We start from the raw sequence: 57,671 nt of genomic DNA on the forward strand, positions 1-57,671 counted from the left end.
GTTGAATTTGAACGTCTATATGATATCTACGAGCAAGATACATCAATCAAGCGTGAAACAATAAAAGCGATTGATCTTTTCTCTTTGCTTATGCAAGAGCGCGCATCTACAGGTCGTATCTACATTCAAAACGTCGATCATTGTAATACACATAGTCCATTCGACCCAAGTGTTGCGCCTATTCGTCAATCTAACTTATGTTTAGAAATTGCTTTACCAACTAAACCACTAACACACGTTAATGATGAAGAAGGTGAGATTGCACTTTGTACTCTGTCTGCATTTAACTTAGGTGCGATTGAGAAGCTAGAAGAACTTGAAGAATTAGCAGAGCTTGCAGTACGTGCTCTTGATGCACTACTTGATTACCAAGACTACCCTCTTCCTGCTGCGTACAAATCAACAATGAACCGTCGTACGCTAGGTGTGGGTGTTATCAACTATGCTTACTACCTTGCAAAAAATGGCGTTAAGTACTCCGATGGCAGCGCAAACGGTTTAACACATAAAACGTTTGAAGCTATCCAGTTCTATCTTCTAAAAGCATCTGTTGGTTTAGCAAAAGAGCAAGGCGCTTGTCCTGCATTCAATGAAACAACTTATGCTCAAGGTATTCTACCAATCGATTCTTACAAGAAAGATATTGATAACGTATGTACTGAGCAATTACATTTAGATTGGGAAACATTACGTGAAGAGATCAAGACACATGGTCTACGTAACTCAACCCTGTCTGCATTAATGCCTTCAGAGACCTCTTCTCAAATCTCTAATGCAACGAATGGTATTGAACCACCACGTGGATTCGTATCAGTTAAAGCATCTAAAGATGGTATCTTGAAGCAAGTTGTTCCTGATTATGTAAATTTAAAAGATAACTATGAGTTACTTTGGAACATTGGTTCAAATGATGGTTACCTACAACTTGTAGGCATTATGCAGAAGTTTGTTGACCAAGCTATCTCTGCAAATACAAACTATGATCCTAACATTCAGCCAAACGGCAAAGTACCAATGAAGCTGTTACTTAAAGATCTACTAACTGCTTATAAATTAGGTCTAAAAACGCTGTACTACCATAACACTCGTGATGGTGCTAGTGACTCACAAGGTGATCTTGGACAAGATGACGACTGTGCAGGCGGCGGTTGTAAGATCTAACGTTTCACTTTAAAATTAAGCCCGCTTATGGCGGGCTTATTTATCTTTTAGCTCAAAAATCTATAATTATTAATCCAATATGTGCCTAAGTTCGTATAGGTATTTATCGGCATAATTTTTAAATTAAGAAGCCCTTATCTATTTCTTTGGCTTTAATCACATTGAGGTTTCCATGGCGTACAGTACTTTTCGACAAGAAAAAAATGATCAATTGAAAGAACCTATGTTTTTAGGTAATTCGGTAAACGTTGCTCGTTATGACCAACAAAAATTTCAGATCTTTGAAAAACTTATCGAAAAGCAGCTTTCATTTTTCTGGCGTCCAGAAGAAGTCGATGTATCTGGTGATCGTATTGATTACAATAACCTACCAGAGCACGAACAACACATTTTTATTAGTAATCTAAAATATCAAACATTGTTAGATTCTATTCAAGGTCGTAGTCCAAATGTCGCTTTATTGCCTTTAGTGTCTATTCCTGAATTAGAGACATGGATTGAAACATGGTCTTTCTCTGAAACGATCCACTCGCGTTCATACACTCATATTGTACGTAATATCGTTAATAATCCTTCAATAATTTTTGATGACATCGTTGAAAATGAAGAAATTCTAAAGCGTGCAAAAGACATTGCACACTATTATGATAACTTGATCCAAGCGACCAATGATTACCATCGTTTAGGTGAAGGTACCCATACCATCAACGATGAAGAAGTTATCGTCTCAAAACGTGAACTAAAGAAAAAACTTTATCTTTGTTTGATGTCTGTAAATGCACTAGAAGCAATTCGTTTCTATGTTAGCTTTGCTTGTTCTTTCGCATTTGCAGAACGTAAATTAATGGAAGGTAATGCAAAAATTATCAAACTGATCGCTCGTGATGAAGCGCTTCACTTAACCAGTACTCAACATATGGTTAACCTACTTCGTACAGGTCAAGATGATCCTGAGTTTGTAGAAATTGCAGCAGAATGTGAGCAAGAATGTTTTGATTTATTTAAAGCAGCCGCTGAGCAAGAAAAAGAATGGGCACACTACCTATTTAAAGATGGTTCAATGATTGGTTTAAATAAAGATATTCTTTGCCAATATGTTGAATACATTACTAACTTACGTATGAAGGCTGTTGGTCTGAGCAGTGCATATGAAGGCGCAACTCAAAACCCTATCCCATGGATTAACTCTTGGTTAAGTTCTGATAATGTTCAAGTTGCTCCTCAAGAGACTGAAATTAGTTCATACCTTGTTGGTCAAATTGATAATGACATGGATGACGATGACTTAGGTGACTTTGAGCTTTAAAACTCACAACTATTCATAGACATAAAAAGCCGAGTATTTTTACTCGGCTTTTTACATTCGACAATTTGACTTACACCACACTTTTTCATGATAAAAATCCCATTAGTGAGACTTTGCTTCATATAAAAATCTCCTTGTGCCATAATCCCTTGTAATATTATAAAAATAATAAAACAAATTATGGCTAAAGACTCATGGAACAATTACTTATTAGAACAAGTTCGCCAGTTACCAATGGCGACATCAAAAGAGCACGTTCAATATCAACTGAATACCATCACTGTTGAAACACTAAAACAAAAACAAGTAATCGCACCTCAATTTGAGCATATATTCCATGCTTACCTTCTGTCTCGTTCAGGAAGGCTCATTGAATCTATTAGCTTATTTTTTGATGCTATCACTTTTGCTCAACAAGCTAAGCAAGAGTTTCTGATCTGTTTTTGCCACTACAACATCGGTACTCTTTATGGCATGCTCGGTAACTATTTCTATGCCCATAAGTTTTTAGCTAAAGCCGAAAGATCAGAACAATTTTGTGACGATTACATCTCTGGTATCATTAAAAATAACATTGGTGATATCTTTAGCCAAATTGGTAACTTTAATGAAGCCCTTGCTTACTTAAATGAGGCAACAGCCCTGCTTACCGAGCACGGTCCTAAACACTCATCCGCCCTATCACTGTTTAATATCGCTGATATCAAAGCCAAACAATTTTTATTTTCAGAAGCTCAAGAAATACTCGATTTTTTATATCCTGATATTAAGTCAGAACCAAAATTCCTAGGGTTTTACTATAAAATAAAAGCTGAAATATCAAATGGAATGGAGCAAATAGAGCAAGCAGAACACTTTCACCTTCTTTCAATTGAGAATATGCAAGCCTGCCAGTACGACTATTACATTTCAGAAATGATTTTAGAGTATTGCCATTTTCTAACTAGTTATCATCGTTATGATAAGTTAGACACTTACATTGAAAAAGGATTATCTATTGCAAAAGCCATTGAAAGCGACAAACTAATTGATGGTTTCAATGATATTATCTTACTCCGCATTAAAGATATTGATGACCCAGAATATCGAGAAAAACACTATCAAACATTAACGTCATCATTATTAAACTCTAGAAGGGAACTTCTTAAAAGAGAAAGTGATTACCTTCAGCAATTGTACCGCTTAAATGTCGCAAAATTAGAGTTGAGTACAATGAAATCTCTTTCTAACAATTTAGCTGTAATCAATAAAATTGGTCAATACATCAATAATTGTTCTGATATACAAGATGTTTTACCAACAATACAGCAAGAGCTTTCGGCTCTATTTCAGATAGATACATTAGCATTAGGTTTTTTTGATAAAGAAAAAGATCAAATAGCCATTGATTATTATAATACTGATAACTCAAAGAAAAGCTCTTACCTCTCTAATTGTAGGAGTGAGAGTACTTATATGAGTTACTGCATCAAAAGCGACTCTTCGTTTTACTATAATCATATGAATAGTGAGCAAAAAGTAGCTATGCTAGGCGATAACTGTGATAAACAAGTTCATTTTAAATCAATTATGTTTTCGCCTATAAGCATAAATAATGAAATTAAGGCCTGCTTTACTGTTCAAGCGAAGGATAGTTATCAATACCAAGCCTTTCATTTTGAGTTATTTACTCAACTAATAAGCTACATCTCTATTTCTCTTGAAAATCAATACAACCGACAACAGCTGGTCTTATTGTCACAAACAGACCACTTAACTCAATTGTGGAATCGTAGCTCTCTTGATTCACGGTTTAATCAACTTAAAAGTCAGTTAACTCAAAAGTACACAGGGATCATGCTCGATATTGATCACTATAAAGAATACAACGATACCTATGGGCATATTGCTGGGGATAAGGTTTTAATTAAGGTAAGTAACTTAATCAAAGAGCACTTCCACGGGCTGAATACTCAAGTTTATAGATATGGTGGAGATGAATTTTTTATCCTAGTTTCAACCATAGAACAGGATAAAATGAATGAGAAACTGACTTCATTGCTCAATCAGATCAAAACATTATTGATCCCACATGAGGCATCGACCTGTTCTAATTACGTGTCAGTCTCTATTGGGCTAAGTTATGCCACTGATTATTTCAATACGCTAACTCTAAACCAATTAATTGAACAAGCTGATAAAGCATTGTATATCGCTAAAAAAAGTGGCCGTAATTGTTATTTTGAACATAATAAAATAGAGGCGTTAACCTAATACCCCTACTATTAATCTCTCTATTATTGATATTGGTTGTGGTATTCTTTTGCCTTCATTTTATCTAAGCAACCCTTGACCATATGACAAAGATACACATCAATAGTATTGTGACATTAAACAATCAAACACATAGATCTCTACTAGAGGTCATGGAAGATCAGGGAATGCAAGTTGAGTCTCATTGTCGAAATGGTGACTGTGGTACTTGCCGTTGTACGCTAGTCTCTGGTGAAGTGACTTATCAATCATTTCCGCTGGCATTTTTAGCCCCAAACGAAATTTTACCTTGCGTATGCAAAGCAAAAACAGACCTGGTACTTGAGGGAGTTAATTTTCAGATAATGGCTAAAAAGGCATAAAAAACGACCCCAAATGGGATCGCTTCTCTTTTATTGACTGAGATATTTTATTTATTGTAAAGCACTCTGTGGAACATAAATTTCAGACTCTCGATTGATCGACTGATACTGACCAAACATCGGTTTCTTCTCTAGACAACGACGCAGCATATCCAACATTAATGTTGATAAAATTGAACGCATTTCATTATAGCTATAATTACGCTTTAAACTAACCAACTGCCCCCACTCACCGTAAGGTGTCGATAATGCCACTGCAACTTTACCTTGAATCACAGGGCCTGAAGATAAACCAATCGCCGTTTTAGTTCTCTCACGAGTTGCTGCAGCCAACGCCAGTGCAGCCGCAAGGGGATCTTGCCCTGCCATTTGCTGATCAACCTGAGAAGAGAGGATCCATCCCTGCTTCATATTCATTCTAATCTGTTCATCTTCTTGCAACCAATTCGTTAACCAACCACCTGTTGCTTGTTCTGCTACGGTAATATTTAACGAAAACTCACTCAACAATGCCCCCACATTTGGCAGCATCGATTCATCAACACTAACAACATTATCACCAAGTAAATGATAGATCCTTTCTAAAATAGGAAATCGGCTATCATGGTTTGCAGGACCAAATAATTTTACTTCGATAAAAGGAAGAGATGAGCGATAGCCAATCTCAAAGCCATGAGGTAAGCGAACCTGTTGCAATGTATCCTGAATACCTGATTCTGATAAACCAAAAGTAAACAGTCGACTGCATTCAGATGCTTCAACCATAGGGTGCCATTGCTTCATTCTAGGTAAAATTTGATGCTCTACCATCACTTTAAACTCAGACGGTACACCTGGTGTGAATATCACTATTGATTTATTAACTTCAATAAAAAAGCCACAAGCTGTCCCTACAGGGTTATCAATCAATTGCGCCCCTTCAGGCAACATTGCTTGTTTAATATTACTGTGTGGCATCTCTCTACCTTGGTTAAGGTATTGAGCTTGCATTCTGTCTAACCAATATTGAGACATCACCAGTGGTGTATTTAATACCTTTGCTGCCGCTTCACTAGAAATATCATCCGACGTAGGACCTAATCCACCATTTACAATAACAACTGACGCATTCTTAGCTTGGTGCTGTATCTCAGCAACTAATGCATCAATGCTGTCACCAACAGTTGAACGATTAGATAACTTAAAACCATGTTGATAAAATTGTTGAGATAACCATGCGGCATTAGTATCTACAATATCACCATGTAAGATCTCTTCGCCTGTGCTAATCATTGCTACTTGCAACATGCACTTTTCCTCTTTGATATTTCTATAATTACTTCTAATTTATCACATTAAGCGATTTAAAAAACCTATCTTGTTTCAATTCTAGTAAATCTTCCTTTTTAGGATAACCGTAAAGAATTAATTACATTAAGTGTATTTTAAATTGTACAAATGTATTGAGTTAAATTTCAATTGCGCGTACATTCTCATCATTGGAATAAGACTCAAGTTTTAATTGATTCAGTATAAGAAGTGGTATAAATGAAGACAAAAGTACTAGGAAGCGCGCTAATAATCGCAGGAACCACTATTGGGGCAGGTATGCTAGCCCTACCTCTTGTTTCTGCAAGTCTAGGTTTCTTTACAGCGAGTCTATTAATGGTCGGTATTTGGGCGATCATGAGCTACACAAGCTTGTTAATGCTAGAGGTTCACCAGTATGGACACCGTAGCGCAACATTGCACAGTCTTGCATATCAATTCTTAGGGAAGAATGGACAACGAATTGCTACTTTTTCAATGTTGTTTCTTTTTTACGCATTATGTGCCGCTTACATAGCCGGCGGAAGTGAACAATTTCATGTAAAAATCAATCTAATTGCGCCTTTCGAGTTGTCAAAAACAATCTCTACTATTCTATTCACCGTCATCGTAGCTGTTATCATTGCCTTGGGAACAAAAACGGTTGATGTGATTAACCGAGGATTATTTACCTTAAAATTAATCATGCTAGTGACAATTCTGTTTTTCTTAACGCCAAACATTACTGGTGAATACTTGATGTCACTTCCCGTACATCAAGGCGTATTTATTACTGCTCTTCCTGTGATTTTTACCTCTTTTGGTTTTCATGGCAGTATTCCGGCCATTGTTAATTACCTTGAATTAGATATAAAGAAGATCAAAATCAGTTTACTCATTGGTTCTTCACTTCCTTTAGTTATCTACTTATTTTGGCAAGGTATTACCCTAGGTCAGTTATCTCAGTCTGAATTTGAACAAATTAATGGCCTAAACCAATTTATTACCACCATCCAACAATCTATTGACCATCAATTTATACAGGTGGCTTTATCACTGTTTGCCGATTTAGCACTGCTAACTTCTTTTATTGGCGTTAGTTTAGGCTTATTTGAATTCCTACGTGACTCATCAAAGAAATGGCAAAAATCATCCATTGTGACGGCTTTATTAACCTACACTCCACCGTTGATGTTTGCTTTATTTTACCCACAAGGTTTTATTACAGCATTAGGTTACGCCGCAATAGCACTTGTAATATTAGCTCTATTCTTACCTGTGGCTCTCGTTGTATCAGCGCGAAGAAGACACCAAGAGTCTGAATATACTGTTATTGGTGGCACCCCAGCTTTAGTCATTGTTTTAATCTTTGGATTAATAATTATAGGCAGTCAATTATTCAGTTCTTTATAGCTGGGAACACATCACAAAAAATGAACTAAACACATATATTATAAGCTCCTGTATTTAATGCCTATTTACTCATCAAAATGAATAGTAAATAGGCCTTTTTTGCTTTTATGTTTTGCATTTTTTGATTAATAGTAGATAATTGTGATCTAGCTCAGTATTTGATTTAATTAAGGACTTTCCGTGAAAAAACAAGCAATAGTCAGTTTGCTTTTAGGGTGTGTAGCTTCAACGCAAGCCTATGCTCTAGATATCAATAGCGCCTATGAGATGGATTATCAACGCGACTGTTCAACAAATATTTACTCGAGCTACTGTTCTAATGATTCTTTTACTATTTCGCCAATGCGTTTAGATGGTGAAACACCATCAAAAGTTGCCGAAACAGATACTTATGCAGAAAGCACCCAATTGCCACATTATTTACGCGTGTCTGACGAGCGTGATTGGGATTACCTTATGGAGCAATCTTATACCATTCTTGGTTTAAGTGTTGCAACAGTAGGCTTAATGACCTTCCTACCTGAAAGTATTACAAAGTGGGATTCTGAAGATTCAAGCCTTAAAGGTCTTGGTAGTAAATGGAAGGATAATGTGAGCTCTGGTCCTGTTTGGGATAAAGATGAGCATTTCTTAAACTACATTATGCATCCATACTTTGGTGGTGTTTATTATACTGCTGCACGTCATGCTGGCTTTAATGAATTCGAGTCTTTCTTATACTCAACAACAATGTCGACCTTCTTCTGGGAGTATGGTGTAGAAGCCTTTGCAGAAGTTCCTTCTATTCAAGATCTATTCGTAACGCCATTCTTCGGTGCTGTGGTTGGTGAATTGATGTTGCAACAAGAATTACGCATCACTGATAATGGCGGCGAGGTCATGGGCTCAGATACACTAGGTAGCGTGAGTCTGTTCTTCTTAAACCCTGTAGGCCATATTCATTACTGGGTAACGGATGCATGGGGTGGCGACACTGAAGTTAACCTAGCTTACAACGCTTGGTTTAGTAATGGTGATGCTGCACAATTTGCTTATGATGCTGGTATGCCTTATACAGACCAATTTGTGGGTCTTGAAGTTAAATTGAAGTTCTAATACCTATTCCAATAATAAGTAGTCACTTTAATAATAACCTGAATAAACAATAAAAAAGGACACCACGCGGTGTCCTTTTTTTATGGGCGAATTTAAGACACAAAAAAACCGAGATTACCTCGGCCTTTTTGTGTCTTAAAATAAGCTAAACTAACGTATTGATTACGCTGCTTTATAGCTTACTTTATTACCAGCAAGTTGTTCACGTACAACTAGGTTTTCTTCAACTAGCTTTTTCAAGCCACCTGTTGCCCATGCTGCCGCTTTTGCTTCTTCTTGACCTGCTGCAAGACCAATATCTTTTGAATTGATACCTTCAGGGTTCTGGCAAACAATATCAAATACAGTCTGTTGCTTTGGCGTTAGAGCGATATCTGTCGCTACTGCCACCGCTTTAGGTGCTGCTGCAACTACTGCTTCCACTTTCTTTTCAACTGGTTTAGCTACTTTTGCAGGGTTAGCTGCTTTTTTCACTTCAGTTTTTGGTGCAGTTGCTTTAATGCGTTTATGCAGCTTAGACTGTACTTTACGTTTGTGAGCAATTTTCATGAAACTTAAACTCCGTTGCGCTAACTCTATTTTCAAACAATAAGTGCTCAAAAATAGTAGCGGAAAAAAGATGTCAATTCCTAAAGTGAAACTCAAATAGTTGTATTGGAATTGGCGAAGCGCGTTTTATACCAAAAAACGCGCAATATTTATAGAGAGGATGGCACTGTATGGCGAAAAGTACCGCACTTTTGCCAACTTTCTTACCAAAGTGGCATTTTATCCGCGACAAATGGGTTTGTTTTACGCTCATAACCAAATGTTGATTCAGGTCCGTGACCCGGAACAAATTTCATATCATGTCCTAATGGCCACAATTTTGTTTTAATTGAAGCAATCAGAGTCTCGTAATCGCCACGAGGGAAATCCGAGCGACCAATAGCCCCTTTAAACAGCACATCACCAACAAATGCCATTTTAGCCTCTTGGTTAAATAACACGACATGCCCTGGCGTATGACCTGGAGTGTGTAAAACATCTAGCTTTTGATTACCAAATTCAACAACATCACCTTCATTCAGCCATTGATTAGGCTCGAATGCATCAGTGTGAGGGAAACCAAATCGTTCACTTTGATTTGGAAGCCCTTGTAACCAAAAGTTATCTTCTTTATGTGGACCAATAATCGATGCATTAGTAATCGCAGCTAGGTCTTCAGTACCACCAACATGATCGAGATGACCATGAGTTAATACCATGTGTACAACATCAATATTTAATGCATCAATCGCTTGTTTTAGCAAGTGAACATCACCACCTGGATCGATAACTACCCCTTTCATGGTTTCATCGCACCATACAATTGAACAGTTTTGCTCATAAGGAGTCACTGGAATAATTTGATATTGTAAACTCATAGCTTTCTCTTCCTAAAATAATTACGCTAAGAATACCACGGCTGTTATTTAAGGGGAATTCAGATATTTCTTATGGGTAAAACACTAACTATGAGCGAATGGGATCTGGCTCCAATGATTGTCCCACATGACATTGGTTTGCTGGCTTGTCACTTCTCCATTTTCCGTTCTGTGGATCACCTTTCCTGTACCTGAACTAATATGCCATTGTGGTAAGCCATGATGACGCTTATTAGCCACCACTCCAGAGGCATCAGCTAAAGAGGTAATCTCAACTAACTGATTAGTCTTTAGGTTCCATACCCCATAACAATTACCTCTTGGTGACGTTGCTACAACATGATCCCCAAGAACAGCAATACTGGCAATATAATGATTAAAACGGAGCCACTGTTCAGGCTCTGCATTTAATTGCTTCAAGGGCTCTCCGCGTCGATGCACGGCAACCAGTGGCGCGCCATCTTCTGGCTCCCCACGATATTGCTGTCCACATAATACGCGTCCATCATGGGTTAATGATAAATGACGAATACTCAATTTATGATCAGGCAAACCAACCGATTCGAGTACCTCCCCCGTTTCTGTAGATAAGTAAACTAAGGCAGGTTCCATTGATTCTAAATTAATAGGTACTCTACCTTTAGTATGAACCCCACCAACCCCAATCGCTAAAGTTGTATCATCAACACGAATCACCTCATGTGGGCCAATACCAAACCCTGAGAACTCTTTCATTTTTATTAATTGAGTTCCTTGCAATTGATAAACACCAATCACGCCTTGGCTAGTCTCTTTCTCTCCCTCTGTCGTATAAAGTGTTAAGCCATCAGAAGAGAACACCCCATGCCCATAAAAATATCGATTAGGCATAGATGGTATAATGGAATAGCTCACACCGGTTTTTATATTAAACAGTTGCATGTAATTACCCGGACGACGCGCAAAGGCAACCGCCAAGTCACCATTAGGCGTAATCGCAACACCATGGCCTCTTTCTGGTAAAGGGACAGAATGGATTGGATAACCTTCACTGTCAGCCACCACTGCGCCAAAACGACCATTAGCCGTTCGGGAGCAAGAGATTAAAGCCGCTTTTTTATCTAAATTCGAGACCGACGAACACGCTGTTAACCAAGGAGATAATGCAACCGCCCCAAAACTGCCTTTCAATAATTTTCGTCTTTGATTATTAATCACCATCAGTTGCATTAAACCCTATAGCAATGTCCAATTCGATAGCAACTTCTTCATGGATCAGGTATTTCAAATATTCTAATTTATTGTACAAAGCCAAGGTATTTTGATAACCAGATTTGGTCTGTAATTCCGCAAATAGTGATGACGACTCAGGCCATGTCTCTAACGTAGAGTTAAAATGGTCTTCTATTCTTTCAGCTAAGTCTGAGTGTCCTTGCTCTTGTAAATAACGATTAAGCCCAACACCATTTGCTAAATAAAGATCACGCATAGCCATTACATTATATTTAAGCCAAATTAGAGACGTTTCTGATCGCCACGATTCAGAAAAATAAGGTCTAGGCTGCCCTATTTTTGCTAACGGACGACTGAGCTTTTTCATACTGTAATCAAGTTGATTAGCAAGCAATGCTATGTATTCATTTAACCACATGGTTTCATCTAACTGTGTCCATGGGTTTACCTGCCATGCTTGAGCCATTTTTTTCGTATTAAGCGCCAAATTGGCAGTAATAGCTTGACCTAATTGACACGACTCTTCTGCTGGCAACGTCGATGCAGGATCAAATAATAACCACTCCACCGCCCCTAAACCCTGGGTCGTCACACTCTGTTGTTGGATCAACTCACTATTCCAAGTTTGACCTTTTTTCAACAGTTGAGACATTTTTCGTCCAGTGGTGTTTTTCTTATCAGGCCAAAATTGAATATTCCAATTTAAGCTCAATGCTGCTTCTGGACCTCTCTCTTGACCTTGCAACGCCATCCACGATTGCATGGTTTGTTGCCATTGCATAACCACCGGTTCTTTTGTTGTTTGATTCGAACAATACCCTTCAAAACTCTCAGCCAATCGTTGGCTAGATTCAAGTAAACGTTGGGCTGATTGTTGTTCAATATAATAAACATGGTCAATCATATTGGTTGCGTTAGGAACTTGATTAGCTTCATTGGTACTTTGGCAGGCAGTCAGTAACACCGTGCTGCTTAACAATAGATAAATACTTTTCATTACTTACACCTTATAACGAATCTAAAAATGCCAATAACGCATTACGATCTTGTGTTGATAACTGCACGACTTTATCTCGCGCTTGTTGTGCTTCACCGCCGTGCCATAAAACAGCTTCTAGTACATTTCGAGCTCTACCATCATGTAGCATCTCAGTATGGCCATTCACCTCTTGTGTGTAACCAAGCCCCCATAACGGTGGTGTTCGCCACTCTTGACCATTAGCTAAGAACTCTGGTCGATTATCAGACAGACCTTGTCCCATGTCATGAAGTAACATGTCCGTATAAGGATGAATTACCTGATCAGATAACGCCGGTCTGCCTTCAATTTTTGCTGTTTTAATATTCGTTTTATGACAACTTTCACAACCGATATCTTTAAATAACTCTTGCCCTTTAATGACTTGAGGATCTTGAACATTTCGACGAATAGGCACGGCTAAATGTTGTGAATAGAATTCAACAAAATTTAAAATCTTATCACTCACTTCTGGAGTTCCGCCATGAGGCAGTTTTTCACAAACAGTTTGAGCTTGAGTACAATCATCTTTAGGGAACATATTACTGGTTAAGCCTAAATCACCATTAAACGCCGCGGCATTCTGCTGCATTAGTGTTGGTTGTCCTGCTTTCCAACCAAAACGTCCTAATGCTAACTCTTGAGCCCTAGCATCCCATACTTGATTAGCTTTACCTGAAATCCCGTTGTTCTCTTGTTTCTGTTGCTCAGCAAACCCTAAAATCGTTGATTCAGGGATAGATTCTAATAACCCTAAACCAATCATTGGCGGCGCAATACGTGCAGACATCAATACATTATCTGCCATATCTCCATACGCTAATTCTGTGATTGATAAATTTGGCTTACGTAACGTGACAACGTCACCATCAGCAAGCGTAATCGGTAATGATGTGTAAGTTATATGGATTTGCCCCTCTCGTTTTGCTCCAGACAGTGAAAAGTCTTGCAACTGACCACCATAAATAGGCTCAGGGATCACCCCTTCTAAAATGACACGCCTTTTTTGCTCAGGCGTTAATGCCGGAATACTTAATCGCACCAACATAGACACAGAATTTGTATCACCTTCTCTTGGCGCATGACCTCGGCCATCTTTAATATGGCAATTCTGACAACCATTCGTATTAAACAGAGGACCTAGACCATCTCTAGCATCAGTAGACGCTGGAGCTTGTACCCAAGGGTTACGAAAAAAACTGTTACCGACACTAAAATCTAACCGCTTACTCATAGGTAGATTTGCGGCGGGTAAAGAAAATGCGTTTTGGCCCTCCTTCTTCACACTCGTTTTACCACCAGACGCGATATCCATAGAAGTGTTATTTGAAGAAGCAGAGAAAGAAAGCGTTGAAAGTAAAGCTATTGCTCCAAGCATTGCGGGTTTCATAATATCGAACATCCTGATCATCATTAAAAAACAAAATAGCTCAACCACTACATCGAGAGAAGTGGTCGAGCTAATACCTATATTTTTAGGTTGGTATATTACTACTACTGCTTTTTCTTAGAATTAAAATTCGTGATCCGCGGTATCAGGGTTTAAGCTTGTAATACCAATCACATTTGCTGCGCGCTCAATGGATGCCGTTTGCAATACTAGTGACATGATTGATTTGTTTACCAATGCATTACCCGCTGCATTATCTGATGCAATCAACTGGTCGAAATGTTGGTTATCTTTTTCAGCCGCTGACACTAACGTACCAACTTGAGTGCGCGTTGCATCAAATTGTTGTTTAATTTCTTTCGCTGCTTTTTTATCTGTTTTAGCAACAAGATCATGGATACTTGGGCCAGATAATAGAGAGCCATCAGCACGCGTATAAGTACCTGTGTAAACGTTATAGATACCTTGCTCATTATAATAATGAGAGTTGTGCGTGTTATCAGAGAAACAATCGTGCTCATCTTCGGTAGAATTTGCTTCTAATGCTACTTTCATACGCTCACCAGCCAGTTCACCTAGCGATAATGAACCCATGCCAAACAACATTTTGCGTAAACCTTGTGTTGAAGACTCAGATAGCAGCTCAGCTCGGTAGTTTTTCTCACCTTCTTTCCACTGTTTTTCCATCCAAGATAAATCTTTAATTAACAACTCAGAAGCCGATTTTAAATACTCAGCACGACGCTCACAGTTTCCATTAGTACATACAGATCCAATAACATAATCGGTATATGGCCGCTCACCTGCCCCTGCATTCGTGCCATTTAGATCTTGGCCCCATAGAAGAAACTCAATCGCATGGTAACCTGTTGCTACGTTTGCCTCTGAACCACCAAGCTCATTAAGATCAGCCAATTTATCCGCTTCAATGCTTTTCACATCCAGAGTTTCTGCACCAATTTTGATTGAGGTAGAAGCAACGATATTTGCTTTAGCGCCATCATTACCTAATTCATATTGATAATCATCAGCCACATAATCAATTAAGCCTTCATCTAATGGCCATGCGTTTAATTGCCCTTCCCAATCATCAACTATCGCATTACCAAAACGGAACACTTCTGATTGTTGGTAAGGTACTCGCGCTGCTTTCCATGCTGTTTTAACCGTTTGTAAGCCTTTCTCAGATGGGTTATTTAAAAAAGTGTGAATGGCTTTATCAAGTTGCTGAGCTGTCGTTAGTGAATCACTGTATACCGCGTGTGCAATGTCAGCATAATGCTCTACCACATCCGCTTCTGTTGCTGCATAAGAAAAAGTCGGTAATACAAAAAGTGATACTGTAATGATATTTCGAGCAAATTTGACGTGGTTCATAAATCGTCCTTGTTGAGCAAATGAATAGAATATGTAAACCATTAAGTAAAATCTGTAAGAATCTATTAATGATAATAATTTTTATTCGCGTAATATACCCAAAACAAATAGGAATGCAAATATTTATCATTTAGATTTGATATTGAGCTATAGATACAAAAAAGCCCCATCAAGTGATGAGGCTCTTAAATTACAACTTTCAAGTCATTATCTAAATAATAGTTTATTCATCTAAATCAAGTTTATGACCATGAGCAGCCTTAGCTTTCAAGTAATGCTCATTGCCTTGTTTAATATGTGCATGCGTATTAACCACAGACTCAAGTTCGATGCCATAGTTTTGAATGTCTTCAATTTTCTTTGGGTTATTAGTGACTAATTTAATCTTAGAAAGGCCTAACGCTTCAAGCATTTGAGCTGCTTCTTTAAAGTCACGTAAGTCATCACCAAAACCTAAGTGGTTATTAGCCTCATAGGTATTCATGCCTTGGCTTTGAAGCTCATAAGCATCCAGTTTATTATACAAACCAATACCACGTCCCTCTTGGCGAAGATATAAAATAATACCGCCACTTTCAGACATACGATTAATAGTTTCTTCTAACTGCTCACCGCAATCACAACGTGATGAGTGAAATACGTCCCCTGTTAGACATTCTGAATGCATGCGAACCAGAGGCGATGTTTGATTCTTATCTGCATGATTAAAGATAACAGCAACATGCTCTTTTTCAGTCTCTAACCCTTCAAATGAAAGCATCTCTGCAGGGATATTGCTTCTTTGCCCTACTTTTAATTCTATACGAGCTCTTACGTTTGCCATGCTGATTTACTGCCTTTTTCAATGAGAAGATCAGACCTTCTACGATTTAATCAGATAAAAAGATCATAAGCATACCTAGCAAATATGCAAGAATCAAAAAAAAGGCCCAACAAATGTTAGACCTTTACGTACTTAATTAATACTTTTATAAATAAGCGATTACATAGCCGCTTTAAAAATGCTCACAATTTCTTCATGCGTTGCTTGTTTTGGGTTAGTAAAACCACACGCATCTTTCAATGCATTTTCAGCTAGCGTATCGAAATCTTCTTCTTTTGCATTCAGCGCTGTCAGGCCAGAAGGGATACCTACGTCAGTTGATAGCACTTTAATTGCATCCAATGCCGCTTGAGCACCTTCTTCATTGGTCATGCCTTCAACATTTACGCCCATTGCTTTTGCTACGTCTTTTAAACGCTCAGGACATACTTTAGCATTGTAGCTTTGTACATGAGGAAGAAGGATTGCATTACATACCCCATGTGGAAGGTCGTAAAAACCACCCAATTGATGCGCCATTGCGTGAACATAGCCTAAAGATGCATTGTTAAATGCCATACCCGCCATGAATTGTGCATACGCCATTTGCTCACGAGCTTCAAGATTTTGTCCATCTTCTACTGCGGTACGTAAATGCGCTTGGATCAATTCCATCGCTTTAATCGCTACCGCATCAGTCACAGGTGTTGCTGCAATTGATACATACGCTTCGATTGCATGTGTTAATGCATCCATACCTGTTGCTGCCGTTAATGATGCCGGTTTAGCAAGCATCAATTCAGGATCGTTTACTGACATTAATGGCGTGGTGTGTTTATCAACAATAGCCATTTTAATGTGACGAGCTTCATCAGTAATAATACAGAAACGCGTCATTTCTGATGCCGTGCCTGCAGTTGTATTAATAGCAACAAGTGGCATTTGAGGTTTTGGCGATTGATCTACGCCTTCGTAATCTGCAATTTCACCGCCATTAGCGGCAACTAACGCAATACCTTTAGCGCAATCATGTGGAGAACCACCACCTAAGGAGATAACTAAGTCACACTGATTTTCTTGTAGGATTTTAAGACCTGCGTTTACGTTACCAATGGTTGGGTTTGGCTGAGTACCGTCAAACACCGCAACTTCTACGCCGCGCTCAGCTAATAAATCAGAAACTTGTTTTACCATGCCGATAGCGACTAATACGTTATCAGTCACGATTAACGCTTTTTTGTAGCCTTGAGATTTAATGCTATCCATTGACTCAGCAAGACAACCAGCACCCATTAAATTTACGCTAGGGATAAAAAATGCACTCATAACCAACTCCAATATAATTTATATAAATTTTAAGAACTGATTATGTTGTAACATTGATAAGGTTAATAACTTTTTGATCTAAGACAATTTCTGCAATAAGTAACTATACGTTACAGTAAAATCGAGACTTGCATCATACTTTGTAGGTAGGCGAATAGAAAAAAGAAGAGAATACGTTAATTAATTGATAAAAAAGCCAATAAAACTAATTATTGGCTTTAAAAAGTATGAACTATTCCTAAGAACGCTTTGGCTGCTGGTAAGTTTTACCTGCGGCTTGGTACGTTTCTTTTTGCTTGATGTCGAACATTGCATAGAAGAACCAAGCAACGAATTTAATGACGTCGTCACCTTCGTTCATGATCCACTCTGCAAGCTCTTGCGCTTCGCCATTTTCGTCTTCATCATTAAATACATGATAAATACGTTGCTCGCCTTCAACTTCAGCAAGACGGAATTGACCAGCTAACGATTGTGCTGCATCAACAATATCTTGGTCTTCGCATGCTTTTAATGCTTCTAGCACTTGAGGAAGGTTTTCTTTTTGGCATAACTCTTTAACTAGTGTTTCAAATTCATTCTGTTGCATTTTTAATCAACTCTTGTTTTTTATTCAACATTTTAGATAGATGCGGTAATTTTAGCAGCAATAAAAATTTATTCGACCGGAATTCGTTTTAATCCTTGATATTTTGCCTTCACTTTGGCTTTATGGAGATATTATTTACTTATTATTGAATGGATTCAGATGTCAGATAAATTAGAGACCAAATACGTTACCGCCGGTCGCAGTAAAAAATGGACAAAAGGCGTGGTAAATCCACCGGTTCAACGCGCCTCTACCGTGGTATTTAATACCGTTGCTGAAAAAACGCACGCCATGATAAACCGCGCAAAACAAACACTATTTTATGGGCGCCGTGGCACTGAAACTCACTTCGCCCTACAAGATGCGATGGTTGAGCTCGAAGGTGGTACAGGCTGTGCGTTATATCCTTGTGGTACGGCTGCGATTGCCAATGCGATTTTATGTTTTGTAAAAACGGGCGATCATATTTTAATGGTCGATGGCTGCTATGAACCGACTCGGGATTACTGTGACACCATCTTGAAGAAAATGGGGATTGAAACTACCTATTACGATCCAATGATTGGTGAAGGCATTCGTGATTTAATTAAACCAAATACCACGGTGCTATTCACTGAATCGCCTTGTTCTATCACGATGGAAGTGCAAGATGTACCACTACTTGCTCGTATCGCGCATGAATCTGACATTGTGGTTATGCTTGATAATACTTGGGCTGCGGGTGTGAACTTCTCACCGTTTGATCATGGCGTTGATATCTCAATTCAAGCGGCAACCAAATACATTGTTGGTCATTCTGATGTGATGCTTGGTACCGCAGTAGCGAATGAAAAGCATTGGGATCAACTGCGTGAGCAAAGCTACTTAATGGGCCAGTGTATTTCACCTGATGATGCGTATCTTGCTATGCGTGGTTTACGTACTATGGGCGTTCGTCTAAAGCAGCATGAAGCAAGCAGTATTAAAGTTGCTAATTGGTTAGCAGAGCACCCACTGATTGATCATGTTCGTCACCCTGCACTTGAAAGCTGCCCAGGTAATGATATTTACCAACGTGATTTTAAAGGCTGTAATGGCTTGTTCTCTTTTGTATTAAAACAGTCTGATAGCAAAGCGACAACGGCACTGCTTGATGGCATGAGTCATTTTAGTATGGGTTATTCTTGGGGTGGATTTGAAAGTTTGATCTTAGCAAATGAGCCAAAAAGCTTTAATGCATTAAGAACCGTTGCTCATCCTCAATTTGAAGGCACGTTGATCCGCGTACATATTGGATTAGAAGATGTGGATGATTTGATTGAAGATTTAGAGCAAGGTTTAGCTCGATATCAAGAGATGTTATCTGCTTAATTCAGTTTATATCGTTTTTACTTACAAAAATGGCGACTCCTAAATGGGTCGCCATTTTTATTTATATTAATTCAATATTAACGCTTTCTTTCTTGTTTTGTTAATTCAAAATCAAATTCGTCAGGGAACAATACTTGCCCTTCTTCATTTTGATTAGGGAATACAACAACCGCTAATTCATCATCTTCAAGACCTGTAGTCCAACGGCTGTGCCATTTGTTTAGAGAGATAGATTCAGCTTTACATACATCCCATTCGCCTGTTGCCCATGCTTCTGCAAACTCTTTATTTGGCCATACAGGAACGCAATCTTCTTCTTCGGTATTCAACATCACACAACCGTGCTCATCAGTCAAAATCCAAATCTCACGATTAGCGACAACTTCTTTCATAAAATAAGTAAAACGCTCTTCTTCATGAGAATTTACGATTTTGTCCATTGCTTGTTGATCTAATTGGCTCATTTACTGTTCCTAATATGTGGACTGCATTTGTATTATCCAGATTGATACAGATAGAATATCACAAAAAAAGCCCATACTAGATATTCTAATATGGGCTTTTGAACATTTATTCTATGCGTCTATTTTAGTATTCGACGACTTTAATTTTATGGAACATGCGGTACAGCACAGGAACCACAATCAAGGTCAGTACGGTTGCAAAACCTAAACCAAACATAATGGTTACGGCCATTGGTTTGAAGAAGGTATCTGGCAATAGTGGGATCATACCTAGAATCGTAGTGATCGCCGCCATACAAACCGGACGAACACGACTCAATGCGGCATCAACTACTGCATGGTAGGGTTCTTTTCCTGAATGTATTTCTATCTCAATTTGATCAAGTAGTACGATGCCGTTTTTCAACAGCATGCCACTTAAACTCAAGAAGCCAAGTAGTGCCATAAAGCCAAATGGGGTATTAAGCAAGAGTAGACCACTGGTTACGCCAATCAGTGCTAATGGCACGGTTAACCAAACAATCACCGACTCTTTCACACTATTAAACAAGAACACAGTCACTAAGAACATGAACAGGTAACCCATTGGCATAGTTTGGAATAATGACGCTTGAGCATCACGAGACGATTCATACTCACCACCCCACTCCAAGCTGTAACCCGTAGGGAAATCAATCGCTTCAATTTGTGGTTGTAAACGTTTTTGTAATGTTGCTGCTGTTTCTTCACCAAGGATATCTGGATCTGCCATTACGGTTAACATACGTTTACGGTTTTTACGCACGATCAGTGGATCTTCCCAAATTACGTCATAACCCAATACTACTTGTTGTAGTGGAATGTATTGTGACAGCGCTGGGCTCCAAATTTTCATCCCTTCAATGGTGCTGATATCAACACGTTCATTTTCAGGTAAACGAGTAACGATAGGCATCAATGTTGTGCCATCACGATAAACACCAATCGCTTTGCCAGAGAACGCCATTTCAAGCAGTTCATTAACATCTGTTTTTGAAATACCGTAACGACGAGCCTGACTTTCGTTAAATTGAGGTTCAAGCACTTTAGTACGTTCACGCCAATCATGACGAACGTTTGTCGCGCCAGAATCGTTATGCATCACTTCAATCACTTGCGCAGCTAAACCACGAAGTATTGTAGGATCGGCACCTACAATTCTTGCTTCAACTTTCGCACCACCACCTGGACCTAATTCAATTTGTTTCAATTTGTATTGGACTTGAGGATAGTTGGCTTCAATGTGCAGACGGAACTTCGCCATTAAATCCGGTAGAGCTTGATAATCATCAACTCTTGTCATAATTTCGCCATAAGCGGCGTAACTCTTCTCCGGTGCGTAAGTCAGCATGAATCGTTGCAAGCCTTTACCGGCTGTCGTCGTTACATGTTCAATATGTTTTTGCTCTAGTATCCATTCTTCTAACTCTTTTAATGTGTCGTTAGTTGAGCGAATATCCGTACCTTCAGGCATCCATACATCAACCATAAAGATTGGCGTGGTTGAAGATGGAAAGAAAGACTGTTTAACTTTCGTAAAGCCATACATGCTACCGCCAAGCGCAACAACCAAGATAAGCATGGTTGCTAACGAATAGCGCATACAAAACTCAAGGAAACGCTTGTAGATCACAAAGATCATCCCATTATATGGGTCTTTTTCTTCTAAGCTTTCCTCTTCATTTTGTACTGTTTCTTTAAAAAACAAAGAAGCAAAGAATGGTGTGAGAGAAATAGCAGTAAACCAGCTCAGCATCAGTGAGATAAGTAGAACGGTAAACAGCGTTCCACAGTACTCACCCGTTGCATCATCAGATAGACCTATTGGAGCGAACGCTGTTACCGCAATAACTGTCGCACCTAGCAGTGGCCATTTTGTCTGCGTGACAATGTCGGTTGCCGCTTGCATTCTCGTTCGGCCTTTTTGCATACCGATGAGAATACCTTCGACCACCACAATGGCATTATCTACCAACATCCCTAAGGCAATAACTAAAGCGCCTAATGAAATACGTTGTAAGTCGATTGCAAAGTACTTCATGAAAACAAAAGTACCCGATACCGTTAATAACAGGATAAGTCCAATCAATAAGCCTGAGCGAACCCCCATAAAGAACAATAGTACAATGATAACGATAGCAACGGCTTGCCCAAGACTGACCACAAAGCCACTTACTGATTTATCTACTTCTTTTGGTTGGCTATATATCTCTGAAATATCAATGCCGATTGGCTGCTGCTCTTTCAGCTCTAACATTCGCTGATCAACGAGTTTCCCGATCTCGACAACGTTAACGCCAGCACTAAATGAAACACCCATGTTCAAGGCAAAATTACCATTAAAGTTAACCAAATTACTCGGTACTTCAACATAACCACGTTTTACTTCAGCAATATCTTTTAGATAAATAAGCCCCTGTGCGCCGCCTTCGGTAATAATTAAATCACCTAACTGTGATACATCTTCAAACTCGCCCGTTGGGTGTATTTGAATGTATTCAGAACCAATCTTGACTGCACCAGCACTAGATACTGTATTTTGATTTGAAAGTAAACTGTACAGCGTCTGCGGTGAGATACCTAAGCTTGTCATGCGCTTTAAAGAGGCTTCAATAAAGACTTGCTCTTGTTGTACGCCAGATACAGAGACTTTACTTACACCATCAACAAGCTCTAGTTCACGACGTAAATAATCAACATAATCAAGCAACTCTTTATAGGAATACCCTTGACCTGTAACGGCTAAAAGCACCCCATAAACATCACCAAAATCATCAATAACAGATGGTTCTCCAACTCCCGGTGGCAATTGACGTTTTAAGTCATTCACTTTTCGGCGCAGTTCATCCCAAATTTGTGGAAGGTCATCAGGTCCATAATTGTTTTTCATGGTTACCGTTATTTGCGATAATCCACGACTTGAAAGCGAATTAACTTCATCAACATAAGTTAATTGTTGGATCGCCTTCTCTAAAGGATAAGTAACCTCTTCTTCCACTTGTTCAGGGGTTGCACCTGGGTAGTTGGTTACTACCATGGCATCTTTAATGGTAAAGGCAGGGTCTTCTAATCGCCCCAAACCAAAGAAAGCAGATGTACCACCAATCATAAAGATCAGAGTCAACATCCAGCTAATGACTTTATTTTGTATAAAGTAAGCCGCAATTCCTTTTTCTTGACTCATTATTTCTCCTCCGTATTGATGATATTCACTTCTAGACCATCACGTAAGCGTGAAACACCTGCGATAACAATACGATCTCCAGTTGATACACCATCGACAACTCGTAACCCAAACGAGGTTGCTTTCGTTGTTGTTACTTTTTGTTTCCTTACTTTATTATCAGAATCAATTATCCAAACGTATTTCTCTTTTTGGTCAATCTCATCACCGTCTTCATTAAATACAGCTTCAATCGGGATAATAAGTCCAAATTGGCTGCCTACATTTAACGAACTTTGTTCAGTGGTTACTTCTACTGCCATACCATCTAGAATAAATTGATCTTCTGGCATTGGCATCGTTAAGGTAACGAGATAAGCGCCCGATTCTGGATCTGGCTCTGTCGTATATTCTTTAACCTTTGCGTCGTAAGACACTCCACTATCAAGACGTACTGAGGCTTTGATTTGCTCAATAACCCCTTGGTTCGGTTGCTTTGAATATAATTTATCTGGCACTTGAACAATAATATCTACTTCATTTCGATTGTGTATATTCACTATCTGCTGACCAACTTGAATTGTCTCAAATTGTTCAACACTAACTCGTGAAATAATTCCATCAATTGGCGCTTTTAATTCAGTAAAGCTCAAACGAAGTTTCGCCAACTCTAAATCTGCCAATGCAATTTGACGCTGTGCAGCTAACTCATCAAATTGTGACTTTGCAAGTAACCCTTTATCAACTAACGGTTTTGAACGTCTGTATTGACTGTTCGCTACGGTATAACGTGCTCGGGCATTATCAACATCAATGTTGTAATCCGTTTTATCTAACACCGCAAGAACTTGACCCTTTTTAACGGTTTCACCAGCACGAACGTTCAACTCTTTAACTTCACCCGAAAGACGAAAACTTAAATGAGAACGATCGGCCGCTGTCGCCACAGCAGGAAGATAGAGACTGTCACTAACTAAGCCTGAATTAATATCTTTAACAATAACATTAGGGACCTCTATTTCTGTATCCATAGGCGCAGGGCTACAAGCAGTCAGCAATATCGCAGTTGAAAGTAAGGATAATTTCATTAATTTCTGCATAATTATAGCCCTCTCTCCTTAACCCATTTACGCACTTTCATTCCTTCTTCTAATCCAGAAATGCCTGAAGAAACAATTTGCTCAGAATCATTAAGTCCCGAAATTACTTGTCGTTTTTCATTCAACTCTATCGCAACTTTCTCAACGATACCTTGCTCAGAAACACGCCATACATAAGTAGTCTCGCCATCTTGTTCAATCGCTGAAAGCGGAAGCTTCTCACTGCCACCTTTTGGAATAGTCACTTTCACTTGGCCTGACATTCCCGGTAATATGCCTAAGTCTTTAGGTCTTGGCATGCTCATTTTTACGGTATAACTTGAGGTTTTGCTGTCTGCTTCTGTATCAATTTCTTCAAATTCTAGAGGAAAGCTAACAGTAGGGAACGAATCGAAGGTAACTGAAGCAGAAACCTCAGCAAAACTAAAACGCTGTAATAGATAGTCAGGAAGCTGAAAAGCAACATACAAAATATCATTGGTTTGAATATGCATGATAGATTGCTTTGCTGTTACGTATTCAAAGTTTTCAGAAGGTAGTAATGAAATCGTACCATCATAAGGCGCGATTAATTGGGTATAACTCAAGTTGGCACTAGTTTGATCTAATGTAGCTTTGGCTGTTTTTCGATTAGCTACTGCGCTGTCGTAATCTTGTTCTGAAACGACTTTATCTTTACGTAGCTTTTTAATTCGTTGATATTGTACGTCAATCAATCGATATTGTGCTTGCGCTTGTTTTTGGATCAAACGGTACTCATCAGGATTTATTGTTGCCAACAGCTGCCCTTTTGTCACCAATTGTCCCGCATGGACATCTAAACTGTTAAGCTGTCCCGGAACTCGAAAGGCAAGGACTGCTTTATCTCCAGCCTCTGCTTGAGCTGGAAATAAGCGAGAAGTTTCATGATCGCCAACGCTGACGGTCATTATCTTAGCGGGACGCGATTCAGGCTCTGCAATCACAGGCGCTTGCTTGTCACACCCCATGAGAAGAGTTGAACTTAACAGCGTCGCTACCATCGTTTTTTTGAACATAAACCGTTCCTTGTAATGGTAATAATCAACCAAACTATCGCTATGTTCTCAATAGATTTGATTATATAAACAATTGTATATAAAGAATTATTACTTATATTCCTATCGTCATCCAGTCAATAAGAATAATAAGTTATAAAAACATTCTTATTTATTCTTTTTTATGATTTTTCCCTTTTTCATACTCTGTACGAAATTCAGGTGTAATTTGATCGCAAATACCAAAATATGGTGCTTCACTGAGCCCTAAAATATAGGCATTTTGAGAGCAATAGATCACAGCACCCGAAGAATGTCCTTGGCTATAAGCATTATAGAACTCTCCCGTAATCGTATCTTCTGAGTTTACCTCCTCTAATACTTCTCTCTCTTGGACTAAAAAGCCATTTTTCGCTCTCTGCTCACCATACTCATACCAATCATCGGCATTTTTTTCTTTTACTTCAGATTGCGAAGCTGTACAACCAACTAATAACAACATCATTACGGCAACAATCTTATGCTTCATACCCTCTCCAAGAACAATCTAAATCACACAATATCAACAACATATTAACTCAGTTTAGACTTAAATAGTTAACATTAAAAATACAAGTATAAAAAAAGCACTCAATTTATGAGTGCTTTCTTAAATTATAGAAAAACCTAAAACTCGATTATTCCATTTCAGCTATTTTTACTTTCCAAGTATCAGGACCAATTTGATGAGCATTAGCACCTGTTGAATCAACAGCTACCGTGACTGGCATGTCTTCAACATCAAATTCATAAATTGCTTCCATTCCTAATTCTTCAAAGGCAACAACACGCGCTTTTTTAATCGCTTTAGCAACTAAATAAGCAGCACCACCAACCGCCATTAAATACACGGCTTTCTTCTCTTTAATAGAAGCTACGGTTGCTGGACCACGCTCTGCTTTACCAATCATGCCCATTAAGCCAGTATCAAGCATCATATCGGTGAATTTATCCATTCGCGTTGAGGTTGTAGGCCCCGCAGGACCAACGGCTTCATCACGTACTGCATCAACTGGACCAACGTAGTAAATAAATTTACCATTAAAGTCAACACCCTCAGGCAAGCCTTCACCACTTTCAATCATACCTTGAAGGCGCTTATGTGCGGCATCACGACCAGTTAAAATTTTTCCTGTTAGTAGAACCGTTTCACCAGTTCGCCACTCTTGTACTTCTTCTTTTGTAATCGTATCTAGATTCACACGACGAGTGTTTGCACCAGCTTCCCAAGTAATATCTGGCCATTCTTCTAGTTTTGGTGGTTGTAAGTCTGCAGGACCTGAACCATCAAGAGTAAAATGAACGTGACGAGTCGCTGCACAGTTCGGGATCATACATACAGGTTTAGAAGCTGCGTGAGTCGGTGCTGATTTAATTTTCACATCAACAACCGTAGTTAAACCACCAAGGCCTTGTGCGCCAATACCCAGTTTATTTACTCGATTAAAGATATCAAGACGAAGCTCTTCTTCTGCATTCTCTGGACCACGATCAATTAATTCTTGAATATCGATGTGTCCCATTAACGATTCTTTTGCTAATACTGCCGCTTTTTCTGCTGTACCACCGATACCTATTCCTAGCATACCAGGCGGACACCAACCAGCGCCCATTAACGGTAAGTTTTTTTCTACCCACTCAGCAATATCATCTGATGGATTTAACATCACCATTTTCGTTTTATTTTCAGAACCGCCGCCTTTTGCTGCGATTTGAATTTCCACTTTATCGCCAGGTACCATATTAATGTGCACAACCGACGGTGTATTGTCTTTGGTGTTAATACGTTTGCCTGCAGGATCAGATAAGATCGACGCTCGAAGCGGATTATCCGGATTAAGATACGCTTGTCGTGTACCTTCATCGATCATTTGCTGGACGGTCATATCGCCTTCCCAGCGAACGTTCATACCTATATTAACAAAACAGGTTACGATCCCCGTATCTTGACAAATAGGACGACGCCCTTCTGCCGACATACGTGAATTTATCAAAATTTGAGCGATTGCGTCTTTCGCAGCTTGGCTTTGTTCTCTGTGATATGCTTTTTCTAACGCTTGAACAAAATCAAGTGGATGATAGTAAGAAATATATTGCAATGCATCAGCAACTGAGCTGATCACATCTTCATTACGGATGATAGTTTCTTTACCAACAGTCATCATTAGACCCTCTTATATATATGCTTCCATGGCGTGTAAAGTATGTATGTTTTTATATGATGACGTGAGCATTCGCCATCTATTATTTTCTTTTAGAACTTGCAGTATGATACTCTTGCTCTCCATTCAAGGCTATCGTTGCTCATCACATTCTGGTTATAAAACTCAAAATGAACAATCAATTAGATGCAAACTTACTCATCACCCAACTTGATTATCACTCTTCTTCTGTGGTTGATTATTTTTCAGCTATTGAAAGCCAACCTTGGGCGATGTTATTGCACTCGTCAGCAAAAGATCATGTCGATAATCGCTATGATATTTTAGTTGCTGACCCTATCGCAACATTACAGACGCATCATAACGTCACCAGAATTAACGTTGTGGGTAAACAACCTGTAACCAGTGAAGCCTGCCCTTTTAAGTTACTTGCTCATTATCAAGAACGCTTAACGCCTCATTGCCACTCTATAGAAGGCTTCCCTTTTATTGGTGGGGCATTAGGTTACTTCAGTTATGACTTGGGCCGCCGAGTGGAATCTATTCCTAATATAGCAGAGCAAGATATTCCAACCGCTGATATGGCCGTTGGGATCTATGACTGGACTCTAATTGCTGATCATAAAGCGTCGACACTCACTTTAATACAACCACAAGGGAGTAATCGTCTTGCTTGGTTACAGCAATTTTTCGCTATAAAAGAAGATAAAACAGAGTTTAGTTTGTCCTCTGAGTGGCAATCAAATATGACAGAGGACGAATACGCGACTAAATTCACTGTGATTCAAGATTATCTAAAATCAGGAGATTGCTACCAAATTAACCTTGCACAACGTTTTCATGCTCAATACCAAGGTTCTGAATGGCAAGCGTATCAAAAATTAGCGACTCAAAATGGCGCTCCCTTCTCTGCTTTTATTAGAACACCTGAGGTCGCCATATTGTCAGTATCACCAGAGCGTTTTTTACAAGTTAGAGAGCGTAAAATAGAAACAAAGCCCATTAAAGGGACTCGCCCTCGCTCAAATGACCCTGAATTAGATGCTAAAGAAGCGGAGATACTTCGTCATAGCGCTAAAGATCGTTCTGAAAACTTAATGATTGTGGATTTACTGCGTAATGACATTGGACGAGTATCCAAGCCTGGATCGGTAAAAGTGCCTAAATTATTTGATATTGAAAGTTTTCCTGCCGTTCATCATCTAGTAAGTACAATTACTGGCGAATTAGATGACAACTATACTATTAGTGATTTATTGAGTGCTTCTTTTCCCGGAGGATCAATCACTGGGGCTCCAAAAATTAGGGCTATGGAGATTATTGAAGAGTTAGAACCACATCGTCGTAACTTATATTGTGGCAGTATTGGTTATATAAGCCGTTGCGGCACAATGGATACCAGTATCACCATACGAACCTTAATTGCGTATGAAGAGACTTTATATGCTTCTGCTGGTGGTGGCATTGTTGCTGACAGTCAAGTTGAACTAGAATATCAAGAGACCTTGCATAAATTGAGCAAAATTCTTCCTATATTGTAATTTTAAATTTAAGGATCCGGCGTATGGATACACATTTACTTCCTCATTTATTGTTAAATAAGCCGAATTCTTACAGCGAAGAATTACTCGCTCACCCTCGCTTTCAAAATGACAATTTTAAACCTGCTGCGGTCCTTGTTCCCCTCGTTCAAAGACCCTCTGGTTTGCACCTAATTTTAACTCAACGAGCGTCACATTTACGTCACCATCCAGGGCAAATTAGTTTCCCTGGAGGCAAGGTTGAACCCTCTGATTTATCCCTAATTCATACCGCTATTCGTGAAACAAATGAAGAGATAGGCATTCAAGCCTCGCAGATCAAACCATTAGTAAAACTTAACACTATACCAACAATATCCGGTTATAAAGTGACCCCTATCATTGCTATCATTGATGAAAATTATACCACCGCAATCGATTACGGTGAGGTTAGTAGCACATTTGAAGCACCACTCATCCATCTACTTAACCCAATAAATACGACGAAGCACAAAGTTTTTAACAAAAAACATACGTACGAACTAATTTTTATCCCATTTGAGAAAAAACTCATTTGGGGTATCACAGCCGAAATCATTCACTCTATGAATTACATTTCAACTTAGAAAAATTAGCATTATTGATAAGTTTTACTAATATCAAATTTACATCTATTGTGATCATTATCAATTATTTTCCGATCTCCGTTCATCTTTTTTCATTATCCGATCTGGGTCAAAGTTTTTCTCGCCAAAATAACGACAATAGCGCCGTTCCCAAAATTCCTGTTCTAAAAATTAAGAGAAAAATTATGCAAACAACTAATACTGCATCTACAAGTGCAAAAAAAGCAAAGTGGACTTATAAAGATTTCACTTGGTGTCTTTCCCTATTCGGTACCGCTGTTGGTGCTGGTGTTTTATTCCTTCCAATCAAAGCTGGCGCTGGTGGTTTTTGGCCTCTAGTTATCCTTGCATTAATCGCTGCACCAATGACTTGGTTTGCACACAAAAGTTTAGCTCGTTTCGTTCTTTCTGCTAAGAACCCAGATGCAGATATTACTGATACAGTAGAAGAGCATTTTGGTAAGACAGGCGCGAACCTAATCACTTTTGCCTACTTTTTCGCGATTTACCCAATTGTACTTATTTACGGTGTTGGTATTACAAACACAGTAGACTCTTTCATGGTTAATCAGCTAGGTATGGAATCAATTCCACGCTGGTTGCTTTCAGGTGTTCTTATCACTCTGATGACATGTGGTGTTGTATTTGGTAAAGAACTAATGCTGAAAGCAACATCAGCAATGGTTTACCCTCTTGTATTCATCCTAATGGCATTATCTATTTACTTAATTCCTGGTTGGAACACATCTATGATGTCTGTTTCTCCTGATTGGGGTTCAATGCCTTCTGTTGTTTGGTTAGCAATTCCAATTATTGTGTTCTCTTTCAACCACAGCCCAGTAATTAGCCAGTTTGCTAAAGAACAACGCCGCGTTTACGGTGAAGATGCAGTTGGTAAAACTGACATGATCACTGGTGGTGCAGCTATGATGCTAATGAGCTTTGTAATGTTCTTCGTTTTCTCTGTAGTTCTTTCTTTATCTCCAGAGCAACTAGCACAAGCGCAAGCACAAAACATCTCTGTTCTTTCTTACCTAGCTAACGTTCATGAATCTCCAATGATTTCTATCATGGGCCCAATCGTTGCTTTCGCTGCGATTACTTCAAGCTACTTCGGTCACTTCCTTGGTGCTCATGAAGGTCTTGTTGGTCTAGCTAAGTCTCGTTCAAATGCTCCAGTTGCTAAGCTTGAGAAATTCTCACTTATCTTCATCGTTATTACTACGTGGATCGTTTCTATCATCAACCCAAGCATCCTTGGAATGATTGAAACAATGGGCGCACCGATGATTGCAGCTATCCTATTCCTGCTACCTATCTTTGCTATGCGTAAAGTACCTGCTATGGCTAAGTACAAAACTTCAGCACCTGTGCAAATCTTTACAGCATTATGTGGTGTTGCGGCGATTACTTCTGTAATCTACGGCGCTCTTTAATAACTAGTTTATAAATCCTTATAAGCATTAGTTACACGAAGTTAATAATAATGATAATAAAGCCCCCTTTTTTGGGGGCTTATTCGAGGTAATAACATGATTAGTGTTTTTGATATCTACAAAATCGGAGTTGGTCCTTCTAGCTCCCACACCGTTGGTCCAATGAAAGCAGGTAAAGAGTTTATCGACGATTTACGTGGCATGGGCAAACTGCGTGATATCACTAAAATCACTGTTGATGTTTACGGTTCATTATCACTGACAGGGAAAGGTCACCATACTGATATCGCTATCATTATGGGTCTGGCAGGTAACACGCCAGAACACGTAGATATTGACTCTATTCCGGGCTTCATCGCTCGTGTTGAAGAAACAGAGCGCTTACCTGTGGGCATGCATTGCCATACGGTTGAATTTCCAAAAGACGGTGGAATGAATTTCCACACATCTAACCTTTCACTTCACGAAAATGGTATGCAAATACATGCGTGGGTTGATGGCGACGTTGTTTACTCTAAAACATACTACTCTATCGGTGGTGGTTTTATTGTTGATGAAGAACACTTCGGTAAAGAAGTAGAATCATCAATTCAAGTACCTTACGCATTTAATACTGCAGAGGAACTTGTTGATTTATGTAAAGAAAACGGCTTATCTATTAGTACATTAGTGATGAAAAACGAACACGCGATTCTTGCAGAAGATGAAGTTCGTACTTATTTCGCTAAGATCTGGAAAACCATGCGTGATTGCATGGAGAAAGGCATGAACACTGAAGGTATTCTTCCTGGGCCTCTACGTGTACCTCGTCGTGCTGCGGCACTTCGTCAACAACTACTGACTTCTGAAAAAACGTCTAAAGATCCAATGGAAGTCGTTGATTGGGTAAACATGTATGCATTTGCTGTAAACGAAGAAAACGCAGCTGGCGGTCGTGTTGTTACTGCTCCAACAAATGGCGCATGTGGCATCATCCCTGCTGTTTTAGCTTACTACGATAAGTTTATTCAAACAGTAACTGAGAAAGATTACATCCGTTACTTCGCAGCTTCAGGCGCTATCGGTGGTCTTTATAAGCAAAATGCTTCAATCTCTGGTGCTGAAGTAGGCTGCCAAGGTGAAGTGGGTGTTGCCTGTTCTATGGCTGCTGCTGGTCTTGCTGAATTGATGGGTGGAAGCCCTGAGCAAGTCTGTATGGCTGCTGAAATTGGAATGGAGCATAACCTTGGCTTAACGTGTGATCCTGTTGCAGGCCAAGTACAAGTACCTTGTATTGAACGTAACGGTATTGCTGCAGTTAAAGCAATCAACGCTACTCGTATGGCGCTTCGTCGTTCATCAGCTCCTCGTGTTTCTCTTGATAAAGTTATCGAGACAATGCTTGAGACTGGTAAAGACATGAACGCTAAATACCGTGAAACTTCTCAAGGTGGTTTAGCAATTAAAGTTATCTGCTAAAAGCACATACTTTAACTGTAGTTACTTGATAATGAGGGCGTATATCGCCCTCTTTTTATTTCTCCATTTCCCCGCTACATCTCCTATACTAAATATATGCAATAAATTGGTGAATAAAGCACCTTTACTATTAACAAATGAATCAGTTACTGCAATAATGCCGTTATGCAAATAATTAGTACATTTCAATTATGAATAAGAAAAAACATACTCTTTCCCCAAGAGCACAGAAATTACGAGCTGAATGGACAGGAATGGACAGCGAGCATCGCTTTATTTCTCATTCATTTAATTGCGTCAAAATCCACATACATACTCCTGATGATGGTATGTACAACCGCTCTGTTGGCTGCCTAAAAGAAGGCCGAGAAAAAGCCTTAAAAGAAGCGATTAAACAACGAAATAAAGTTGGTAAAGAGCTATGGGGCAATTGTTGGAGCATGGTGCTTAACTACCCAAGTCTATTTGAACGCCTACCACACAGCCTTGAGCCTGATATCATCACAAAAAAACGCACCCTACACTCTGGCGAAGTTCGCACCACTGATTATTATATTGTTCGCTGGAAAGAGATCGTTGATGGCGAATATAAACCAAAGAGTCGTTTATTCTCTCATGGTAATGGTAATGATAAATTAAGTGCTTACAGTAAAGCTAAAAAAGTCATGCTAGAAGTAAACAAAGATTTTTTACCTATTTTAAAAAAGATGGGCCGCTTTAATATCGTTAAAGTTCTCTAATTTAAATCTTCATATAAAAATGGCGGATAATTATCCGCCATTTTTTTATCAATTAACAAGTAATCAGAAAGACATTACATGCCTCTTTTAGTCGAGTTATTACCTCGTAAGTACTCATATTTGAACTCTTTATTTATACTGTCACAAACTCCAGTATAAACTCCGCCTTTAGTTCCTAACTCAAACGCGTCTTGCTCACAATATCCCTGCAATCCTTTCTGATATCCAGCAACATACGCATCATAATTAGAGGCTTTAAACTCCTTGCCATCTAAAAGCTCGACTATTTGTTCTTTAGATTCAAAATTCCAGCCTTTTTGGCCAGTTTCTAAACCATAAGTACCCCAATCACTGTCTTGTGTAGATGTTAATGGTGCTGTACTTGAACACGCAGCAAGGAAAAGTGAAACCATCACAATTAAGGTTATTCTCATACCTCTTACCCTCTTGTTATCTATTCATCCAATAATATAAAGTAACTACATTACATCCCACCAGCCGTAGATTGCATTCCACTAACATAATCTTGGCGGAAGAACGGATCTAACTTATCACAGATGCCATTATACTGCTTACCAACAACACCTAGCATGTAAGCACTTTGATCACAGTATTCTTCCTGCCCTTTATTATAACCTGCTGTATATGCTTGATAGTTAGCCTCGCTGACAGTTTTGCCATCTGCTAATTTAGCCAATTTTGATTCGGACTGAACAATCCAACCTTTCATTGCTCTTTCATAGCCAAAGGCTTGCCAATCACTATCTACGTTTGATGTTGGTGGAGGTGTACTTGAACATGCTGCAAGTAATAAAGCAGCGATACTAATTATTAAAAATTTCATTTTGCTGACCCTCTACAAAGAACACATTATCTTTTACGTTAATTGTAGAGGATTAGATCATAATTTCTATTAAATTTGGCTTATTAATAACAACAGTCCAAAAAGTAATGTTAAGCCTAGTGCAAATTTTCCGCCTTCGGCCTGATAAGTATGAGGCATTAAGTTATCTTCCTCTTTTACTTTCTTTCTTAAAGCAATAACCATCGCTAATGGAATAAAAATAGCGAGGAATACTAAGATCACCCCTGCATAACCCAATACTGACAAGAACTGATCAGCAGCAAGACTGGCACCTAGCAGTGGAAGAATAAAAGTACACACATACGTCACAACTTTATTGTGTGAAATCATATCTTTATTTTGATTATAAAGTGCCATTGCCACACCTAGGAATGATGTTAATAAGGCTAATGATGTAAAAACAGAAAGAATGATTTCAATGTATTCGTTCTTAGCGCTAAAGGTTTGGATTAAATCTGAAATATTAGAAAAATGCGTAATATCATCCGCATTTAGGTTACCGACAACGGCATACAACCAAACGAGATAACAGATAAGAGGAATGATTGATCCTAAAATAACCATATTTCTAAGCTGTTTACTTGTCGCTTCTTTGTTATACGCAACAAGCGATGGGATAACTGGCATAGAGGCAAAACTAGTAAATAAAATAGTGCTGGTATTAAGCAGCATTCCTTTATCTGTATTCGTTACTTGCGTTAAGTTATCTACTGAAATACCAGGGACTAGTATCACTAATGTAATCGCAAGCATTGAAACCATGAACAAAAACAAAACACGATTTAACTTATCGATTATTTGAGTACCACACACCACAAATACACTAGCGACAAGAGTAAAACCAATTTGAGCCGTTTCAATACTCATCTCAATAGTAAACATTGAGAAGATACGCTTAATTAAGTCAGCAGCTCCTAAAATATAGGCAATTAACATACAAAATAGCAGCAAATAAAACAAAATATTGGTGACCACTTGGCCACCCTTACCTAAAGTTCTATTCGCAACGGTATTAATACCAAAAGCTAATTCTGTTTTAGAACATGCTTCTGTCAATAGCAAAGCTGAATATGTTGTGCCTGCACAAATAGCAAGCATCAGTAACGTGCTGTAAAACAGACCAAATTGCGCTAATACCATTGGAATCGCTAACATTCCAGCGCCAAGTGCCGTGCCAGATAAAATCAATGCACTGCCAAATAATTTAAAATTCATTACTTATTCTTAATTTTAGAGATTAGAGGCTCATAAAGAGCGGAAAAGAGGTGCTCTACTCACAAAAAAGTAGAGCACAATACAACTAGAGAACGTGATAACTAGATAACTTGTGAGATCAACAAGAAACAACCGAAAATGAACGAGAAGATTAGCATTGCCACTCCCCCTTCAGCTAAGTAACTTTCTGTTTGGCCATCTGTTTGACGAAGCTTAATAACCATTGCGAGTGGAATAAATACCGCAAGGAAAACCAGAATAATACCGGCATAACTTAATACCGCTAAAAATTGATCTGCTGCAAAAATAGCACCGGCAAGAGGTAGGATAAAGCTGATCACATAAGTAACCACTTTGTTTTGTTTAAATGTATCTTCATTTTGCGTAAACAGTGCCATTGCCACTCCTAAGAAAGAAGTCAGTAATGCAAGTCCTGTAAAGCTCGATAGGACAAGATTGATAAATGAATGTTCAGCACTAAATACTGAAATTAGCTCAGACACATTAGAGAAATGGGTAATTTGCTCAGGGGTTAAGTTACCAACCACCGCATATAGCCACACCAGATAACAAACTAAAGGAATAGAAGAACCAACAATAACCATGTTTCTCAACTGCTTAGGTGTTGCTTCATGGTTGTAAGAAACTAATGACGGAATAACAACCATAAAACCAAAGCTAGTAAAAATAATCGCACTGGTTTGTATCAATTCTGATGGATTTGAATTAGACACTTGAGTCATATTATCTAATGAAATACCTGGAACCAAAAAGACAAGAGTCAGCAATAACATGAATAGCATGATGGCAAATAAAGCGCGATTAATCTTATCAATCACTGCCGTTCCCGAGGCAACGATCACCCCTGCAATTAATGTAAATGCTATTTGGCTTTGCACCAAGCTTAAATCTAATCCAATATTACGGAGTAACTTATTAAGTAGATCGCCAGCGCCTAAGATATAGGCCATCAGCAGACAAATAAGTAACGCATACAGTAAGCCATTGGTAACTAACTGTCCTCCCTTACCTAAACTTTTACGAGCGATGGTGTTCATACCCAAACCACCACCCACATTAATACTTGCTTCTAGCAACAATAAAGCGGCATAAGTTGTTCCAATAAAGATAAACAACATTAACGCAGTCCCCCACAGCAGGCCAAATTGAGCCAAAACCATAGGAATTGCAAGCATACCAGCACCCAGTGCAGTACCTGAAATAATAAGAGAGCTGCCGATTAATTTTAAATTCATAATTGTTCCTTCGTTTTTTATTCGAGTTTGAGCTTTAGTTCTAGTTTATTTTTAGCTTTTCAAATTCAACGCGCACAAAAGTACACCACAAATGAGGGTAAGCGGTTGAAATTAGGTCTGATTAATTACGAATAAAAACGGAGAAATCGAAAATACGAGAGGAAGCGAAACGCAAGAAACTGAGCAGAAAGGAAGCGTGAAGAAGTCATTGCTGTCGATGCAGAGCAGATAGCGTGTGGTGAACCTTCTGTAGGCTCTAATAATGGGCCTGATGTTAGTTGGAAAATCATGTGTACATCCTAATTAGTCACATTCCATTTTATACAAGGACAGTAAATCCTTTACTGACCGAACTACCAATATAGCAGCCCGATCCATTCTATATAATGAGGCTTTCAATGCAACCCCTTAAAGTACAAGTTTTTCCTATGTTTCTTTCTCAACTAGATTATTTATCCATTTCTTACTTTTTAAACGATAAGCACAGACAATCACCATAACCACCACCTTATTTATACAAACTGAATTTCTTTGTTATTGCTTTAATGGTTTCCGTATTTCCAAATAAACAAATACCAAGATATTCAAAATCTTCATCTTTCGTTTCACTGGTTATTTTCTGTTGAACCGTTGAACCACCTTCAACCATTGTATGGGTAAAATCAGTAAACGTAATACCAAGCTCTATCGCTTGCTCACGTACTTTTCTTATTTTATTTGAGTTATCAGCCTTTAAAGCAATAAATGGATAATGAGAAACATTAGGATGAAGAGCTTTATCGCTATCATGATAATCAACATATGTCGCATCTTGTTCTTCAAGCAAATCAGACAAACCAACACTAATATGGCCTAGTACATTAAGCGTACGCCCTAGATCCATTTTTTTATTTAAGATTGCAACAAAACGCTTTTGATTTTCGTCGGGTAATGATGTCATTAACATATGCCTCTACCTTACTGTGTATGTTTTATTATCTTAATACACAACAAAGTAAATTTTATGCCTACATCTACGTCATAAAATAAAAATACGCAATAAACCACCACCAAGAGTAACTAAAGTGAAGATATATTGCGTAAATGAAGATTAATGAGAAATATAGCGTTATTTTAAATACTTAACGTGTGCTTCCATCTCTTCGCCAATCTCTTTACGCATATTCATCAATCGGATAGCTGATTCGCGTAAATGAATATCTTCTTTGGTTTGAGGGATCCACTCAGGTACTTCTGTTGGTTTACCATGTTCATCAACGGCAACCATAATGACAATACAGTGAGTCGTTAATCTATTTTCTAACTCTTTTGGATCACTGGCTTGCACATCAATAGCAATGTGCATTGATGATTTTCCGGTATAAATAACTTTACCCGTCACCTCAACAAGGTTACCCACATGAATAGGCTGAACAAAACGAATACCACCAGCATAAGCGGTAATACAATATTTACCACTCCACCCAGCAGAACACGCATAGGCAGCTAAATCGACCCATTTCATTACCGCACCACCGTGAACTTTACCACCAAAGTTCACATCTCCTGGTTCTGCAAGAAAACGTAGTGTCACTTCGCGCTTATTCTTTCCCATTCTTACTTCCTTTTAATCTGTATTATCATTTTTCTAATAATGTAACGAGCAACAAAATTAACTGACTTTTTTATATTGTTTTTCTAGTTCACTCACGCCTAAACCACTGCGTTTGGTGACTTTTATTTGGACTGGAATACGTTCTTTCATCGCTTCGATGTGGCTTATCACACCAATCATTTTTCCTGAGGCGTTTAAGTTATCTAACGCATCAAGCGCCATGTCTAACGTTTCACTGTCTAGCGTACCAAAACCTTCATCTAAGAACAGTGAATCAATGCTTGTTTTGTGACTCACTAAATCAGAAAGGGCCAAAGCGAGAGCTAAACTTACCAAGAAACTCTCTCCACCTGATAAGGTTTTAGTATCACGAACTACATCACCCTGCCATGTATCGACAACTTGAAGTTCTAAACCATCGCTGGCTTTACGTTTAAGCTCATAGCGACCATGTAAGCGAGTAAGCTGTTTATTGGCTAAATAGACGAGATTCTCTAGCGTTAATCCTTGAGCAAATTTACGGAATTTATCGCCCTTTTGCGAGCCAATTAATGAATGTAAATATTGAATATCATCATACTCAGATTGATAAGCTTCAATCGCTTCAAATAAGGCTTTTTGATTGGTTTTACGCTCACCATCTGAACGCAACGCTTGAGCTATTTCTCCCTCACGTTTCACTAATGTTTCAGATTGAGATTTCACTTGAGCTAATTCAGCCTCAACCGCTTCTTTTGGCATTAATTGCCATTCAGCTGCTTTTGGCGCTTGATAATGTTGTTCTTTGATTTGCTGTGCACTCTCTAGCAAAGCGCCAGTTCTCTCAATCGCTTGTTGTATTTCAGTTTTTAAGCTTAATAGGTGTTGGCGGTCTTCTTCTGAAATCAAGGCTGCTTGGAATAACTCAAGCGTTTCAAATGGGCTTTCGACTAAAGCTTCTTGCCACGCAGTAGTTCTCTCTAACATTAACTTTTCACTGCTTGCATGGCTTTCTATCAAGCTATTTAGCTTGCCCTTTAAAGTCGCAAGATCTTGTATCAACGTTTGTGATTTTTGTTCTTCCGCTTGATAGTTTTGCTCTGATACCGTCAACTTTTCCGCCATGAGAGCACGCGCTGTTCTGATCTCTTGTGTACCAAATAACTCAACCCGTTTTTGCTGGTGTTGTTCCAACTCACTCGCCAATCTTTGTACTTCAGTTTGAGAAACCTGCTGCTGAGAGTTTAGCTCTTCTAACTGTTCAGCTAGATGAACTTGGTCACTTTGCATTTTTTGTTGCTGTTGAAGCAGTGTTTGACGATTTTCAACTCGCTGTTGGATTTGCTGTAAATCTTGCTCTTTTTGCACAAACCAAGATTGAATTTGAGTAAACTCTGGGGCAGTAAACCCTGTTTGCTCAATCTCTGTGGTTAACTGTTGATTCAATTCTATTTGATGTTGTTGTAGCTGCACTAATTTTTGATTGTCATCTTGCAGTTGCTGAGTTGCAGCTTGGTGTGATTGACGATCGTAATTAAGATCTTTATTTAACGTATCAAGACGATGCTGAACTTGTTGTAATTGAGTTTGTTGAGCTCGGCGCTTTTCATCTGCTTGGCGTAATTGTTTTATCTGCCCATTTAAAGCAAGTAACGACGCTTCACATTCAGTAATAAATTGAGCAATACCATTGGTATCCCCCAACGCTAAAGTGAGTTGCGTTACTTCCATTAATGTTGACCATTGTTGCTTGGTCATTTTTGCCGTTTGCTGCCATTGAGTTAATTGCGTTTGGGTGTGCTCTTGTTTTACTTTTAATGAATCTAGCTGCTCACGTATCGATTGACCTTGCTCTACAATCTCAACTCGCTTTTGTTCTGCCTCTTTTTTGCGCTGTATCGTTACATTAATATCTAATGCTTGCGCTTTTTCTAGTAACGGATGATGCGTTGAACCACACAATGGACAATCATGATCTTTTTCTAATAGAGCACGATACTTAACCAAATCACCTTCTTGCTCAATTAGCGTCGTTAAGTCTAAGATTTGCTGATCTTGCTGCTTACAGGAAATCACAAGATCAGCACGCTGAGCTTCTAATTTTAGAATCGCTTCACTCTGCGCTTTTTGGTCTTCGCTTAACGTCTGTTGTTCTTTTTCAGCACGTAAAAACTCATTATTAGTATGATTCAACTCTACACGGTAATGATGACGAGTATTAAGTGCATTGATTTGCTCTGTTAACTCCGTTTCAGTGCCTTTTTCTTGTTGCTGTTTAAATACGAGTTCAGCATTTTTCGTTGCTTCTGCTTCATTATTTAGTGTGTTTTGAACTTGCGTTAATTCCGTATCTTTTTGATTTACGCTCTCAAGTAAGGTTGCGACTATTTTTTTGGCTTGCTCAACTTTATTAACTAAAGATGCAGTTTCTTTATCTTGCTGTAAAATATAACTAACTTGAGTCTTCCATTGACCTAAATAACGCTCTAAATTCAAATCTGATTGATGCGTTTCTACATAACTATTTAGTACTGCTAATTTTGACGTTAACTCTGTTAATGACGCCTCTAATCGTTGTTGTTTATTACTGCCATCTTGAAGACGAGTATTCACTTGCGTGAGCTGTTGCTGCTTTTCTTGCGACTGCTGAGTTAACTGTGCAATCGCAGTATCTAACGGTTGCACCGAATCATTAATCAATACTTCTAACGATTTACTCTCAGCCTTAACGCTATCAAACATTTGTTTTAATTGCGTAACAGTTAACTCAATAGCTTCTTTCTCAGTAGTCGTTTTCTGATGTAATTGCTCAGTCAGTGTTAGTTCTTTTACGACACTATCAAAGCGAGTTTGTGCTTCTTGCCATAATTGATACGGTGCGCGTAGTTTTTCTGCTGGCTCACTTTGTGCCAAGCGGTGCAATTGAGCGCTGGCTTGTTTTTCTTTATCTAATGCTAATTGATTATTATCAACCGCTTGCTGCCACTGCTGTTGGTTTTTCGCTTCTGCAACCCACCACTCTACATGTGCTTGCCAATTTGAAAGTTGAGCTTGTTGCTGTTTTTGGTTCGTTTGCAGTTCAGCTTGCTCATCGATTAACGCTTGTTTATCTTCTTCAGAAAGCAGCTCAACCCCTTCTGCTTTGGCTTTAAGCTCAGCTAATTTTTGTTTTGATGCGGTGTAATGCTCATGCACCTTCTCTGAGATCTGCCCATAGATCTCAGTGCCTGTCAGCTCTTCTAATAAACCCGCACGATCATTAGCATCAGCATTCAAAAACGCCGCAAATTGACCTTGAGAAAGCATCATGGATTTTGTAAAGCGAGAGAAATCTAATCCTGTAATTGAGTTGATTAGCTCATCTTTCTTTTTGACTTGCGTTGCTAATACTTTTTCAGAATCGACTTCAGCAAGCTCAACGGTGGCTGATTGTAAATTACCATCGACCTTGCCACGAGAGCGACGCTGGCTCCAAAACGCACGATACGCTTTGCCTTTCACTTCAAACTCGACTTCCGCCGAACACTCCGCTGTACCACGCGTCATGATCTCATTGCTTGATGTTGAGATACCACCCAGTCGAGGGGTCTTATGATAAAGTGCCAAACAGATCGCATCTAAAATCGTCGTTTTACCTGCACCTGTTGGGCCTGTAATCGCAAACAATCCGTTTTCAACAAAAGGCGACGCTGAGAAATCAATTTTCCACTCACCTTTTAATGAGTTTAAATTTGAAAAACTTAGGCTTAAAATTCTCATGCATCACCTTCTTGTGAATCAGTATCTTTGTGTTCAACTTCTGACAAAATCTGCTTAAACTTGGTCGTCATTCGCTCTGCGCGTTGCTGCTCTTTTTCTGTTTCAAACGTCTCTTGCTCTATACGTTTAATAAACACATCAAACGGCGTTAACTCCGCTAGCGTTTCTGTTTTTTCTTGCGCTAGAGTTTGTTCACTGCGGTTTCTCGCTCGACGCAGTTGCAACACTTCAACGTTAAGATCTTGAGTTAGTGCTTGAATGCGTTGTTGTAGATCGGATAAGTAATCTTGTACTTCTACTTCAATACAAAGCCAAGTGGTTTCTTCGCACTCTTTGAATTGTGCTAACTCTTGTTCAATCGTTTCTAAATCGCCCTTTAATGCCTTCATTTGTTGAAACATAGGCACATTAATTTGAGAGATTTGAGTTACGCTTGCTTTATCAAACTCCACCATCACGACTTGTTTTTGAGATTTAAGCTCATCAAAGCTTAATGGAATTGGCGATCCTGAATAACGGATGTGGTCAGATTTAGCCACCAATTGCGGGCGGTGAATATGACCCAACGCGATGTAATCTGCAGGCGGGAAACCATCGGCAGCAAAGCCATCCAATGTGCCAATGTAGATATCACGAACTGAATCTGATTGTTTAACACCTAATGCCGTCAAATGACCAGTAGCAATAATCGGAACATCAAGATCTAACTCAGCTCTTAGTTCTAGTGCTTTTTGATACAGTTGATGATAATGCTGCTTGATCGCTTCGCCGAGTGCTTGTTGCTTCTCTACACCCGTTGAGCCCGCCACACTAGTGACAACGTCACGTGGCCGTATAAACGGAACCGCACATAAAATAGCACCGACAGAACCGTCACTGTTTGGGAGTGTTAATAATTGAGTCGATAAATCATCATTGGTATTAGCAATTACTCGTGCGTTTAAATGTGCTAATAGTTGCTTTGATTCATTGAGTGTCGACACAGAATCATGATTTCCACCAAGCACGATCAATTCGCAGTTTACTTTGTTCATCTCCACCACAAATTGGTTGTACATTTCACGCGCGTAACTTGGTGGCGCGCCCGTATCAAACACATCTCCGGCAATGATAACCGCATTAATGGCATTTTCTTGGACTTGTTCAAGTAGCCAGCTAATGAATTTTTGATGCTCATTACGGCGGCTTTTAGTGAAGAAATTTTGACCTAGATGCCAATCAGAAGTATGTAAAATACGCATAAATATCAACTTGTTTGATGGATAGAGAAGACGATACCCCTTTTATACCATCTGGGAGAGAAACTATGTACTTTTATAAGCTTTTAAACTTAAAACTATTAGCAGGTGTTGACCTTACTTCATGCTGTTATACTTTATTTAATAAACGTCGATTCCATCGATAATAACAACATGAGTATCTAATTTGCCATCTCCTGAAAGCCTAACATTTACCACCATCAATATGTTCAACTTTGTTGAGCCGCCTAATGCGTATTACGATTTTGAAAATATACTAACTCAAGAGGAATGGCTGAAGAAACAGGGCTGGTTTAAGGATAAGATCACGGCATTAAACTCTGATGTGATTGGGTTTCAAGAAGTCTTTAGTCCAAGCGCTTTAGAGGCTTTAGTTAACGAGATTGGTTATTCATATTTTGCTACTGTCGATGAGCCAAAATCTGAAGATGGTTATGTTTTCAACTCTCCTGTTGTTGCCTTTGCTTCACGTTACCCAATTTTAAATGCTCAACCAGTGATTGCCGAACAAGCTCAATTATCTCGCTTTGGGATTGAGTTTGAATTTAATCGCGTACCTGTCCATGCCTCTATTGAACTGCCTCATCTTGGGATTACTGACTGTTATGTGGTGCACTTCAAATCTCAGCGCCCTAAAGAGCCAGAAGAGAGTAACGAAACGGATGAAACAAACAGCTCTCCTCTTCATCAACTTCATGATGAACAGTTAGGCTCTTGGCTTTCGACTGTTCAGCGTGGATTAGAAGCGAATATCTTACATAATCATATAATTCAACAACGTAAAGAATCAAACCAGCCCGTTATTATGATGGGCGATTTTAATAAACCTTTGTTTCATGATGAATTTAAAGGACTACTGTCTCATGAGTTACGGTTTGATAAATTTAGTACTGATTATTTAACTCGATTTCAGCTTAAAGACAGTTGGGATATTTACTGTGAGCTAAAGGGCGCTGATTTATTGGAAGAGCGAGTAAGTACCCATTATTACGGAGCAAAAGGCTCGGTATTGGATTACATCTTGTTATCTAACGAATTTGATAGCTCATTTTCGGGCAGTATTTTAGAAGTTGTTGATTACACAGTAACAGATCAGCACATTGTGAATCCAAGATTCGAGATTGACCAATTCAGTACCGATCATGCGCTAGTTTCGATTACTGCCCGTATACGACAAGCATAAAAAAGGCGTTTAACATCTTACCTATTTGGATAATATCAAACGCCTGATATTCAATATGAATATACCAGTGAAACTAAGCTAAACGCTCATCTGCAATTATTTTTCCATCTTTAATATTGATAATGCGCTTTGTTCTCTGAGCTAGGGCATTATCGTGAGTTACAATAATTAAGGTTCGTCCTTCCTGATGCAGTTCATTAAAGAGCGCTTCTATGTCTGCCCCTGACTTTGAATCCAAAGCCCCTGTTGGTTCATCAGCCAATATAATTTGAGGATCATTAACTAAAGCTCTCGCAATCGCTACACGCTGTTTTTGTCCACCAGATAGCTGATTCGGTTTATGATTCATCCTATCACCTAGTCCAACTCGCTCTAGTAGAGCTGCGGCTTTCTTTTTCCTTTCTGCGGATTTAACTCCACGATAAACCAAAGGTAATGCTACATTCTCAAGTGCACTCGCATACTCTAATAAATTAAAGCTTTGAAATATAAAACCAATACTCTGATTTCGTATTCCTGCTAACTGGTGACTACTCAAGGCTGATACATCTTTACTATCCAGATAATACTCACCCATTGTCGGTGTATCTAAACAACCTAGCATATTCATCAAGGTTGATTTTCCAGATCCTGATGGCCCTAAAATCGAAAGAAATTCCCCTTTTTTAATTGAGAGAGATACGCAATCTAAAGCTCGAACTTCTTCTTCTCCGCTCTTATAATGCTTGCTAATATCATGCAACATTACTAAATATTCAGATCCAGATATAGCTGTATTGTTATTACTATTCACTTTGTAATGCCTCTAATGGAGTTATTCCTGCAGCTCTATTTGCGGGGAACCAAGCAGCTAAGATACCGACAAATCCTAAAGCAAATATAACTAAACCAACAATAGGTAAAGAGAGTTCTGGTGTTGGTTTACCTAGTTCATCATACAAACCATTTCCTGCTAAAGGGAGCGCTTGCATTAATACAATCAACAAATAAGCTAAGCCTAAGCCCAACAAGCCTCCAATGCTCATAGTAAACAATGATTGCGTTAAATAGTGCAAACGTATGGTTGTTGGTGTTGCCCCAATTGCCATTCTGACACCAATATCTTTAGTCGCTCGTTTAACTGTAGCGTACATTACATTTGCAATCCCAATCCCTGCGACACCCAAGGTAACTAAACCAATAATGCCTAAAAAACTTTGTAAACCAATTAAAAATTGTCGCATGGTTTTTTGTCTTAATAACATATCTTGAACTTGAACCAATTGATCATCTTCAATGCTTGCACCGTACTTTCTAGCAATCACTTGTTTAACTGTTTTCGCAACTTGTATGCGATCTGCTCTCGCTATTGGCTCTATATTAATGGCAGAAATGGCACTGTTTTGATGAAAACGCTTCCAAGTAGTAAACGGTACAAAAAGAGATTCATTAAGGGGTATACCTTGCTCTATATTTGCACTACTGCGCTTAATTAAACCAATGATGGTAAACTCTTCACTGCCTACTTTTACTTTTTTACCAACCGGATTAACCTCTAATTTCGGGGTATTAATCCAATCAAAGTCATCCGACTCATTGAATAAAGAAATAGCGGCGCTTTCACCTAATATAATCACTTTACGCTGTTCTTTGATATCTAAAGGATTAAACCATCGCCCTCCTGATACTATTTTTAAGCCAGTTAATGCTTGATAGCCAGGGGATACGGCAAGTGGGTTTTGCCAAGTCCGATGATCTTTATAACTTGCACGTTCATCCCAAATAGCACTTGGTTGAGCATGCTTTACACTTGGTAAGGCTTTTATTACGTCTAAGTCTTCCGATTTAATCTGCAATTCTTTACCTGTGTAGAAATTACCTGAATTTATAGTGGCATAACCTCCGGTAATGTAGATTAATTTCCCATTGCCACTCTCTGAACTTCGGATCAACCCTTGGCGTAAACCTTCACCGGCAGCAAGCATGGTTGCAATACATAATGTCGCCCATGCCACTGCCAAGATAGTTAAACTCAAACGTACTTTCTCGGCGGCCATTTCTTGAAATATTTGTCTCATTGGCAATAGCATTATCAAGCCCTCGCACTTAAGGCAATTACAGGAAGTAAGTTCGACGCTCGACGTGCAGGAAAATACGCGGCTAACAATGCAAATACAGCCGTTACTCCTAATGATATTTTAATAGCACCGAGTGTGATCATTGGGTCGCCAAGCCATTCAGGCATACCAATCATAATTAATAGCATGACTATGCCATAGGAGAATGTAATTCCAATAACGGTTCCGCACGCAACGAGGATCCCTCCTTCTATTAGGAATTGACCTAAAATATTATTCGGTGTTGCACCTATCGCAAGTCGAACTCCAATTTCTCTAGTTCGTTCAGTTACTGACAAAAACATTATATTTGCGACACCTAGCGATCCAACAGCTAGAGTCATGGCACCACTTGCTCCTAAGAACAGTTGAATGCCCCTTAATAGTTTTTTAAAAAATGCCGATTCTTGTCCAAAGTCAGGCATATACATCGCATCTTTATCATTAGGATCAAAATGTTGCTGATTAGCAAAAAATGACAATATACTCTTTCTTAATAGCCAACCAGAAGCACCTTCAACAGGGGAAATGAGCAACATATTTGGTTTACTCTTCCACAAATCAGTAAAAGTTGTACTTGGGATCATTGCTTGACTCGCATCATCATTTAATGAAATCCCACCTTCATTTTTCTTTGTAATACCAATAACATTAAAAGGGATACCATTAATATTTAAAGAACTTCCTATATGTAAAGAACCTATCTCTGCTAACTGCCAACCAACCAAGGCAACACGATTATGATTAATCAAATCACTACGATTAATTTGTCGTGAACCCTTGTTTAGTTTGACATTTCGCAATTCAGTAAATTGATCATCGATACCTGTAACATTACCCGGTAAAGAGCTACCTTGATAATCCGTAACGTTAGCATCCCATTTACCATATATCACTGATAGATTCTCAATCGCGGGGTGATTAAGCATTTGACGGGCTTCTAATTCAGAAGGCAAAATTAACCTTCTTGCAGACCTTCCTTTCCATTCCTTGGTGGTTTGCCCCGGAAATACTATCTGAGTATCATTCATTAATAGGGCAAAAGATTTTGTATTTGTCTGGTAGAACCCCTCACCAAGAGCAACTAAAACCAAAACTGAAATAATGCCCCATACAATGGCGAGGATAGCCAGAAAACTTCTCAAGCGATGAGCCAATAAGGTCTGTATCGTTTGAGATAATAAAGCTATCATGATTACAATGCCTGTGAAATCAAGGCTATGGTTTCATTATCTAATTTACCAACAGACTTAAGTAAAGAAATACGATATTGCCAATATTGATAAAGCAATGATTGCAAAGTATTTTTACTGCTAAACAAACGATTATGTGCATCAATAACATCAGATGCTTCTGCCATACCTGCTTTATAAATCGCTTGTTTACTTTTTAACACACGTTCTCTCGACGCAACTTGTTTCTCTGCCATTTCAACACGTTGCCAATTCAACGAGAGCTGAGTATACTGGTTAGAAATAGTACTTTTTATTCTGATCTCTACCGCTCGAACATCTTGTTTAGCACGACGAACGTTTAACTTAGCACGATCAACACTGGCTGCTGTTGAACCATTTAAATCAAGAGGTAAACTCAAGTTTAAAATTGCGTTCAGTTCATCATCTGAGTGAGTACTGTCGTTATAGCCCACAGACCCTGTAATCGTAGGGTAATAACCTGTTTTAGCCTGCTCTGTCTCCAACTCTGCAATTCGAATACTTTGTTTTGCCGCTAATAATTCAGGGCTATGATTACTTGCTAATTTCAGCCACTCTTGTTTACTGTTCACTATCAATTTCGGCGGTGATAAGTTAGTAGTCTTAATTTCATCAACTTGAGTAGGTTCCATATTGATTAACCCAATCAAACTAGCTTTCTTATCTTCAACTCGTGATCGACTCGTTAATATCTCTGCTTCTTCGTCAAGATGATTAGATCGCATATCCTCCAATTCAACAGATTGAATTTTCCCAGCTTTGTAACGTAGCTCAATGATACGTAACATTTTTGTACCTTCATCAAACTTTTGCTGTGCTAAGCGGAGGTCTCCTTGAGATTGGGCAAGATCAAGATATGCATTAATTAATCGTTCAGCTAGCTCATTATGACTCTGTTTTACTTTCAATTGAGAAGCCAATAATGAGGCTTGAGATTGATCAAGTACTGACCATTTACGGCTATCCCAAATGGTTTGATTTAGGCTAATTTCGTAATTATTGCTATTATCATTACCTTCATTCCAAGTAGAACCTGCAGTAATCCCTGCTCTCGGAAGTAGAGCGCTTCTATTTAAGCGTATTTCAGTTTCACTTATCTTTTCATCTAATTGTGCCTGTAAATATTTTGGATCATATTGCTTTGTCGCTTGCCATGCCTCTTCAATAGTTAACGCATAACTCATCGTACTTAGACTATTAGCAATAAGAGCAAAAAAAAGAATCCGAATGGCATTTTTTTCTGAGAATTTATTACGCATTTGGCTCACCCATCATCATACTTATATCAACAATTTCGTCACCCTCTTCTAATCCAGAAAGTACTTCTACCATGACTCCATCAGATAAACCGAGCGTCACAACTTTAGGTGAATAACCATCTTCACTATCATCAATAACCAAAACCTCTGGTTCACCTCGTTTAAATTGTAACGAACGCTCTGGAATAATGATTACATTAGTAGATTGCTGAAGAATAATTTGAGCTGTTGCTGAAAAACCTGAGCGAATAATTAAATTCTTTGGAAACTGAATCTGATCGACTTCAACTTGAAAACCATTATCAAAACTTTTCACGCTATTAGTTGCGGTCAAATTTAATTTTTCTGATTGCACTGCAACTTTACTTAATTTTCCTAATAGGACAATATCTGGATACGGGGCTAAAATAATCGTTACTGGGGTTCCAATGGTTAGTTGAGCAGCATCATGCTCACTGACACTACCTTTGAAAATAATATCGCTCATATCTGCAATCGACATCATCACCGTTGCGACTTGGTTTGATACTGTAGATATAATTGGTTCACCAATTTCAACTTTTAGATTCAATATAGTTCCATTAATTGGCGCAACAATTGTTGAGTTCAATTTAGAATTACCAACAGAAGACTCTCCACTACGGATCAGATCAAGATTTTGTCTTTTTTGCTGTACATCTGCCTTGCTAGATTTTACATCAGATTTAGCTTGAATATATTCTCCATAATTTTTAGGGATTATATTTTGCTCAATTAATTGGTTAAGATTCTCTAGCTTTTTTTGCACTGATTCTAGTCTTGCTTCACTTTGCATTAAATCCGTATTTGCTAGCATTAATGCAGCTGGCGTTGGATTTGGTCGAACTTTAATTAAGGGGGTATTAGCGGTAACGACTTCACCGACTTGATGATATATTTCTCCGACAATTCCATCTATTTGCGACTTAATTGAAATGGAATGAGCAGGAACAACATGACCTACAGCTACCGCTTTCTTCTCAACAGAGCCAAGAGAGGCAACTACAAACGGGAATGCCTCATTTTTCACTGCTGATTGTGTCGAAAAATAATACCCTGCTCCGGCAATAGATGTAGATAATAAAACCATAAAGAGCCAACGCTTTTTCATAATGAATTCCATATAAAAACTGAATGATAATATTAATAAACATAGGACAAGCAGAGGTTTGTTATGTTCAATCCAACTATAATAGTATAATTTTTATAAATTAAATGTATGGATTTGTATTTATACCAACTTGAATAAGTCAGTGGTCAGATAATTGCGTAGAAGGTTTGATTAGAATAAAGAAAAAAGGCGTCTAACTATATAGACGCCTTTCATCAATTAACAAATATACATTAATTACTCACCGCGGTAAGTACAACCTGCTGTACATGTCTCTTTAATTTCAATTTTGCTTAGCAATGGAAGTGTTGGTTTTACTTCGTTCCAAATCCACTTAGCTAATACTTCACTTGTTGGGTTTTCTAACCCTTCAATGTCGTTTAAGTAATAATGGTCAAGACGATCATACGTTGGTTTAAATGCTGCTTTAATTTCAGAGAAATCAATTACCCAACCCGTATGTTGGTCAACTTCACCTTCAACATACAAACGAACTAAAAAAGAGTGACCATGCAGACGACCACATTTATGACCTTCTGGTACATGTGGTAAATGGTGTGCTGCTTCAAACATGAAGTCTTTATATAGTTCAGTTGTCATTAGTTAAAATCTCTATTACCTATATTATGAAGCAGGGATAGTACTCTACTTCCCTACCAAACAACAAGACTCACAACCTGTAAGTTCCCTATTACCTTGTAATGTTGGCGATTTTTTCGGCGAATTTATAACGAAAATTGATTCTTATCCTGAATTTTTATCTTTATCGCATAACAACACTTGAAGCTATTAATAAGAAAGGTAATATGTCTATCTTGAAATAAAAAATATTCGTGCATGTAGCACAACAATGGAGAATGTAATTAACATGACTTACGCGCCTGTAACAGACGTACTAAGCGGCAAACTAGCGGTAGACAGTGAAGTAACTGTTCGCGGTTGGATCCGTTCACGTCGCGACTCAAAAGCTGGAATCTCATTTCTAGCTATTTATGACGGTTCTTGTTTCGATCCGATTCAGGCCGTAGTTCCTAATGACTTAAATAATTACAATGAAGAAGTCCTAAAGCTAACAACGGGTTGTTCTGTTGAAGTAACAGGTACTATCGTTGCTTCTCCTGCTAAAGGTCAAGATTTCGAGCTTGCTGCAACAGCAGTAAAAGTAGTGGGTTGGGTTGAAGATGCAGACACTTACCCAATGGCGAAAACTCGTCACTCTATTGAGTATTTACGTGAAGTAGCACACCTTCGTCCACGTACTAACGTAATCGGCGCGGTATCACGTGTTCGTAACTGTTTGTCTCAAGCAATTCACCGTTTCTACCACGAGCAAGGGTTCTTCTGGACTTCAGCTCCGCTTATTACAGCATCTGATGCTGAAGGCGCGGGTGAAATGTTCCGCGTGTCAACGCTTGATCATAACAACCTTCCTTTAGATGACAAAGGCAATGTTGATTACGATAAAGACTTCTTTGGTAAAGAGACGTTCCTTACTGTATCTGGTCAACTAAATGCGGAAGCTTATGCTTGTGCATTAAGCAAAGTATACACATTCGGACCTACTTTCCGTGCTGAAAACTCAAACACTAGCCGCCACCTAGCTGAATTCTGGATGGTTGAACCTGAAGTTGCTTTTGCTGATCTAAATGACGTAGCAAAACTAGCTGAAGACATGCTTAAATACGTTTTTGCAGCAGTTCTTGAAGAGCGTCGTGATGATCTTGAATTCTTTGCTTCTCGCATTGATAAAGAGGCGATCACTCGTCTTGAGCAATTTGTAGACGCAGATTTCGCACAAGTTGACTACACTGACGCAATCCAAATCCTTATCGATTCTGGTAAGAAATTTGAATTCGACGTTGAGTGGGGCATCGACATGTCTTCTGAGCATGAGCGTTACCTTGCTGAAGAGCACTTCAAAGCACCTGTTATCGTTAAGAACTACCCGAAAGACATCAAAGCTTTCTACATGCGCTTAAATGACGATGGTAAAACAGTAGCAGCAATGGATGTTCTTGCACCTGGTATTGGTGAGATCATTGGTGGTGCACAACGTGAAGAGCGTTTAGACATCCTTGATGAGCGTATGATTGCTATGGGTATCGACCCTGAGCACATGGGCTGGTACCGTGATTTACGCCGTTACGGTACTGTTCCTCATGCTGGTTTCGGCCTTGGCTTTGAGCGCTTAGTATCTTACGTAACAGGCATGGGCAACGTTCGTGACGTTATCCCGTTCCCACGTACTCCACGTTCAGCTAACTTCTAATTGGCTTTTCTTATAGGGCATTAGCTCTGTAAGAATAGATTAAGTAGAAAGTATGAATACAAAAATGGCGACCAATGCGGTCGCCATTTTTTTAACTGTTTATTTTTAAGTATTATTACCAGAAACGTACCCTACCAGTGTCGATATGAACAAAGTTACTGCCTGGATAATACCCTACTCCGCCCGCTTTTAATGATAACGCCGCTTTTCTTACTTCATCCAACGGCACACCTTCTAGACGGAAATCCATTGCTTTTCCTAACATGTGCATGCTTTTCTTAGCAACTCCACCATGTGATTTACCACGCAGCATCTCATTGGTTGCCGGTGAACGATAGCCAGATATTATTTGTACCTGAGTATCACATCCAATCACTTTTTGAATCGCTGACAGTTGGTCAAACAGACCCGTATCCATCGCTATACTTTCATTACGTCGGAAATCACGACATAAATGATTTAGTTTTGCTAACTCTGCGCTCTGATAACCTCGTCCATTGAAATATTCAGTCTGTAACTCTTCACCTGTATGCAAATTATTTAATGCAAGTTTACGTGGTGACTCTTCAAATTGTGATGCGAAAGATAAAGTAGGAAATAGACTTAAACCAACAGTAGCAGCGCCACCAAGAAGGATTTTACGGCGTAATGGACTAAATTCAGACATGCAGTAAACAGCTCACTTATAAATAGATCAATCAATAACTGAGCGAGAAGATACACACTTACTTATTAATGGTCAAATAATGAACAGTGTTATTTTTTAACTAAAAATACAGAAAACCGCTTACTTATTGAACTATATCTACTTTTAGACGTAATACTAAAATGTCAATTATTGGTCAATTTTTAGACTTACTCCATTTATCATACTCATAGATATCATCTCTAAACTGAACTTGGTTCTTTTCATCAATCCACGCAGTCTGATAAATCGTATATACCGAGATCATTTGAGATAAAAAAGCCTCTTTAGTTTCAGGTAACTGATGATAGTTACGGTACTCTTTTTTAGAAAAATGAGACTCTTTCATTAGCAGTTGTGCAAATTCAGAAGCCCTTTCTACTCGAATGCACCCAGAACTATAAGCTCGACTCTGTTTTTTAAACAACGACCGTGAAGGGGTATCGTGCAAATAAATGGCATTCCTATTTGGGGTGTTAAACTTATAGCGCCCAAGCGCATTACTATTGCCTGATTTTTGTCTTAATTTATAAGGAAAAGTTTCGACACTCTCCTGCTCCCAATCGATATCTTCAATAGGAATAACATCATCGCTTAACCAAGTGGGTACAATTTCAAAGTTTTGTGATAGTAAAAAGCCCTTATCATTAAACGCTTTTGGTAAAATATCTTCTCTCATGATTTTCGTTGGTACTTTCCAATTAGGATTGAAAACGATGGAATCAAGATATGTCGAAAACAATGGCGTTTTTCTTTCTGGTTTCCCTACAATCACTTTACTATGGAACAACAGTTCATCTTCTTGCCAATACTGCATTTCGTAGGATGGTATATTCACAAGCACAAAACGCGCTTTCTTATTTTCCCACAATCGTAATCGCTGAATATTTAATGCCATGATACGAACACGCTCTTTTGCCGACATGTTCAACCAATATTTAGTTTTAGGACCAATGATCCCATCAGGTAATAAACCATGGCGTTTTTGAAAACGTATCACAACGTCAACAAGCTCTGAATTATAAAGTCCATTATCATGTAACAGAAGTTCTCTGCTTTCTTCTTTTGTCAGCTCACCGGCAACATGAAGACGATTAACCAGAGAAGCATAAGAGATAACTTGGTTAGGCCTTATAATTTTAGAAGAAGTTAGTTTATCAATTGGCTCACCGTAAGGATCGTAATAGCTTAGTAAGCGTCGGTAAAACACCTCGTACTGATCTGAGTTAGGCACTAAAGTTTGGGTAAGGTAATTTAATCGACCGCCAGTAAAAGCACTGTTTATTGAAGAGATAACCTGTGGGTAGGGTTCACCTAAATGCTCATCAAGCCTCCCTCCAAAAAACCAACTGGTTCCTTTTTTAGATATTTGAGATTGATAAGTAAGAAGATAAATTAGTGTATCTGTTGCTAAAATATCGTATTCCAAATCAGTCGCTTTTTGTAAACGATAATAGCGTTGCTCAAGATCATTGTTAAGATCAGCAAGAACCAATAACGCCAACTGATTTTCTAAGTTTTTCCGTGCGCCTGGTGAGTACCATTTACGTTGTTCATTTTGATAAAAACGAGAAACTAATTCTGGATAAAATAGCTGTGTTTCATGCTGCTTAATATAGCTACTGGCACGAGTTGAAGCCTGAGCGTTAAGTGGCATAAGCATAAGAAAAACGGAAAATAAAATAATTAATCTAACCATAAAAAGCCCTGCCTAATAACACGCTACTACTTTGATACTAGTATTCATGCTTTAAATATCAAGTTGATAGGCGACATTCACTTTAAGGTAATATAAAAAAAGGCCGAATAATTCGACCTTTTTTAAATACATCAAGATGCTTATTTATTGAACAACTTCACCGCTTTCAATAACTGTCTTACGTACTATCTTTGTAAACTCAATCACTTCTTGGCGGATTTTATCTTCATCAACCGTTAGCATTTCACGATCTTTCATCAAGATATTACCATCAACAATCGTATGGCGAACATTGCCTGAATTTGCAGAATAAACCAATGCTGAATATGGATTATAGACTGGCAACATATTCGGTGCCTTAGTATCAACAACAATAATATCCGCTAGCTTACCAACTTCAATAGAACCAATTTTATCTTCCATATGAAGTGCTTTAGCCGCCCCCATTGTTGCCATATCAATCACCTTGATTGGAGGCATTGCTGCACGATCTTTGTTTACTAGTTTATGAACTTTAGCAACTTGGTTAAATTCATCAATAATGCTTAATGTATTGCCTGACATTGGGCCATCGGTTCCTAAACCAATACGCACATTTTCATCGTACATTTTAAGTGCAGGAGACACGCCTTTTGCCGATTTAATGTTAGCACTCATATTATGAGCAACACCCATATCAGATTCTTTAACTAACTCAATATCTTTATCATCAATTAAGATCATATGAGCGCCAATCAGATTCTTATTAAGTGCCCCAATGCTATGCATGTATTCAACTGGAGACAGCCCATCCGAACGCTCTGCAATCACTTCTTCTTCACGATGAGATTCTGCTAAATGAATCATAACAGGAACGTCTAGCTCTAATGATAGCTTTGCAATTTTTTGTAGCGTTTCAGTTGTATTTGTATATGGAGCATGAGGAGCAAATGCTGGTGTGATTCGAGGATGGTCTTTATATTCTTCAATAAAGTTTAGTGCGTATTGAATACCCTCGTCTGCATTTGCTGCATCTGCCACTGGGAATTTAATTACGCTTTCACCTAGAATTGCACGCATACCGATCTTATCAACGGTTTTAGCTACTTCGTCTTCAAAATAGTACATATCAGCATAAGTGGTTACCCCACCTTTAACCATCTCTACATTACCTAAGTTAGCACCAATACGAACCATGTCGCGCGATACTAACTTTTTCTCTAGAGGGAAAATATAACGGTGTAAACGGTCAGGAACATCATCACCCAATGAGCGAAAAACGGTCATTGAGGCATGTGTATGTGTATTAATTAAACCGGGTAAAACAATATCGCCATCTACATCTAACACTGTTTTTGCCGTGTAATTTTTTGCGATACTTTGGTCACCAACCGCAATAATTTTATTACCTTTAATTGCAACAACACCATTTTCAAATGTTTGTTTAGATTCGTTCATTGTTAACAATGTTGCATCAGTGATCAACAGATCAACTTGCTGAGCTGCAAACGCAGAAAAAGCAGTAAACGCATTTGCTGCAATTGCAGCTGCTACTAATGTCTTTTTTAAATACATGGACTGACTCGCAAAAAGTAAGAATAATTCGCGAGGATGGTATACGTTAATATTTTTTTATCAAGTTAATTGTCAGTAACTACACACAACATTAATTGAAAGTAGTGATCAACTTCATACTTTATGAAATTCAATATGTGTCGTGAATACAAAATAACAACATAGCAAACCGCAAACGATACCTAGTTAAGTAATTGGTTTTAATAAACTATAAATGTTAAATCAATCAATAAAATCGCACAATATAACTAAAACTACTGACAGCTCATTACTATTATCCCTTTTATTTATATTAACAATATGTAAACATTCTGTTGATTTCTCAGTTAATAGAGAAACATTGCAAGGACTCACCTATTAGTGAGCACAATATTCTGGAGAACAGGTACATTATGAAAAAGTCACTTTCAAGTAGAATTTTTATAGGTTTATTCGCTGGCCTATTAATCGGTACAGCTATTCAATACATGTTTAATGGTGTTGCGTTTTTTGACTCGTTTCTTTTAGGAGCAGCAGAAGGCGTTGGTGGAATGTTTGTTTCACTCATCAAATTACTCGTCGTTCCGTTGGTTTATGTTTCAATTGTTTGCGGTATCGTTGAACTAAAAGACATTGCTTCATTTGGTCGCCTTGGTGGTAAAACTTTTGCTCTTTACCTTATTAATACCATTATCGCGATCACTGCAGCACTAACTGTGGGTATGATATTTGCGCCAGGCGCAGACGCTAACTTAGCAGGAACTGTTGTCGCTGGCTCTGTAGAGCTAAAAGCAACTGAAACCCCTGACATCTTCTCATTGATTACTAATATTGTTCCTAGTAATCCTGTAGAAGCTTTTGCTAGCGGTGATATGCTACAAATCATCTTTATGGCAATCCTAACGGGTCTAGCGATTCAAGCGCTTGATCATCGTGGCGGTCCTGCGATTAAAACCTTTAAAGTCGCTAACGAAATCATGATGAAGCTAATTAGCCTAGTAATGAGTCTTGCTCCTTATGGTGTATTTGCATTAATGATCCAACTAGGTGCAACATTAGATGCGAACACATTAATGTCTGTTGCAGGCTACGTTGCACTTGTTATTGCAATGCTTGTCTTCTGGATTTTTGTTTTCTATCCATTCATGGTTGCTTTAACAACAGGAATTTCACCAAAAATATTCTTACGCGCAGTACGTGAACAAATCTTGTTTTCATTATCAACAGCAAGTTCGAATGCAACAATCCCTGTAACTATGCGTACGTTAACAGATAAATTGGATGTCTCTAAATCAGTAGCAGGCTTTGGTGTACCGCTGGGTGCAACGATGAATATGTCTGGCGTATCTATCTATATTGCACTTGCCGCTATCTTTGTTGCTAATGCATTTGGCCAACCAATTAATACTGCAGACTTATTTACTCTAGGCTTCACAATTCTACTGTTATCTATTGGTGCTGGTGGCGTTCCTGGTGGTGGTGTTGTAATGGTTGGTGTTATCTTGCATCAACTAGGTCTTCCACCCGAAGGTCTTGCTATTGTTGCTGCCGTTGACCGTATCAATGATATGTTCTGTACTTCATCAAA

General features: G+C 38.7%; 49 protein-coding genes (2 of these 49 running past the window's edge). 15 read left to right on the plus strand and 34 right to left on the minus strand.

Annotated features, from left to right (window positions below; genetic code table 11):
• From nrdA to yfaE, 4 genes are all read left to right on the plus strand, one after another.
• Positions 1-1,161, plus strand: the 3' portion of a protein-coding gene (gene nrdA, locus ED622_RS13805) for a class 1a ribonucleoside-diphosphate reductase subunit alpha (protein ID WP_122034962.1). It extends 1,116 nt beyond the left edge of the window; 1,161 of the gene's 2,277 nt are visible here — the last part of the coding sequence; its start codon lies off the left edge, out of view; its stop codon occupies positions 1,159-1,161.
• 172 nt (positions 1,162-1,333) lie between these two features.
• Positions 1,334-2,467: a class Ia ribonucleoside-diphosphate reductase subunit beta gene (gene nrdB, locus ED622_RS13810; protein WP_122034964.1), complete on the plus strand. Its 1,134-nt coding sequence runs from the start codon at positions 1,334-1,336 to the stop codon at positions 2,465-2,467.
• 180 nt (positions 2,468-2,647) lie between these two features.
• Positions 2,648-4,720: a GGDEF domain-containing protein gene (locus ED622_RS13815; RefSeq protein ID WP_122034966.1), complete on the plus strand. Its 2,073-nt coding sequence runs from the start codon at positions 2,648-2,650 to the stop codon at positions 4,718-4,720.
• An 83-nt stretch (positions 4,721-4,803) separates the two neighbouring features.
• Entirely contained in the window at positions 4,804-5,082 is a 279-nt protein-coding gene (gene yfaE / locus ED622_RS13820) for a class I ribonucleotide reductase maintenance protein YfaE (protein WP_122034969.1), read from the plus strand.
• A gap of 51 nt (positions 5,083-5,133) precedes the next feature.
• Here yfaE and ED622_RS13825 read toward each other — a convergent pair whose 3' ends face one another.
• The gene (locus ED622_RS13825; protein ID WP_122034971.1) at positions 5,134-6,369 is read right to left on the minus strand and encodes a CinA family nicotinamide mononucleotide deamidase-related protein; all 1,236 of its coding nucleotides are present in this window, start codon (positions 6,367-6,369) and stop codon (positions 5,134-5,136) included.
• Between the two features lie 240 nt (positions 6,370-6,609).
• On the opposite strand from ED622_RS13825, the gene ED622_RS13830 reads away from it, so the two are divergent.
• Positions 6,610-7,782, plus strand: a complete 1,173-nt coding sequence (locus tag ED622_RS13830) for an aromatic amino acid transport family protein (RefSeq protein WP_122034973.1) — start codon at positions 6,610-6,612, stop codon at positions 7,780-7,782.
• 180 nt (positions 7,783-7,962) lie between these two features.
• Positions 7,963-8,877: a DUF3943 domain-containing protein gene (locus ED622_RS13835; protein WP_122034975.1), complete on the plus strand. Its 915-nt coding sequence runs from the start codon at positions 7,963-7,965 to the stop codon at positions 8,875-8,877.
• Positions 8,878-9,039: 162 nt separating this feature from the next.
• Here the strand turns inward: ED622_RS13835 and ED622_RS13840 are convergent, their stop codons facing one another.
• From ED622_RS13840 to ED622_RS13880, 9 genes are all read right to left on the minus strand, one after another.
• Positions 9,040-9,426 (minus strand): hypothetical protein, encoded by a 387-nt coding sequence (locus tag ED622_RS13840; protein ID WP_122034978.1) that lies wholly within the window; start codon positions 9,424-9,426, stop codon positions 9,040-9,042.
• 203 nt (positions 9,427-9,629) lie between these two features.
• Positions 9,630-10,283, minus strand: a complete 654-nt coding sequence (locus ED622_RS13845) for an MBL fold metallo-hydrolase (protein WP_122034980.1) — start codon at positions 10,281-10,283, stop codon at positions 9,630-9,632.
• Positions 10,284-10,367: 84 nt separating this feature from the next.
• Positions 10,368-11,492, minus strand: coding sequence for a DUF1513 domain-containing protein (locus tag ED622_RS13850; RefSeq protein ID WP_122034982.1), 1,125 nt, complete (start codon positions 11,490-11,492; stop codon positions 10,368-10,370).
• Positions 11,473-12,492, minus strand: a complete 1,020-nt coding sequence (locus ED622_RS13855) for an imelysin family protein (RefSeq protein WP_122034984.1) — start codon at positions 12,490-12,492, stop codon at positions 11,473-11,475. The genes ED622_RS13850 and ED622_RS13855 overlap by 20 nt, the downstream gene beginning before the upstream one ends.
• Before the next feature lie 10 nt (positions 12,493-12,502).
• Positions 12,503-13,903 carry a di-heme oxidoredictase family protein gene (locus tag ED622_RS13860; RefSeq protein WP_122036111.1) on the minus strand — a complete coding sequence of 467 codons (1,401 nt, stop codon included), beginning with the start codon at positions 13,901-13,903 and terminating at the stop codon, positions 12,503-12,505.
• Positions 13,904-14,026: 123 nt separating this feature from the next.
• Positions 14,027-15,280: an imelysin family protein gene (locus tag ED622_RS13865; RefSeq protein WP_122034987.1), complete on the minus strand. Its 1,254-nt coding sequence runs from the start codon at positions 15,278-15,280 to the stop codon at positions 14,027-14,029.
• A 223-nt stretch (positions 15,281-15,503) separates the two neighbouring features.
• Positions 15,504-16,103 carry a GTP cyclohydrolase II gene (ribA, locus tag ED622_RS13870; protein ID WP_122034989.1) on the minus strand — a complete coding sequence of 200 codons (600 nt, stop codon included), beginning with the start codon at positions 16,101-16,103 and terminating at the stop codon, positions 15,504-15,506.
• 159 nt (positions 16,104-16,262) lie between these two features.
• Complete coding sequence (gene yiaY / locus ED622_RS13875; RefSeq protein WP_122034992.1) at positions 16,263-17,408, minus strand: L-threonine dehydrogenase; 1,146 nt, start codon at positions 17,406-17,408, stop codon at positions 16,263-16,265.
• A gap of 238 nt (positions 17,409-17,646) precedes the next feature.
• Positions 17,647-17,997, minus strand: coding sequence for a hypothetical protein (locus tag ED622_RS13880; RefSeq protein WP_045101903.1), 351 nt, complete (start codon positions 17,995-17,997; stop codon positions 17,647-17,649).
• A 159-nt stretch (positions 17,998-18,156) separates the two neighbouring features.
• On the opposite strand from ED622_RS13880, the gene ED622_RS13885 reads away from it, so the two are divergent.
• Positions 18,157-19,347, plus strand: coding sequence for a cystathionine beta-lyase (locus ED622_RS13885; RefSeq protein WP_122034994.1), 1,191 nt, complete (start codon positions 18,157-18,159; stop codon positions 19,345-19,347).
• Positions 19,348-19,424: 77 nt separating this feature from the next.
• Here ED622_RS13885 and ED622_RS13890 read toward each other — a convergent pair whose 3' ends face one another.
• The 6 genes from ED622_RS13890 to ED622_RS13915 form a co-directional block, all read right to left on the minus strand.
• Positions 19,425-19,787, minus strand: coding sequence for a DUF2750 domain-containing protein (locus ED622_RS13890; RefSeq protein ID WP_371413442.1), 363 nt, complete (start codon positions 19,785-19,787; stop codon positions 19,425-19,427).
• A gap of 148 nt (positions 19,788-19,935) precedes the next feature.
• Entirely contained in the window at positions 19,936-23,013 is a 3,078-nt protein-coding gene (locus ED622_RS13895) for an efflux RND transporter permease subunit (RefSeq protein WP_122034997.1), read from the minus strand.
• Positions 23,013-24,092, minus strand: coding sequence for an efflux RND transporter periplasmic adaptor subunit (locus tag ED622_RS13900; protein WP_122034999.1), 1,080 nt, complete (start codon positions 24,090-24,092; stop codon positions 23,013-23,015). The genes ED622_RS13895 and ED622_RS13900 overlap by 1 nt, the downstream gene beginning before the upstream one ends.
• Positions 24,093-24,094: 2 nt before the next feature.
• Positions 24,095-25,129 (minus strand): efflux RND transporter periplasmic adaptor subunit, encoded by a 1,035-nt coding sequence (locus tag ED622_RS13905; RefSeq protein WP_122035002.1) that lies wholly within the window; start codon positions 25,127-25,129, stop codon positions 24,095-24,097.
• Positions 25,130-25,280: 151 nt separating this feature from the next.
• Positions 25,281-25,637: a DUF2799 domain-containing protein gene (locus ED622_RS13910; RefSeq protein WP_122035004.1), complete on the minus strand. Its 357-nt coding sequence runs from the start codon at positions 25,635-25,637 to the stop codon at positions 25,281-25,283.
• A gap of 148 nt (positions 25,638-25,785) precedes the next feature.
• Positions 25,786-27,312 carry a fumarate hydratase gene (locus ED622_RS13915; RefSeq protein WP_122035007.1) on the minus strand — a complete coding sequence of 509 codons (1,527 nt, stop codon included), beginning with the start codon at positions 27,310-27,312 and terminating at the stop codon, positions 25,786-25,788.
• Between the two features lie 167 nt (positions 27,313-27,479).
• Here ED622_RS13915 and pabB point away from each other — a divergent pair, with 167 nt between their 5' ends.
• The 5 genes from pabB to ED622_RS13940 all read left to right on the plus strand — a co-directional run bounded on the left by pabB (position 27,480) and on the right by ED622_RS13940 (position 33,089).
• Entirely contained in the window at positions 27,480-28,850 is a 1,371-nt protein-coding gene (gene pabB, locus ED622_RS13920; protein ID WP_122035009.1) for an aminodeoxychorismate synthase component I, read from the plus strand.
• Positions 28,851-28,873: 23 nt separating this feature from the next.
• Positions 28,874-29,455, plus strand: coding sequence for a CoA pyrophosphatase (locus ED622_RS13925; protein WP_122035012.1), 582 nt, complete (start codon positions 28,874-28,876; stop codon positions 29,453-29,455).
• A gap of 185 nt (positions 29,456-29,640) precedes the next feature.
• On the plus strand, positions 29,641-30,891 hold the full coding sequence (locus ED622_RS13930) for an aromatic amino acid transport family protein (RefSeq protein ID WP_122035014.1): 1,251 nt from the start codon (positions 29,641-29,643) through the stop codon (positions 30,889-30,891).
• Between the two features lie 96 nt (positions 30,892-30,987).
• Positions 30,988-32,349 (plus strand): L-serine ammonia-lyase, encoded by a 1,362-nt coding sequence (locus ED622_RS13935; RefSeq protein ID WP_122035016.1) that lies wholly within the window; start codon positions 30,988-30,990, stop codon positions 32,347-32,349.
• Between the two features lie 191 nt (positions 32,350-32,540).
• On the plus strand, positions 32,541-33,089 hold the full coding sequence (locus ED622_RS13940; RefSeq protein ID WP_122035018.1) for a hypothetical protein: 549 nt from the start codon (positions 32,541-32,543) through the stop codon (positions 33,087-33,089).
• Positions 33,090-33,163: 74 nt separating this feature from the next.
• On the opposite strand, the gene ED622_RS13945 is transcribed toward ED622_RS13940, so the two are convergent.
• The 9 genes from ED622_RS13945 to sbcD form a co-directional block, all read right to left on the minus strand.
• The gene (locus ED622_RS13945; protein WP_122035020.1) at positions 33,164-33,523 is read right to left on the minus strand and encodes a DUF2799 domain-containing protein; all 360 of its coding nucleotides are present in this window, start codon (positions 33,521-33,523) and stop codon (positions 33,164-33,166) included.
• A 50-nt stretch (positions 33,524-33,573) separates the two neighbouring features.
• Entirely contained in the window at positions 33,574-33,933 is a 360-nt protein-coding gene (locus ED622_RS13950) for a DUF2799 domain-containing protein (protein WP_122035022.1), read from the minus strand.
• Positions 33,934-34,002: 69 nt separating this feature from the next.
• Positions 34,003-35,169 carry an amino acid permease gene (locus ED622_RS13955; protein WP_122035025.1) on the minus strand — a complete coding sequence of 389 codons (1,167 nt, stop codon included), beginning with the start codon at positions 35,167-35,169 and terminating at the stop codon, positions 34,003-34,005.
• Positions 35,170-35,270: 101 nt separating this feature from the next.
• The gene (locus ED622_RS13960) at positions 35,271-36,425 is read right to left on the minus strand and encodes an amino acid permease (protein ID WP_122035027.1); all 1,155 of its coding nucleotides are present in this window, start codon (positions 36,423-36,425) and stop codon (positions 35,271-35,273) included.
• Between the two features lie 125 nt (positions 36,426-36,550).
• Positions 36,551-36,715, minus strand: coding sequence for a hypothetical protein (locus tag ED622_RS19960; protein WP_162922525.1), 165 nt, complete (start codon positions 36,713-36,715; stop codon positions 36,551-36,553).
• A 218-nt stretch (positions 36,716-36,933) separates the two neighbouring features.
• Positions 36,934-37,365: a DUF2000 domain-containing protein gene (locus ED622_RS13965; RefSeq protein WP_122036113.1), complete on the minus strand. Its 432-nt coding sequence runs from the start codon at positions 37,363-37,365 to the stop codon at positions 36,934-36,936.
• A 168-nt stretch (positions 37,366-37,533) separates the two neighbouring features.
• Complete coding sequence (locus ED622_RS13970; RefSeq protein ID WP_065591754.1) at positions 37,534-38,019, minus strand: acyl-CoA thioesterase; 486 nt, start codon at positions 38,017-38,019, stop codon at positions 37,534-37,536.
• Positions 38,020-38,076: 57 nt separating this feature from the next.
• The gene (locus tag ED622_RS13975; protein ID WP_122035029.1) at positions 38,077-41,757 is read right to left on the minus strand and encodes an AAA family ATPase; all 3,681 of its coding nucleotides are present in this window, start codon (positions 41,755-41,757) and stop codon (positions 38,077-38,079) included.
• On the minus strand, positions 41,754-42,998 hold the full coding sequence (gene sbcD / locus ED622_RS13980) for an exonuclease subunit SbcD (RefSeq protein WP_122035032.1): 1,245 nt from the start codon (positions 42,996-42,998) through the stop codon (positions 41,754-41,756). Before sbcD ends, ED622_RS13975 begins: the two co-directional genes overlap by 4 nt.
• 184 nt (positions 42,999-43,182) lie before the next feature.
• Between sbcD and ED622_RS13985 the strand changes: the two genes are divergently transcribed.
• Entirely contained in the window at positions 43,183-44,199 is a 1,017-nt protein-coding gene (locus ED622_RS13985) for an endonuclease/exonuclease/phosphatase family protein (RefSeq protein WP_162922526.1), read from the plus strand.
• A gap of 73 nt (positions 44,200-44,272) precedes the next feature.
• Here ED622_RS13985 and ED622_RS13990 read toward each other — a convergent pair whose 3' ends face one another.
• From ED622_RS13990 to queD, 6 genes are all read right to left on the minus strand, one after another.
• Positions 44,273-44,944 carry an ABC transporter ATP-binding protein gene (locus tag ED622_RS13990; protein WP_122036117.1) on the minus strand — a complete coding sequence of 224 codons (672 nt, stop codon included), beginning with the start codon at positions 44,942-44,944 and terminating at the stop codon, positions 44,273-44,275.
• Between the two features lie 40 nt (positions 44,945-44,984).
• Positions 44,985-46,268: an ABC transporter permease gene (locus tag ED622_RS13995; RefSeq protein ID WP_122035034.1), complete on the minus strand. Its 1,284-nt coding sequence runs from the start codon at positions 46,266-46,268 to the stop codon at positions 44,985-44,987.
• 2 nt (positions 46,269-46,270) lie between these two features.
• Positions 46,271-47,488 (minus strand): ABC transporter permease, encoded by a 1,218-nt coding sequence (locus tag ED622_RS14000; protein ID WP_122035036.1) that lies wholly within the window; start codon positions 47,486-47,488, stop codon positions 46,271-46,273.
• Positions 47,489-47,490: 2 nt separating this feature from the next.
• Positions 47,491-48,768, minus strand: coding sequence for a TolC family protein (locus ED622_RS14005; protein WP_122035038.1), 1,278 nt, complete (start codon positions 48,766-48,768; stop codon positions 47,491-47,493).
• The gene (locus ED622_RS14010) at positions 48,761-49,909 is read right to left on the minus strand and encodes an efflux RND transporter periplasmic adaptor subunit (RefSeq protein WP_122035041.1); all 1,149 of its coding nucleotides are present in this window, start codon (positions 49,907-49,909) and stop codon (positions 48,761-48,763) included. Before ED622_RS14010 ends, ED622_RS14005 begins: the two co-directional genes overlap by 8 nt.
• Positions 49,910-50,134: 225 nt before the next feature.
• Entirely contained in the window at positions 50,135-50,497 is a 363-nt protein-coding gene (queD, locus tag ED622_RS14015) for a 6-carboxytetrahydropterin synthase QueD (RefSeq protein WP_105054575.1), read from the minus strand.
• 268 nt (positions 50,498-50,765) lie between these two features.
• Between queD and asnS the strand changes: the two genes are divergently transcribed.
• Positions 50,766-52,166: an asparagine--tRNA ligase gene (gene asnS, locus ED622_RS14020; RefSeq protein ID WP_122035043.1), complete on the plus strand. Its 1,401-nt coding sequence runs from the start codon at positions 50,766-50,768 to the stop codon at positions 52,164-52,166.
• A gap of 115 nt (positions 52,167-52,281) precedes the next feature.
• Here asnS and ED622_RS14025 read toward each other — a convergent pair whose 3' ends face one another.
• The 3 genes from ED622_RS14025 to ED622_RS14035 form a co-directional block, all read right to left on the minus strand.
• Positions 52,282-52,833, minus strand: a complete 552-nt coding sequence (locus ED622_RS14025; protein ID WP_122035045.1) for a YcbK family protein — start codon at positions 52,831-52,833, stop codon at positions 52,282-52,284.
• 175 nt (positions 52,834-53,008) lie between these two features.
• A complete protein-coding gene (locus tag ED622_RS14030; protein ID WP_122035048.1) occupies positions 53,009-54,550 on the minus strand; it encodes a murein L,D-transpeptidase in 1,542 nt (513 codons plus the stop codon).
• A gap of 144 nt (positions 54,551-54,694) precedes the next feature.
• A complete protein-coding gene (locus ED622_RS14035; RefSeq protein ID WP_122035050.1) occupies positions 54,695-56,104 on the minus strand; it encodes an amidohydrolase in 1,410 nt (469 codons plus the stop codon).
• A gap of 392 nt (positions 56,105-56,496) precedes the next feature.
• On the opposite strand from ED622_RS14035, the gene ED622_RS14040 reads away from it, so the two are divergent.
• Positions 56,497-57,671, plus strand: partial view of a dicarboxylate/amino acid:cation symporter gene (locus ED622_RS14040; RefSeq protein ID WP_122035052.1) — the 5' portion only. It continues 115 nt past the right edge of the window; only the first 1,175 of its 1,290 coding nucleotides appear in the window; the start codon lies at positions 56,497-56,499; the stop codon falls past the right edge of the window.

The sequence above is a fragment of the Aliivibrio sp. EL58 genome, assembly GCF_900312675.1.
Classification (GTDB): Bacteria; Pseudomonadota; Gammaproteobacteria; order Enterobacterales; family Vibrionaceae; genus Aliivibrio.

Bases quoted from the DNA above. Each gene is read 5' to 3' on its own strand.
- ED622_RS13950 (WP_122035022.1), bottom strand. From the start codon at position 33,933: ATGAAATTTTTAATAATTAGTATCGCTGCTTTATTACTTGCAGCATGT.
- ED622_RS13945 (WP_122035020.1), bottom strand. From the start codon at position 33,523: ATGAGAATAACCTTAATTGTGATGGTTTCACTTTTCCTTGCTGCGTGT.
- ED622_RS14025 (WP_122035045.1), bottom strand. From the start codon at position 52,833: ATGTCTGAATTTAGTCCATTACGCCGTAAAATCCTTCTTGGTGGCGCT.
- ED622_RS13910 (WP_122035004.1), bottom strand. From the start codon at position 25,637: ATGAAGCATAAGATTGTTGCCGTAATGATGTTGTTATTAGTTGGTTGT.
- ED622_RS13930 (WP_122035014.1), top strand. From the start codon at position 29,641: ATGCAAACAACTAATACTGCATCTACAAGTGCAAAAAAAGCAAAGTGG.
- ED622_RS13830 (WP_122034973.1), top strand. From the start codon at position 6,610: ATGAAGACAAAAGTACTAGGAAGCGCGCTAATAATCGCAGGAACCACT.
- ED622_RS19960 (WP_162922525.1), bottom strand. From the start codon at position 36,715: ATGATTTTCCAACTAACATCAGGCCCATTATTAGAGCCTACAGAAGGT.
- ED622_RS14030 (WP_122035048.1), bottom strand. From the start codon at position 54,550: ATGGTTAGATTAATTATTTTATTTTCCGTTTTTCTTATGCTTATGCCA.
- yfaE (WP_122034969.1), top strand. From the start codon at position 4,804: ATGACAAAGATACACATCAATAGTATTGTGACATTAAACAATCAAACA.
- ED622_RS13895 (WP_122034997.1), bottom strand. From the start codon at position 23,013: ATGAGTCAAGAAAAAGGAATTGCGGCTTACTTTATACAAAATAAAGTC.
- ED622_RS13940 (WP_122035018.1), top strand. From the start codon at position 32,541: ATGAATAAGAAAAAACATACTCTTTCCCCAAGAGCACAGAAATTACGA.
- ED622_RS14010 (WP_122035041.1), bottom strand. From the start codon at position 49,909: ATGGAATTCATTATGAAAAAGCGTTGGCTCTTTATGGTTTTATTATCT.
- ED622_RS13935 (WP_122035016.1), top strand. From the start codon at position 30,988: ATGATTAGTGTTTTTGATATCTACAAAATCGGAGTTGGTCCTTCTAGC.
- ED622_RS13885 (WP_122034994.1), top strand. From the start codon at position 18,157: ATGTCAGATAAATTAGAGACCAAATACGTTACCGCCGGTCGCAGTAAA.
- pabB (WP_122035009.1), top strand. From the start codon at position 27,480: ATGAACAATCAATTAGATGCAAACTTACTCATCACCCAACTTGATTAT.
- ED622_RS13965 (WP_122036113.1), bottom strand. From the start codon at position 37,365: ATGACATCATTACCCGACGAAAATCAAAAGCGTTTTGTTGCAATCTTA.
- ED622_RS13845 (WP_122034980.1), bottom strand. From the start codon at position 10,283: ATGAGTTTACAATATCAAATTATTCCAGTGACTCCTTATGAGCAAAAC.
- ED622_RS13955 (WP_122035025.1), bottom strand. From the start codon at position 35,169: ATGAATTTTAAATTATTTGGCAGTGCATTGATTTTATCTGGCACGGCA.
- nrdB (WP_122034964.1), top strand. From the start codon at position 1,334: ATGGCGTACAGTACTTTTCGACAAGAAAAAAATGATCAATTGAAAGAA.
- ED622_RS13900 (WP_122034999.1), bottom strand. From the start codon at position 24,092: ATGCAGAAATTAATGAAATTATCCTTACTTTCAACTGCGATATTGCTG.
- ED622_RS13960 (WP_122035027.1), bottom strand. From the start codon at position 36,425: ATGAATTTAAAATTAATCGGCAGCTCTCTTATTATTTCAGGTACTGCA.
- ED622_RS13815 (WP_122034966.1), top strand. From the start codon at position 2,648: ATGGCTAAAGACTCATGGAACAATTACTTATTAGAACAAGTTCGCCAG.
- ED622_RS13970 (WP_065591754.1), bottom strand. From the start codon at position 38,019: ATGGGAAAGAATAAGCGCGAAGTGACACTACGTTTTCTTGCAGAACCA.
- ED622_RS13915 (WP_122035007.1), bottom strand. From the start codon at position 27,312: ATGATGACTGTTGGTAAAGAAACTATCATCCGTAATGAAGATGTGATC.
- ED622_RS13975 (WP_122035029.1), bottom strand. From the start codon at position 41,757: ATGAGAATTTTAAGCCTAAGTTTTTCAAATTTAAACTCATTAAAAGGT.
- yiaY (WP_122034992.1), bottom strand. From the start codon at position 17,408: ATGAGTGCATTTTTTATCCCTAGCGTAAATTTAATGGGTGCTGGTTGT.
- ribA (WP_122034989.1), bottom strand. From the start codon at position 16,103: ATGGCAAACGTAAGAGCTCGTATAGAATTAAAAGTAGGGCAAAGAAGC.
- ED622_RS13990 (WP_122036117.1), bottom strand. From the start codon at position 44,944: ATGTTGCATGATATTAGCAAGCATTATAAGAGCGGAGAAGAAGAAGTT.
- queD (WP_105054575.1), bottom strand. From the start codon at position 50,497: ATGACAACTGAACTATATAAAGACTTCATGTTTGAAGCAGCACACCAT.
- ED622_RS13925 (WP_122035012.1), top strand. From the start codon at position 28,874: ATGGATACACATTTACTTCCTCATTTATTGTTAAATAAGCCGAATTCT.
- ED622_RS13860 (WP_122036111.1), bottom strand. From the start codon at position 13,903: ATGAAACCCGCAATGCTTGGAGCAATAGCTTTACTTTCAACGCTTTCT.
- ED622_RS13890 (WP_371413442.1), bottom strand. From the start codon at position 19,787: ATGGACAAAATCGTAAATTCTCATGAAGAAGAGCGTTTTACTTATTTT.
- ED622_RS14000 (WP_122035036.1), bottom strand. From the start codon at position 47,488: ATGATAGCTTTATTATCTCAAACGATACAGACCTTATTGGCTCATCGC.
- ED622_RS13825 (WP_122034971.1), bottom strand. From the start codon at position 6,369: ATGTTGCAAGTAGCAATGATTAGCACAGGCGAAGAGATCTTACATGGT.
- ED622_RS13905 (WP_122035002.1), bottom strand. From the start codon at position 25,129: ATGTTCAAAAAAACGATGGTAGCGACGCTGTTAAGTTCAACTCTTCTC.
- ED622_RS13865 (WP_122034987.1), bottom strand. From the start codon at position 15,280: ATGAACCACGTCAAATTTGCTCGAAATATCATTACAGTATCACTTTTT.
- ED622_RS13840 (WP_122034978.1), bottom strand. From the start codon at position 9,426: ATGAAAATTGCTCACAAACGTAAAGTACAGTCTAAGCTGCATAAACGC.
- ED622_RS13995 (WP_122035034.1), bottom strand. From the start codon at position 46,268: ATGCTATTGCCAATGAGACAAATATTTCAAGAAATGGCCGCCGAGAAA.
- ED622_RS13850 (WP_122034982.1), bottom strand. From the start codon at position 11,492: ATGCAACTGATGGTGATTAATAATCAAAGACGAAAATTATTGAAAGGC.
- ED622_RS13855 (WP_122034984.1), bottom strand. From the start codon at position 12,492: ATGAAAAGTATTTATCTATTGTTAAGCAGCACGGTGTTACTGACTGCC.
- ED622_RS14035 (WP_122035050.1), bottom strand. From the start codon at position 56,104: ATGTATTTAAAAAAGACATTAGTAGCAGCTGCAATTGCAGCAAATGCG.
- ED622_RS14005 (WP_122035038.1), bottom strand. From the start codon at position 48,768: ATGCGTAATAAATTCTCAGAAAAAAATGCCATTCGGATTCTTTTTTTT.
- ED622_RS13880 (WP_045101903.1), bottom strand. From the start codon at position 17,997: ATGCAACAGAATGAATTTGAAACACTAGTTAAAGAGTTATGCCAAAAA.
- sbcD (WP_122035032.1), bottom strand. From the start codon at position 42,998: ATGCGTATTTTACATACTTCTGATTGGCATCTAGGTCAAAATTTCTTC.
- asnS (WP_122035043.1), top strand. From the start codon at position 50,766: ATGACTTACGCGCCTGTAACAGACGTACTAAGCGGCAAACTAGCGGTA.